Origin of the sequence: Dinoroseobacter sp. S124A (genome assembly GCF_049801015.1) — a bacterium.
Taxonomy (GTDB): domain Bacteria; phylum Pseudomonadota; class Alphaproteobacteria; order Rhodobacterales; family Rhodobacteraceae; genus Dinoroseobacter.
In genome coordinates this window covers 273,263-328,251 of sequence record NZ_JBNAGD010000002.1, presented here as the reverse complement: position 1 = coordinate 328,251, position 54,989 = coordinate 273,263, and the positions used below count along the sequence as shown (strand labels likewise).

At 63.3% G+C, this 54,989-nt stretch carries 53 protein-coding genes and 3 pseudogenes (1 of these 56 cut by a window edge); 27 read left to right on the top strand and 29 right to left on the bottom strand.

Going from position 1 to position 54,989, the window contains the following annotated elements; genetic code table 11:
* Positions 1–345, top strand: the 3' portion of a protein-coding gene (locus tag ACP15I_RS06475; protein WP_424974429.1) for a hypothetical protein. It extends 90 nt beyond the left edge of the window; only the last 345 of its 435 coding nucleotides appear in the window; its start codon lies off the left edge, out of view; it ends in the stop codon at positions 343–345.
* Between the two features lie 123 nt (positions 346–468).
* Here the strand turns inward: ACP15I_RS06475 and ACP15I_RS06470 are convergent, their stop codons facing one another.
* The 8 genes from ACP15I_RS06470 to ACP15I_RS06435 all read right to left on the bottom strand — a co-directional run bounded on the left by ACP15I_RS06470 (position 469) and on the right by ACP15I_RS06435 (position 8,424).
* Entirely contained in the window at positions 469–1,068 is a 600-nt protein-coding gene (locus tag ACP15I_RS06470) for a superoxide dismutase (RefSeq protein ID WP_424967888.1), read from the bottom strand.
* Between the two features lie 144 nt (positions 1,069–1,212).
* Positions 1,213–1,755 carry a sarcosine oxidase subunit gamma gene (locus tag ACP15I_RS06465; protein WP_424974428.1) on the bottom strand — a complete coding sequence of 181 codons (543 nt, stop codon included), beginning with the start codon at positions 1,753–1,755 and terminating at the stop codon, positions 1,213–1,215.
* Positions 1,748–4,771, bottom strand: coding sequence for a sarcosine oxidase subunit alpha family protein (locus tag ACP15I_RS06460; RefSeq protein ID WP_424974427.1), 3,024 nt, complete (start codon positions 4,769–4,771; stop codon positions 1,748–1,750). Before ACP15I_RS06460 ends, ACP15I_RS06465 begins: the two co-directional genes overlap by 8 nt.
* A 70-nt stretch (positions 4,772–4,841) precedes the next feature.
* Positions 4,842–5,165 (bottom strand): sarcosine oxidase subunit delta, encoded by a 324-nt coding sequence (locus ACP15I_RS06455; RefSeq protein WP_424974426.1) that lies wholly within the window; start codon positions 5,163–5,165, stop codon positions 4,842–4,844.
* A gap of 523 nt (positions 5,166–5,688) precedes the next feature.
* Complete coding sequence (locus tag ACP15I_RS06450) at positions 5,689–6,117, bottom strand: hypothetical protein (RefSeq protein ID WP_424974425.1); 429 nt, start codon at positions 6,115–6,117, stop codon at positions 5,689–5,691.
* 90 nt (positions 6,118–6,207) lie between these two features.
* Positions 6,208–6,453, bottom strand: coding sequence for a hypothetical protein (locus tag ACP15I_RS06445; protein ID WP_424974424.1), 246 nt, complete (start codon positions 6,451–6,453; stop codon positions 6,208–6,210).
* A gap of 292 nt (positions 6,454–6,745) precedes the next feature.
* Positions 6,746–7,177 carry an HD domain-containing protein gene (locus tag ACP15I_RS06440; RefSeq protein WP_424974423.1) on the bottom strand — a complete coding sequence of 144 codons (432 nt, stop codon included), beginning with the start codon at positions 7,175–7,177 and terminating at the stop codon, positions 6,746–6,748.
* Positions 7,177–8,424: a sarcosine oxidase subunit beta family protein gene (locus ACP15I_RS06435; RefSeq protein ID WP_424974422.1), complete on the bottom strand. Its 1,248-nt coding sequence runs from the start codon at positions 8,422–8,424 to the stop codon at positions 7,177–7,179. Before ACP15I_RS06435 ends, ACP15I_RS06440 begins: the two co-directional genes overlap by 1 nt.
* Positions 8,425–8,943: 519 nt before the next feature.
* On the opposite strand from ACP15I_RS06435, the gene ruvX reads away from it, so the two are divergent.
* The 5 genes from ruvX (at position 8,944) to ACP15I_RS06410 (ending at position 14,163) form a co-directional block, all read left to right on the top strand.
* Entirely contained in the window at positions 8,944–9,429 is a 486-nt protein-coding gene (gene ruvX, locus ACP15I_RS06430; RefSeq protein ID WP_424974620.1) for a Holliday junction resolvase RuvX, read from the top strand.
* Positions 9,422–9,658 (top strand): DUF1289 domain-containing protein, encoded by a 237-nt coding sequence (locus ACP15I_RS06425; RefSeq protein WP_424967879.1) that lies wholly within the window; start codon positions 9,422–9,424, stop codon positions 9,656–9,658. The genes ruvX and ACP15I_RS06425 overlap by 8 nt, the downstream gene beginning before the upstream one ends.
* Positions 9,659–9,866: 208 nt before the next feature.
* On the top strand, positions 9,867–10,751 hold the full coding sequence (locus ACP15I_RS06420) for a transferrin-binding protein-like solute binding protein (RefSeq protein WP_424974421.1): 885 nt from the start codon (positions 9,867–9,869) through the stop codon (positions 10,749–10,751).
* 687 nt (positions 10,752–11,438) lie between these two features.
* Complete coding sequence (locus ACP15I_RS06415) at positions 11,439–12,224, top strand: transferrin-binding protein-like solute binding protein (protein ID WP_424974420.1); 786 nt, start codon at positions 11,439–11,441, stop codon at positions 12,222–12,224.
* 706 nt (positions 12,225–12,930) lie between these two features.
* Positions 12,931–14,163: a tetratricopeptide repeat protein gene (locus ACP15I_RS06410; protein WP_424974419.1), complete on the top strand. Its 1,233-nt coding sequence runs from the start codon at positions 12,931–12,933 to the stop codon at positions 14,161–14,163.
* A gap of 12 nt (positions 14,164–14,175) precedes the next feature.
* Here ACP15I_RS06410 and ACP15I_RS06405 read toward each other — a convergent pair whose 3' ends face one another.
* Complete coding sequence (locus ACP15I_RS06405) at positions 14,176–14,982, bottom strand: hypothetical protein (RefSeq protein ID WP_424974418.1); 807 nt, start codon at positions 14,980–14,982, stop codon at positions 14,176–14,178.
* Positions 14,983–15,037: 55 nt separating this feature from the next.
* Between ACP15I_RS06405 and ACP15I_RS06400 the strand changes: the two genes are divergently transcribed.
* A complete protein-coding gene (locus ACP15I_RS06400) occupies positions 15,038–15,874 on the top strand; it encodes a glycosyltransferase (protein ID WP_424974417.1) in 837 nt (278 codons plus the stop codon).
* On the opposite strand, the gene dusA is transcribed toward ACP15I_RS06400, so the two are convergent.
* The 6 genes from dusA to ACP15I_RS06370 all read right to left on the bottom strand — a co-directional run bounded on the left by dusA (position 15,871) and on the right by ACP15I_RS06370 (position 23,887).
* Positions 15,871–16,878 (bottom strand): tRNA dihydrouridine(20/20a) synthase DusA, encoded by a 1,008-nt coding sequence (dusA, locus tag ACP15I_RS06395; RefSeq protein ID WP_424974416.1) that lies wholly within the window; start codon positions 16,876–16,878, stop codon positions 15,871–15,873. The genes ACP15I_RS06400 and dusA overlap by 4 nt on opposite strands.
* Before the next feature lie 610 nt (positions 16,879–17,488).
* On the bottom strand, positions 17,489–18,463 hold the full coding sequence (locus tag ACP15I_RS06390; protein WP_424974415.1) for an ABC transporter permease: 975 nt from the start codon (positions 18,461–18,463) through the stop codon (positions 17,489–17,491).
* Positions 18,460–19,989, bottom strand: a complete 1,530-nt coding sequence (locus ACP15I_RS06385; protein WP_424974414.1) for a sugar ABC transporter ATP-binding protein — start codon at positions 19,987–19,989, stop codon at positions 18,460–18,462. Before ACP15I_RS06385 ends, ACP15I_RS06390 begins: the two co-directional genes overlap by 4 nt.
* Complete coding sequence (locus tag ACP15I_RS06380) at positions 19,986–20,894, bottom strand: ABC transporter permease (protein WP_424974413.1); 909 nt, start codon at positions 20,892–20,894, stop codon at positions 19,986–19,988. Before ACP15I_RS06380 ends, ACP15I_RS06385 begins: the two co-directional genes overlap by 4 nt.
* Positions 20,895–21,020: 126 nt before the next feature.
* Positions 21,021–22,220, bottom strand: coding sequence for a sugar ABC transporter substrate-binding protein (locus ACP15I_RS06375; RefSeq protein ID WP_424974412.1), 1,200 nt, complete (start codon positions 22,218–22,220; stop codon positions 21,021–21,023).
* A 65-nt stretch (positions 22,221–22,285) separates the two neighbouring features.
* Entirely contained in the window at positions 22,286–23,887 is a 1,602-nt protein-coding gene (locus tag ACP15I_RS06370) for a GMC family oxidoreductase (protein ID WP_424974411.1), read from the bottom strand.
* A 103-nt stretch (positions 23,888–23,990) separates the two neighbouring features.
* Here ACP15I_RS06370 and ACP15I_RS06365 point away from each other — a divergent pair, with 103 nt between their 5' ends.
* On the top strand, positions 23,991–24,875 hold the full coding sequence (locus ACP15I_RS06365; RefSeq protein WP_424974409.1) for a hypothetical protein: 885 nt from the start codon (positions 23,991–23,993) through the stop codon (positions 24,873–24,875).
* Entirely contained in the window at positions 24,872–25,687 is an 816-nt protein-coding gene (locus tag ACP15I_RS06360) for an NAD-dependent epimerase/dehydratase family protein (RefSeq protein WP_424974408.1), read from the top strand. Before ACP15I_RS06365 ends, ACP15I_RS06360 begins: the two co-directional genes overlap by 4 nt.
* Before the next feature lie 13 nt (positions 25,688–25,700).
* Here the strand turns inward: ACP15I_RS06360 and ACP15I_RS06355 are convergent, their stop codons facing one another.
* On the bottom strand, positions 25,701–26,366 hold the full coding sequence (locus tag ACP15I_RS06355; RefSeq protein WP_424974407.1) for a GntR family transcriptional regulator: 666 nt from the start codon (positions 26,364–26,366) through the stop codon (positions 25,701–25,703).
* Between the two features lie 91 nt (positions 26,367–26,457).
* Here ACP15I_RS06355 and ACP15I_RS06350 point away from each other — a divergent pair, with 91 nt between their 5' ends.
* The 9 genes and pseudogenes from ACP15I_RS06350 to ACP15I_RS06310 all read left to right on the top strand — a co-directional run bounded on the left by ACP15I_RS06350 (position 26,458) and on the right by ACP15I_RS06310 (position 32,876).
* The gene (locus ACP15I_RS06350) at positions 26,458–27,336 is read left to right on the top strand and encodes an SMP-30/gluconolactonase/LRE family protein (protein WP_424974406.1); all 879 of its coding nucleotides are present in this window, start codon (positions 26,458–26,460) and stop codon (positions 27,334–27,336) included.
* Between the two features lie 109 nt (positions 27,337–27,445).
* A complete protein-coding gene (locus ACP15I_RS06345) occupies positions 27,446–28,477 on the top strand; it encodes a C-terminal binding protein (protein WP_424974405.1) in 1,032 nt (343 codons plus the stop codon).
* A gap of 12 nt (positions 28,478–28,489) precedes the next feature.
* Positions 28,490–29,179, top strand: a complete 690-nt coding sequence (locus ACP15I_RS06340) for an RraA family protein (RefSeq protein WP_424974404.1) — start codon at positions 28,490–28,492, stop codon at positions 29,177–29,179.
* Positions 29,160–30,080 (top strand): 2-dehydro-3-deoxygalactonokinase, encoded by a 921-nt coding sequence (locus tag ACP15I_RS06335; protein ID WP_424974403.1) that lies wholly within the window; start codon positions 29,160–29,162, stop codon positions 30,078–30,080. The genes ACP15I_RS06340 and ACP15I_RS06335 overlap by 20 nt, the downstream gene beginning before the upstream one ends.
* The gene (locus ACP15I_RS06330) at positions 30,077–30,700 is read left to right on the top strand and encodes a 2-dehydro-3-deoxy-6-phosphogalactonate aldolase (RefSeq protein ID WP_424974402.1); all 624 of its coding nucleotides are present in this window, start codon (positions 30,077–30,079) and stop codon (positions 30,698–30,700) included. The genes ACP15I_RS06335 and ACP15I_RS06330 overlap by 4 nt, the downstream gene beginning before the upstream one ends.
* Positions 30,601–30,867 (top strand): annotated as a pseudogene (locus ACP15I_RS06325) (SDR family NAD(P)-dependent oxidoreductase); the annotation flags it as partial. The gene ACP15I_RS06330 and the pseudogene ACP15I_RS06325, both read left to right, overlap by 100 nt.
* Positions 30,755–31,401 (top strand): annotated as a pseudogene (locus tag ACP15I_RS06320) (SDR family NAD(P)-dependent oxidoreductase). The pseudogenes ACP15I_RS06325 and ACP15I_RS06320, both read left to right, overlap by 113 nt.
* A 10-nt stretch (positions 31,402–31,411) precedes the next feature.
* The gene (locus ACP15I_RS06315) at positions 31,412–31,930 is read left to right on the top strand and encodes a 2,4'-dihydroxyacetophenone dioxygenase family protein (protein ID WP_424974401.1); all 519 of its coding nucleotides are present in this window, start codon (positions 31,412–31,414) and stop codon (positions 31,928–31,930) included.
* Positions 31,931–32,244: 314 nt separating this feature from the next.
* Positions 32,245–32,876 (top strand): annotated as a pseudogene (locus tag ACP15I_RS06310) (tyrosine-type recombinase/integrase).
* A gap of 174 nt (positions 32,877–33,050) precedes the next feature.
* On the opposite strand, the gene ACP15I_RS06305 reads toward ACP15I_RS06310, so the two are convergent.
* Together ACP15I_RS06305 and ACP15I_RS06300 are read right to left on the bottom strand one after the other, a co-directional pair.
* A complete protein-coding gene (locus ACP15I_RS06305; RefSeq protein ID WP_424974400.1) occupies positions 33,051–33,281 on the bottom strand; it encodes a GNAT family N-acetyltransferase in 231 nt (76 codons plus the stop codon).
* Positions 33,282–33,516: 235 nt separating this feature from the next.
* A complete protein-coding gene (locus ACP15I_RS06300) occupies positions 33,517–33,702 on the bottom strand; it encodes a YjhX family toxin (RefSeq protein WP_424974399.1) in 186 nt (61 codons plus the stop codon).
* Positions 33,703–33,945: 243 nt separating this feature from the next.
* Between ACP15I_RS06300 and ACP15I_RS06295 the strand changes: the two genes are divergently transcribed.
* Positions 33,946–34,146, top strand: a complete 201-nt coding sequence (locus tag ACP15I_RS06295; RefSeq protein WP_424974398.1) for a hypothetical protein — start codon at positions 33,946–33,948, stop codon at positions 34,144–34,146.
* A 421-nt stretch (positions 34,147–34,567) separates the two neighbouring features.
* Here ACP15I_RS06295 and ACP15I_RS06290 read toward each other — a convergent pair whose 3' ends face one another.
* Genes ACP15I_RS06290 through ACP15I_RS06265 form a run of 6 tightly spaced genes read right to left on the bottom strand, consistent with a single transcriptional unit; the run spans position 34,568 to position 41,171 of the window.
* Positions 34,568–36,061 carry an FGGY-family carbohydrate kinase gene (locus ACP15I_RS06290; protein ID WP_424974397.1) on the bottom strand — a complete coding sequence of 498 codons (1,494 nt, stop codon included), beginning with the start codon at positions 36,059–36,061 and terminating at the stop codon, positions 34,568–34,570.
* A 33-nt stretch (positions 36,062–36,094) separates the two neighbouring features.
* Positions 36,095–37,327 (bottom strand): acetoin dehydrogenase dihydrolipoyllysine-residue acetyltransferase subunit, encoded by a 1,233-nt coding sequence (locus tag ACP15I_RS06285; RefSeq protein ID WP_424974396.1) that lies wholly within the window; start codon positions 37,325–37,327, stop codon positions 36,095–36,097.
* A complete protein-coding gene (locus ACP15I_RS06280) occupies positions 37,324–38,307 on the bottom strand; it encodes an alpha-ketoacid dehydrogenase subunit beta (RefSeq protein ID WP_424974395.1) in 984 nt (327 codons plus the stop codon). Before ACP15I_RS06280 ends, ACP15I_RS06285 begins: the two co-directional genes overlap by 4 nt.
* A gap of 4 nt (positions 38,308–38,311) precedes the next feature.
* On the bottom strand, positions 38,312–39,325 hold the full coding sequence (locus ACP15I_RS06275) for a thiamine pyrophosphate-dependent dehydrogenase E1 component subunit alpha (RefSeq protein ID WP_424967864.1): 1,014 nt from the start codon (positions 39,323–39,325) through the stop codon (positions 38,312–38,314).
* Positions 39,326–39,348: 23 nt separating this feature from the next.
* The gene (locus ACP15I_RS06270; protein WP_424967863.1) at positions 39,349–40,197 is read right to left on the bottom strand and encodes a sugar phosphate isomerase/epimerase family protein; all 849 of its coding nucleotides are present in this window, start codon (positions 40,195–40,197) and stop codon (positions 39,349–39,351) included.
* Positions 40,197–41,171 carry a sugar-binding transcriptional regulator gene (locus ACP15I_RS06265; protein ID WP_424974394.1) on the bottom strand — a complete coding sequence of 325 codons (975 nt, stop codon included), beginning with the start codon at positions 41,169–41,171 and terminating at the stop codon, positions 40,197–40,199. The genes ACP15I_RS06270 and ACP15I_RS06265 overlap by 1 nt, the downstream gene beginning before the upstream one ends.
* 223 nt (positions 41,172–41,394) lie before the next feature.
* On the opposite strand from ACP15I_RS06265, the gene ACP15I_RS06260 reads away from it, so the two are divergent.
* From ACP15I_RS06260 to ACP15I_RS06225, 8 genes are all read left to right on the top strand, one after another.
* Positions 41,395–42,384, top strand: a complete 990-nt coding sequence (locus ACP15I_RS06260; protein ID WP_424974392.1) for an autoinducer 2 ABC transporter substrate-binding protein — start codon at positions 41,395–41,397, stop codon at positions 42,382–42,384.
* A 72-nt stretch (positions 42,385–42,456) separates the two neighbouring features.
* Positions 42,457–43,953: a sugar ABC transporter ATP-binding protein gene (locus ACP15I_RS06255; protein WP_424974391.1), complete on the top strand. Its 1,497-nt coding sequence runs from the start codon at positions 42,457–42,459 to the stop codon at positions 43,951–43,953.
* Positions 43,950–44,951 carry an ABC transporter permease gene (locus ACP15I_RS06250; RefSeq protein WP_424974390.1) on the top strand — a complete coding sequence of 334 codons (1,002 nt, stop codon included), beginning with the start codon at positions 43,950–43,952 and terminating at the stop codon, positions 44,949–44,951. The genes ACP15I_RS06255 and ACP15I_RS06250 overlap by 4 nt, the downstream gene beginning before the upstream one ends.
* Before the next feature lie 7 nt (positions 44,952–44,958).
* Positions 44,959–45,972: an ABC transporter permease gene (locus ACP15I_RS06245; RefSeq protein ID WP_424967858.1), complete on the top strand. Its 1,014-nt coding sequence runs from the start codon at positions 44,959–44,961 to the stop codon at positions 45,970–45,972.
* A 30-nt stretch (positions 45,973–46,002) separates the two neighbouring features.
* The gene (locus ACP15I_RS06240; RefSeq protein ID WP_424974389.1) at positions 46,003–47,001 is read left to right on the top strand and encodes a dihydroxyacetone kinase subunit DhaK; all 999 of its coding nucleotides are present in this window, start codon (positions 46,003–46,005) and stop codon (positions 46,999–47,001) included.
* Positions 47,001–47,609, top strand: coding sequence for a dihydroxyacetone kinase subunit L (locus ACP15I_RS06235; protein WP_424974388.1), 609 nt, complete (start codon positions 47,001–47,003; stop codon positions 47,607–47,609). The genes ACP15I_RS06240 and ACP15I_RS06235 overlap by 1 nt, the downstream gene beginning before the upstream one ends.
* A gap of 188 nt (positions 47,610–47,797) precedes the next feature.
* The gene (locus tag ACP15I_RS06230) at positions 47,798–49,063 is read left to right on the top strand and encodes a PQQ-dependent sugar dehydrogenase (RefSeq protein ID WP_424974387.1); all 1,266 of its coding nucleotides are present in this window, start codon (positions 47,798–47,800) and stop codon (positions 49,061–49,063) included.
* Positions 49,060–49,638 carry a c-type cytochrome gene (locus ACP15I_RS06225; RefSeq protein WP_424967854.1) on the top strand — a complete coding sequence of 193 codons (579 nt, stop codon included), beginning with the start codon at positions 49,060–49,062 and terminating at the stop codon, positions 49,636–49,638. Before ACP15I_RS06230 ends, ACP15I_RS06225 begins: the two co-directional genes overlap by 4 nt.
* Before the next feature lie 39 nt (positions 49,639–49,677).
* Here the strand turns inward: ACP15I_RS06225 and ACP15I_RS06220 are convergent, their stop codons facing one another.
* From ACP15I_RS06220 to mtnK, 5 genes are read right to left on the bottom strand one after another with little or no spacing between them, the layout of a single operon-like run.
* Positions 49,678–50,757, bottom strand: coding sequence for an aldo/keto reductase (locus ACP15I_RS06220; RefSeq protein ID WP_424974386.1), 1,080 nt, complete (start codon positions 50,755–50,757; stop codon positions 49,678–49,680).
* Positions 50,758–50,769: 12 nt separating this feature from the next.
* Positions 50,770–51,468, bottom strand: coding sequence for a class II aldolase/adducin family protein (locus ACP15I_RS06215; RefSeq protein WP_424974385.1), 699 nt, complete (start codon positions 51,466–51,468; stop codon positions 50,770–50,772).
* Positions 51,465–52,463, bottom strand: coding sequence for a sugar-binding transcriptional regulator (locus ACP15I_RS06210; protein WP_424974384.1), 999 nt, complete (start codon positions 52,461–52,463; stop codon positions 51,465–51,467). Before ACP15I_RS06210 ends, ACP15I_RS06215 begins: the two co-directional genes overlap by 4 nt.
* Before the next feature lie 3 nt (positions 52,464–52,466).
* Positions 52,467–53,570, bottom strand: a complete 1,104-nt coding sequence (gene mtnA / locus ACP15I_RS06205; protein WP_424974383.1) for an S-methyl-5-thioribose-1-phosphate isomerase — start codon at positions 53,568–53,570, stop codon at positions 52,467–52,469.
* Positions 53,567–54,826: an S-methyl-5-thioribose kinase gene (gene mtnK, locus ACP15I_RS06200; RefSeq protein ID WP_424974382.1), complete on the bottom strand. Its 1,260-nt coding sequence runs from the start codon at positions 54,824–54,826 to the stop codon at positions 53,567–53,569. The genes mtnA and mtnK overlap by 4 nt, the downstream gene beginning before the upstream one ends.
* Between the last annotated feature and the right edge of the window lie 163 nt (positions 54,827–54,989).

Here is a 54,989-nt window from a genome sequence, read left to right as displayed (position 1 = left end):
GAGCCCGCGCCCGAAGTCTTTGTCGTCGACCAGCGCCAATCCGTGCGCACCGTGACCTCGGTGCGCCGCGACCGCCTGCCCGGCGGGATCGTGGTGACGGCGGTGGGACGGCCGGATGTGCAGGGCTACTGGGATGCCGAGCTTGTGCCCCTGACCGAGGATGGCCCGGTCGATGGCGAGCTGAGCTTCGAATTCCGCGTGGCCGAGCCGGTCCTGCCGAGCCCGCCCGGCACCGAGCGCTCGCGCGAGATCGTGGCCGCGCGCTTCATCAGCGACATCCAGCTGCAGGGTGTAAACCGGGTCGTGGTGAACGCCAATTCGAACTCGCGCAGCGTCCGCCCCTGAGCCAGCCCCGCGCAGGCGCCGTCCGCCCCTGAGACCCGCCGCGCCGGATCACCGCGATCCCCTCTGAAACGCAAAACGCCCCGGTTCGACCGGGGCGCTGCAGAATCGTCTTTCGGTCGACGCTCAGAGGCGCGACGCGACGTTTTCCCAGTTCACCAGGCTGTCGAGGAAGTTCGACAGGTAGGCCGGACGCTTGTTGCGAAAGTCGATATAGTAGGAATGCTCCCACACATCGCAGCCCAGCAGCGCAGTCTGACCAAAGCAGAGCGGGTTCACGCCATTCTCGGTCTTGGTCACGGCAAGCGAGCCGTCGGCATTCTTCACGAGCCAAGCCCAGCCGGAACCGAACTGGCCAGCACCCGCGGCGGAGAACTGCGACTTGAACTCATCGACCGAGCCAAAGCTCTCGGTGATCGCCTTTTCCAGCTCGCCGGGCATGCCCGCATCGCCCGGGCCCATCATTTCCCAGAACTGGTTGTGGTTCCACAACTGGCTGATGTTGTTGAAGATCCCGTTCTGCGCCACGGCGTCCTTGGCATAGGTGCCGGTGATGATCTCTTCGAGGGTCTTGCCCTCCCACTCGGTGCCGGCGATCAGCTTGTTGCCGTTATCCACATAGGCCTTGTGGTGCAGGTCATGGTGGTATTCGAGCGTCTCAGCGGACATGCCTTTGGACGCGAGCGCGTCATGAGCATAGGGAAGATCGGGAAGTTCAAAAGCCATGGCGGCCCCTCTCGCACGTTGGGTCAGTGTAGGAGGTATAAGAGGCCTTCGCTCCGCAAGGTCAAGGGCTCGAAGCGGATCGAGGGGGGATTTACGCCCCCCGCCCCGTCCCGTCTCTGCCCCTGTCCGGGCTGCCTCGCGCGGTTACTCCGCAAAGAGCCGCAGCGCCCCTCCCGGTGCGGCCGAGACCGCCAGCAGATCCTCGACATATTGCGCAACCGAGCGAAAGCAGATCAGCCGCACCCGGTCCGGAGCCGGCATCCAGAGGGCCGTGGCCACCTGGGCGAGCCGTGTGCGGCGCATCTCGCCTATCCCGAACCGCTCGGGCGCCATGGGGGCCGGGGTGAGCTTGGCCAGGCATTCGCGCGCCCCGGGCCCCGAGACCTCGTAGACCCGGCGCGCATCCGAGACATCGACACAGGTGGCAAAGGCATCCCCGAAGCCCTCCGTCAGCGCCGCGACCTGCGCCCGCACCTCAGCGCGCGGACAAAAGAGCATCGCCTCATCCGGCGACATCCAGGCAAGGGCGTGCTCGGCGGCCTCAATGATGTGGCGCGGTGCCGGGGTGGCGAGCCCAAGGGCGTGCTCGAAGACGGCGGTGGTCTCCGCCGCGCCCAGATCCGCGCGGATGGTGATCATCCCCAGCCCGGCGACCTCGGCGATCTGCGGTGCGTATGGCTCAGACATTCTGCTTTTCCCCCGCCTTGTCATAAAAGACCGGATCGACGATCCGCGCCTTGACCTGCCCCTGCCCAAGCAGCCCGACCTCGACAATCTCGCCAATCCGGTCCGGCCCGTGCAGGACCAGCCCCATGGCGATGCCCCGTTTCAGGGTGGGCGAGCGATAGGTCGAGGTGATCCGCCCGATCGTCACCCGCTGGCCATTGGCGTTGTCCCCCTCGCCCAGCACATAGGCCCCGTCCGGCAGCACCGAGGCATCGAGCGTCTCGAGCCCCACAAGCTTCCACCGGTTCGGATCGGCCATGTGACTGCGGCTCTGGGCGCGCTTGCCGAGGAAGTCGTCTTTCTTTTTCGAGATCGCCCAGCCGAGGCCCAGATCCTGCGGGATCACGGTGCCATCGGTCTCGTCCCCGATCATGATGAAGCCCTTCTCGGCGCGCAGCACATGCAGCGCCTCGGTCCCATAGGGTGTCATGCCCACGGGCGCGCCGATGTCGAGGATCTTGTCCCAGAGCGTCCGGCCCTGATCGGCGGGCACGGCAATTTCGTAGCTGAGCTCACCCGAGAAGCTGATCCGGTAGACCCGCACCGGATGCCCGGCCAGGGTGCCATCGGCCCAACCCATGAAGGGCAGCGTCTCGGCCGAGACATCCATGCCGCCGAGCGCCGTCAGGACTTGCCGTGCCTGCGGACCGACCACGGCGATCTGGGCGAATTGCTCGGTCAGGTTGACCACATGGACCTTGAGGTCCCACCACTCGGTCTGCAGCCATTCCTCCATGTGCTGGTGGATATGATCGGCCCCCCCCGTGGTGGTGTGGCAGAAGAAGCTTTGGTCATCGATCCGGGCCACGACGCCGTCATCCATCAGGAAGCCATTGTCGTTGCACATCAGCCCGTAGCGGCAGCGCCCGGGTTTCAGGCTGCTCATCATATTGGTGTAGAGCCGGTCGAGAAAGACCCCGGCATCGGGCCCGCGCACCAGCAGCTTGCCCAGGGTCGAGGCGTCGAGCAGCCCGACCCCGTTGCGCGTGGCCAGCACCTCGCGGGCGACGGCGTCTTGCGTGGTTTCGTCGGGCTGGAGATAGCAATAGGGCCGCCGCCACTGGCCCACAGGCTCCCAGTCCGCGCCGTTGGCATCATGCCAGGCATGCATGGGAGTGCGGCGCAGGGGCTGGAACAGCTCGGCCCGCGCCTCGCCCGCGATCGCCCCCATGGAGATCGGCGTATAGGGCGGGCGGAAGGTGGTGGTGCCGACTTGCGGGATCTCGGCATCGAGCGCCCCGGCGAGCACGGCGAGGCCGTTGATATTGCTGAGCTTGCCCTGATCCGTGGCCATGCCGAGCGTGGTGTAGCGTTTCGTGTGTTCAACGCTTTCGAAACCTTCGCGGGCGGCGAGTTGCACATCCGAGACCTTCACGTCGTTCTGGTAGTCGAGCCACATCTTGCCGCGTTTCTCGATGCTCGCCCCTTGGGGCATGAGCCAGACCGGGGCGATGGCCTGTTCCTGCGGGGCGCTGACCTCGGGCACCGGGTGCGGGCGCGCGGAGGACATGTCCTCCGCGCCGACGCGCCGGGCGGCCAGAGCGCCGGCCTCGGTGGCGTCGGTCAGAACGGCGGCCAGATGGCTGATGCACGACGCCGCCCCTGCTGGGAGCACGAAAGGCAGGCCATCGGCGCCCGTGGGTGCCTTGGCCGGGTCGGGTTTGAAGCAGAGCCGCTCCGTGTCCCAGGTGAACTTGCCGCCGCAATGGGACCAGAGATGCACCACCGGCGACCAGCCACCGGACATGGCCACGCAGTCGCAGGGGATGGTGTCGAGCGCTGCGCCCTCGCCCGCCTGCGAGCAGGTCGTCACCCCGGTGACCCGGGCCTTTCCTAGCGTCGCGGCGATCCCTGTCCCGCAATGGATCGCAACGCCGCGGGCGCGCACAGCCTCCGGCAAGGGGCCCGTCGCGGTCTCGCGCGCGTCGAGCACAGCCGGCACCGAGAGCCCGGCATCGAGCAGGGTCAGCGCCGTGCGATACGCGTCATCATTATTCGTAACGATCACCGTGCGGTCCCCGGGGCTCACCCCCTGATTGACGGCGTAGTCGCGCACAGCCGAGGCCAGCATGACACCGGGCAAGTCATTGCCTGCAAAGGACAAGGGCCGCTCGATCGCACCGGTTGCGGTGATGATCTGCCGCGCCCGGATCCGCCAGAGCCGGTGGCGCGGGGCCTCCGGATCCGGGGCGTGATCGGTGATCCGCTCATAGGCCAGCACGTAGCCGTGATCGTAGACCCCGGCCCCCATGCAGCGATTGCGCAGGGTGACATTCGGGGCCTGGCGCAGGGTCTCCAGCGCCTTGGCGACCCAGGCCTCGGGCGTCTCGCCCGCCAGCGTTCCGCCATCCACGGGCGCGCGCCCGCCCCAATGCGCGTTCTGTTCAATCAGCGTCACCTGCGCCCCGGTTGCCGCGGCACTGAGCCCGGCCTGCAGGCCCGCGACCCCGCCGCCAATGATCAGGATATCCGTGTGCCAGTAGAGATGTTCATAGCGATCCGCGTCGCGCTCTGTCGGGGCGGGACCGAGGCCTGCGGACTTGCGGATCACCGGTTCGAAAAGGTGTTTCCACAGGGGCCGCGGATGGATGAAGGTCTTGTAGTAGAACCCCGCGGGCAGGTAGCGCGACAGCTTGCTGTTGATCGCGCCCACATCGAATTCGAGGCTGGGCCAATGGTTCTGGCTGCGGGCCTCCAGCCCGGCGAAGAGCTCGGTCGTGGTCGCGCGCTGATTGGGCTCGAGCGCAGCGCCTTTTCCCAATGTCATCAGGGCGTTGGGCTCTTCAGCGCCGGAGGCGACGACGCCGCGGGGGCGGTGGTATTTGAACGAGCGCCCCATGAGCATCTGGCCCGCCCCAAGCAGGGCGGAGGCCAGCGTGTCACCGGCATAGCCGCGCAGGCGCTTGCCGTTGAAGGAAAATTCCAGCGGGGTGCTGCGGTCGATCAGGCGACCGCCCTTGGCGAGACGGGTGCTCATATTGCGGATCCTGCGCCGGTTGGGAGGGGCGGGTTTTGAGTATTTTTGGAACAATGAAGACGGGGATTGGTCACGAATTCGGGCTCCAGTCGGGGCGGCGGGCGCGGATGGCGTCGAGGATTTCCTGAGGCGGTTCAGCGACTTGCGCGGAATAGGTGCCGAACACCTCGAGGGTTACGGTGCAGCGGGCCGCGTGGAACCACTTGCCGCAGCCATAGGCGTGGCGCCAGCGTTCGAAATGCACGCCCTTGGGGTTCTTGCGGTGAAAGAGATAGGCCTCCACCGCGGCGTCATCGGCCTCGGGTCCGGCGCGGGAGATATGCGCCTGCCCGCCCGGGGAAAGCTCGGTTTCCTCGACAGTCAGGCCGCAATTGGGGCAGGTCAGAAGGAGCATGGAACCTCCGGAAAACGGGTTGGACAGGGCGTCGGCACAGTGTCGGCCCCCTGTCGGACAAGTGTCGGGCAAGTGTCGGGCACCGGCGCGCGCTGGGGTAAGATTTTGTTCACGGGCGGCGGCGGGCTCAGGCGGGGCACGACGCGTCCTTTCGGGCGGAAGGCGGCAGGGCGAGGCAGGCGGCAAGGCGGCCCGGATGGCGCGCCGGCCTGGGCCCGTTCGGGTCGCAGACACAGGGCGCTGCCCCCTCGGCGCGGCTGTCCTGCCAGATCCGCGCGCCGGTAGCGCGGATGCGGGATGCCATGGCGTCGAGCTCCTCGGCGGCACTGCAGAAGGCGAGATGGGTCGCGGCGCGGCGCGGCCGCAGGATCGCGGGAGCGGCGGAGCCAGCGCGTGCCTGCGCTGAAACAGGCCCCGCGCGGCCAGCGACGATCCCGCTGCAGGCCCAGTCCATCGCGGTAAAGCGTGACCGCGTCGTCGCGCCCTGCCTTGGCCAGCGTCACATGTCTCACCCCCCGAAGGCTCATGACATCGCCTCGATCGCCAGATCGCCAAAGCCCCATTGCAGGGTCGCCACGGACAGGAGCGCGGTGTTGCCGGAATTGATCGCCTCGGCCTTGCGGCGCAGCCGGGTGAAGGCGGATTCTTCATCGAGAAAATCGAGCGTGTAGCCCTCATTCGGCAGGTCTTCGGGTTTGGTGCCCGAGGCGATGGCCTCGAAGCGCAACCCGTATTCATGGAGCATGGCCTCGACCGCGCGCTGGCGGGTCAGCTCGATCTGGGTCAGGCGGTCAGTGAAAAAGAGGATGGCGGCGGCAACGCCGAGGGCGCCGAAGCGCTGGAAGATCTCGGGGTGACCGGAGGCGAGACTGATCGTCGTGCCGAGGATGTAGAGCGCGAGGCCGATCACGGCGACGGCACGTGGCAGACGCGTGCACAAATGGGCGATCATGGCCGCCCCCCTGCCCGCTGGCGGGGTCTGGCGGCGAGCGGCGCACCCCCGAAGGGATGCGCCGCCTGTGATGGTGCGTGTGACGGTCGGTTACTGCGGTGCGACGGGCGATTGTCCCGGCATGTCGGGCGCAATCGGGGTATCCGGTACAGCGGCGGGCGCAGGCGTGCCATCGGGTCCGATGGCCGGGCCCGGCTCGCTGCCTGCGAAGAAGAGGATGCTGAAGATGAGCAGCAAGACAATGCCCAGCACCCAGAAGATGGCCTTGCTGCCGCCGCCGGGCGCGCGCCCGACCGCATGACGTGCAGATGTGGTTCGGTTTTCGTAGTCTGACATGAACTGTCCTCCACTATGAGGGGACAGATCTGGGGGACCCGGCGCGCCCAGACAACCGAGGTGGCAAAGGCCGCCCGGTTTGAGCCAATGCTCGCGGAACGGGCGGATCGGGATCGGCCATGCTTCGCCAATGGCGCCACATTCGCGGGCACCGCCGGGATGTTTCGCGCAAGTCGGCGGCGCGATCCTTGGCCCGCAGCGCGTCGTGCTGTGCCAGACGGGCCACAACACGACGCTGGCTGGTCAGCCTGCGCCCGCCGCAAAGGGCGCGGGATCAGAGGCCGGGCCGCGATCACGATGCCTCTGCGCCCAGCAGCGCCAGCGCTTTGCCATACTTGATCTTGAGGCGTGCCTGCATGTCGGGCGGGAGCTTTTCCATCCGGGATGGCGCGGAGTTGTCGGTGATATCCGCGATCTTCACCCGACGCGCCAAGGGGTTCTTAGCGACCCGGGCAATGTAATCCTCGAGCGGTTCATTGGCGCGCTTTGTCAGGGCCATGACGGCGTCGGCAATCTCGGGCGGGAAGTCGGACCGGATGTCTGCCTCGGTCAGGTCCGTATCCTCCACCGTATCATGGAGAAGCGCCACGGCGCGGGCCGCGTCACCTTCAACCATTGCCGCGACCCGCACCAGATGGGTGGCGTAGACCTCGCCGGATTTGTCCACATGGCCCTCATGGGCGCGAAAGGCGGTTGCGAAGGCTTTGCCGAGAAGATCGCTCATCAATGTGCCACCCCTGCCGCGACGCTCTCGTCGATGAAGCGGCCCTCGGCGAAGCGGTTGAGGCCGAACTCGGCGGCGAGCGGGCCGGGCTCTCCGTGCGCGATCATTTCGGCGGTGGCCCAGCCGGAGCCGGGGATGGCCTTGAACCCGCCAGTGCCCCAGCCGCAATTGATGAAGCAGCCGTCGAGCGGGGTTTTCGAGATGATCGGGGAACGGTCGCCGGTCATGTCCACGATCCCGCCCCATTGGCGCAGCATTTTCAGCCGCGAGAGCATGGGGAAGGTTTCGATCAGGGCGCGGACGGTTTCCTCGATATGCTGGAAGGAGCCGCGCTGGGTGTAGTTGTTATACCCGTCCGCGCCGCCACCGATCACCATCTCGCCCTTGTCGGACTGGCTCATATAGCCGTGGACGGTGTTGGCCATGACGACCACATCCATGCAGGGTTTGATCGGCTCGGAGACGAGCGCCTGCAGGGCGACGGATTCCACCGGCAGGCGGAAGCCGCCCATCTCGGCCAGCACGCCGGAATGGCCCGCCACGACGATGCCGAGCTTGGAACAGCCGATCTCGCCGCGCGAGGTCTCGACCCCGGTGACCCGCCCGCCCTCGGAGCGGATGGCGGTGACCTCGGTCTGTTGCAGGATGTGCATGCCCATATCCGAGCAGGCCCGGGCATAGCCCCAGGCCACCGCGTCATGGCGCGCCGTGCCGCCGCGCGGCTGCCAGAGGGCCCCCAGCACCGGGTAGCGCGGGCCGGTGATGTCGATGATCGGGCAGAGCTTTTTCACCCGCTCGGGGCCGACGAATTCGGTGGCGACCCCTTGCAGTTCGTTGGCCTGAGCGGTGCGCAGGTAGCCGCGGACCTCGTGATGGGTCTGGGCGAGCATGAGCACGCCGCGGGGGCTGAACATGACGTTGTAGTTGAGGTCCTGGGAGAGGGTCTCGTAAAGGCTGCGGGCCTTTTCGTAGATCGCGGCCGAGGGGTCCTGCAGGTAGTTCGAGCGGATGATGGTGGTGTTGCGGCCCGTGTTGCCGCCGCCGAGCCAGCCCTTCTCGATCACGGCCACATTGGTGATGCCGTGGTTCTTACCCAGATGGTAGGCGGTGGCGAGGCCGTGCCCCCCTGCCCCGACGATCACCACGTCATAGCGGGCGCGCGGCTCGGGAGAGGCCCAGGCGCGCTCCCACCCCTGGTGGTACCGGGCGGCTTCGCGGGCGATGGCAAAGGCGGAATAGCGTTTCATGCGGGCTCCTTGGTCGTGCCATTAGTGGCAAGTGTTGCCCGGTTTGCCAAAACCAAATCCGCCGTATTGCGTCGGTTTGCGACATCGCTGCGGGTCCGGTCGGGATTGGGGTCGCGCTGCGGGGTGTTGGGCGGAGGTCGCGGGACCGACCGGTTGGCGGCAAACCGGCTCGCCTGTGCCCCGGATGACGGAGCGAGGCCCCGATGTGGAAGCGCTTTTCTCTTTGTCTCTGGCGGAGATGGCGCTGGCCGCCGATTTTATCCTCGCCGCGGGGACCACCGCGCCGGGATCTATGAGGGTCCTGAACAGGGGCGTCTCGAGGTCGCGTCGGCGCAAAGCTCGACGCAGGAGCGTCCCCAGTGTTCCATTGCGGCTCAGCGTCACGACCGGGCAAGGCCCTTGATTGCCCTGACGCACTCTTCGGGCTTCGGACGGTCGAGACATACGGTCCATCGACCCCGACCGGGGTTCAGGGCTTTCGTTTGGCGGGCCCTCGGGATAAGGGGCGGTATGAGCGATCTGATCTTCGATGATTTGGCGGCGTTTCGAGCCGTGCTGCCCAGGGGGCGGCCCCTTCTGGGCCTCGACCTCGGGACGGTGACGATTGGCGTGGCGCTGTCGGACCGGCTGTGGTCCGTGGCGACCCCGGTCGAGACGATCAAGCGCAAGAAATTCGGGCTCGATGCGGGCAAGCTTGAGGCCATCATCGCCGACCGCGAGGTGGGCGGCCTCGTGCTCGGCCTGCCGCGCAACATGGATGGCACCGAGGGCCCGCGCGCCCAGTCCACCCGGGCCTTCGCCCGCAACTTCGCGGCGCGCTGCGCCCTGCCCATCGGGTTCTGGGACGAGCGGCTGTCCACCGTGGCCGCCGAGCGCGCCCTGCTGGAGGCGGACACCTCGCGGGCCAAGCGCGCGGATGTGATCGACCACGTGGCCGCGAGCTTTATCTTGCAAGGGGTGCTCGACCGGTTCGGGCACATGACCAATGAGGACGCCCATGAGTGACGAGGTCTGGAAACGCGCCGAGATCGAAAGCCCCTGTGTGAAGATCTGCGTCATTCATCCCGAGAGCCGCCTGTGCACGGGTTGTCTGCGCACGATCGACGAGATCGGGGGCTGGTCACGGATGAGCCGGGCGGAACGGCGCGCCATCATGGACACGCTCGAAGACCGCCGCCCCCAGCTGGCCAAGCGCCGCGGCGGTCGTGCGGCCCGTCTGGCACCAAAACTCTAGCCCCCGCCCGTGTGAGCGCGCGCGCCCGGACAATCCGGGCCAGGGCCCGGGATTGTGCCTGCGTCACCGCGCCAGAGTGCCCGTCCCTGCGACAGATCGCGAAATCTGATCGATCTCAACCTCTTGGCGGGGGCGCCGTGCTAGGCTTGGGGGACGACTCGCGCCTTCGTCGCGCCCCTGCAACGCCTCACGCCCGAAAGGACGCCCGATGCCATCCAGCTTCCTCCGCAGCGCAGCCCTGTGCTGTGTCCTCAGCTTTCTCGCCGCCTGCAGTAGCAGCGGGGGATCGGGCTTCACCTCCTTCGAGGATCTTCCTGAGAATGGCAGTGTCGAGATCGACGGACAGGAGGTTACTGCGCGGTTCCTTACAGCCGATGGCGATGACTTTTCATTCGAGATCACTGAGGTTTCAGGCACACAGCCAAGCAAGCTGACCGTGACCACCGAGGACGGAGAGATCGTTGAACTGGGATTGGCCGTGATCGATGGGAATGCCGTCTTCATTCCGTTGGACCCATCCGAGTTTGTGCCGCCTCGACCCGACATCATCCAAGCATTCCGTGCCCTCGAGGGAGATGAACTGGAGGGTGCTTTGGCGCTCGTCATCGAAGCCGATAAGCCCTTTGAGCATCAGGCATTCGGAGTTTGGGGTGTTGGTGTATTCGACGATGCGGGGGCCTTCAGCGCCGGATCCTTTGGCGCCAAAACGCGAGCAGGCAGGCTGCCCTCTGGTCAAACCGCACGGTACGCCGGTCGCACCCTCAGTTTCGTGGTTCTTGCCAATGGCAGTTTGCTCTCGCTGGAGTCCGACCTTGGACTGGAAACCGATTTCTCGACCGTGACACTCGAAAGCTCCGGCACCCGCGATTACACAGGCGAACCCAGTATCCCCTCCGAGCCAAGGGCGCAGTATGACTTTTCCGGAGCCGGGACCGTGTCGGGGTCGGGGTTTACAGTGGATGTGGCCGGCGACGTGTTGTCGGGTCAGGCTGACGGGCAATTATATGGGCCGAACGCAGAGGAGGTTGGCGGCACCTTCAGCCTGACCGGGGCTGATGGCACAGTCCAGATCGGCGCTTTCGGGGCCAATTGACAGCGCAACCACAAGACCTTGGCGCATCGGGCCATCCCGCGCCCGTCGCGCCCCCTCGTCGACGGAAGGGCGAGCATGGGGCTGATGACATCGTCAGGATCCCTCGCCCGGGGGGGGGGTCGCGCCGCGGCTCCAAACCGGGGCTCCAACCGGTTCAGATCTGAGCGCGACGGGGCGATCTGAGAGTTTTGCCTCCTATCAAGCACCTGGCACAGGATCCGGGGCAATCCGCAACAACTGCCGCGCTTGCGGCTACGCTCTGCTGCCGCGCAACGTCAAAGGACCCGCATTATGAAGACCCGGATTATGCCCACCCTGTCCCTCTTGGCGACCGCAGCTTTACTTGCGGCTTGTGGCGGTGGTGTGGTGGCGGCGGTCCGGATGGGGTCGTGAAATGCCTGTTTCCCGGGGTTTTGCGCCCGTATTTTTTTCTACGCCGTTTGGAAAAGGCGGCGCTGCGACAATTCGCAAAACCTCGGCAATATCAATTGCGACGGTGGATCGTTAAACTGCGCGTGGAGTAAATGCGGACTGGCGAAATGTAGCAATGAGCTGAGTCGGGTCCGCGGTAAAAGGTGTTAGAGATAGGAAATGGTTCAGGAAATAACGCGAATTGCAGCACTCTGCGCCCTGGGCGTCTCTTTGTCTGCCTGCGGTGGTGGCGGCGGCGGTGGCGGGAGCCCTGCCGTGCCTTTCACGTCGATCTCCGACCTGCCCGAGACCGGCACGGTGGAGGCACAAGGGATCGCAACCACCGCAACCATCCGATTGAACCCCAATACCGGGGATTTCGCGATGTCCAACATCTCGGGCACCGAGGCCAGCACCCTGCGGTTGCGGCGCGAAAATGGCGAGGTGGTCGGGCTGGTTCTGACGGCGCCCGAATCGAGTGCCGCCATCGATGTGCGGGACGGCGGCGACATCACCCGCAGTGGCGCGGTGGTCTTCTTTGACTCCGATGCCCGGCTCGAAGACGCCATTCTCGTGGTCGAAACCGGACAGGCGTTCGAGCATCAAACCCTGGGCGTCTGGCTGTCCAGCCCGGAGTTGAACATCGGCACGATCGGGGCCGGTGCCTATGGCGCGCAGACACCGGCAGCCGGGATTCCTCGCAATCAAACAGCGACTTACGCAGGCGAATCCCTGGGCCGTGCCGTTGATGCTGATGGTCTTTTGTACCTGACGACTTCGGGGATCGAGATCCGGACGGACTTCCAGACGACCTCCCTCTCCAGTACGGGCACGATCGGCTTCGAAGACGGATCCGGAGCGCTGAACGACCTTCCGGAATTCGATTTCAGTGGCGGCGGGCCCGTCACCGGATCGGGGTTCACCGCCGTGGTGTCCGGCCCGGCGACCCTCGGCGTGGCGGATGGCCGCTTTCACGGGCCGAACGCCGAGGAAGTCGGCGGAACCTACAGCCTGACTGGCGCGAATGGCGTCAGCCATATCGGTGCCTTCGGCGCGAATTGACCGGATCGCGCAGCCGCCCGGTGACCGGCGCTTGCCTTTGGCGCGCGCAAGTCGCAGCCCGGCTGCGGCGACCGGGAGGAACCTTGTGATCGCGCGTCTTTTGCGCCTTGTAGACACGCGTTTCTTCGTCTGTCGAGGTCTCTTTCCGGGGGGCATGGCTTCCTAATCACAAAAATGACCCCGAAAAGGATTCATCCAGATCGACAATTAAGCCAGTTGAAACACCCCCGCCTGCAAACTGGAAACACTGGAGTCGGTTGGTTTCAATAATTGGAGAGGCCTTTGAACGCTGCAGGTGAGCAGACCAAATGATCAAATGGACCAGGGCAGACGCAGAACCGGCACGGCCCCTCTCGTCGCGACCGGGGGCAACCGCTGCCCCTGCGACACGGCCCGGGAAGACTGCTGTACCCCGGTTTATCCGGGCCACTCGGAGCGGGACATGGACCTTGCTCCGCCCCCGAAACCGGCCTTCGGCTGGCGCAGCAGACGGATCCCGACACGGGCAGGACCGGCTTGGACCAGGATGCCAGCGTGGGCGTCTAAACGGGCATCAGCCTCCGGGTGCGGGATGTCAGCCCACGGTGGCTCAGCCGTGAGGGGTTGGCAGCCCCCTCGCCCGGCCACGCAAGCTGGGCTCCGCGGATGGCGGGTCTCGATCTGGCGGCGCCTGCGGGCCGCTCTGCGCGGAACCGGGCCCGTCGCGATGCTCTGCTTCGCGCTGTGCGGGATCGCTCCGACCCAACTGACAGCCCAGTCGCCACAGATCAGCCCCTCCCAGGCCACGGCCCGCACGATGGAGGCCCAGTTTCTGCGCGGTCTCGCGGCGCTCAATGCCGGGCGTCCGAGCGAGGCGATTCCGATCTTTCTGTCCCTGCTCGCGGCGGATCCGGGCCTCGTGCGGGTCCGGCTGGAACTTGCGCGCGCCTATTACGACGCCGAGCTGTGGAGCCGCGCCAGACAGGAATTCTTCACGGTGCTCTCCGGGGACCTGCCCGAGATCGTCCGGTTTCGGGTCCTGTCCTTCATCCGCGCAATCGATGCGCGGCGCGGCTTTGACTGGGATCTCTCCATCGCGTTGACCACGGTTGGAGAGACGCGGAATTTCGACACCGATGTGGTTGATGCGACGCTGGGATTCGGTGTGATCCCGGTGACCCTCGGCCGCGACACCGAAAGCGATCTGGGCCTGCGGGTCACCGGGTCGATGGCCTATCGACAGGCGCTGGACAGCACGCTGATCCCCGGGACCGAAACCGTGGCCTTCGTGGGGGGCAATCTCGACCTCAAAGACGGACCCGCAGCGCGGTTCGATGACACGATCCTTGGTGTCGACGCCGGGCTGAGGTTTCTGGGGGCGCAGACATCGGTTGCCCTCAGCGCCTTCGGGAGCACCCGCTATTTCGCCCATGAGAAGGTCGAGGATCGCTATGGTGCGCGGCTCGTCTTCGAGCGGCGCAGCCTGCTGGGCGGGTCGGTCTTCGGCTCAGCGTCGCTGGCGCAGCTCGAAAGCGCGCGCTCCGCCGATCTCAGCGGGATGGTCCTGACGACCGAGCTCGGTTTTCGCCGCGCGCTCGGCGGGCGCGCCAGCATCGGGGCCGCGATCCGCTACGAAGACAATCGCGTCAGGAACAATAATGGGGATTACGCGGACAGCCAGATCCGCCTCTTCGGCAGTCTGGACGCGGATTTCGGCCTCACCCTGAGCCCGACGCTCTATGCCCGGTTCCGCAATTTCCACAATCAGGCTCCGGGCTTCCTGCAGGATCGCGACGAGCGGGCGATCGGGGTCGTGTTGACCGTGCAGAAAAGCGACATCTTCTTCGGTGACGGGTTCTCGCCGTTCGCGCGGGTCAGCCATGAGCGCGGGACATCGGATATCGACGCGTTCAGCTATACCGAGACGGAGTTTCTGCTGGGACTGGAGCGGCGCTTCTAGCGCGAAGGCGCCCTAGGGATCCGCCAACCAGGCTTCGGCCCCGCCGGGCAGATCCGGGCGGAAATAGGCGATGGCGCGGCCCGCCGGATCCGCCTGCGCCCCGTCTTGCCAGGGGGCGACACCATGCAGGGTCAGCCGGTGCAGCAGGATCGCAGAGCCCGGCGGCGCGTGCACCGGCACGCGCCTGCAGCGCGCAAAGACCTCGCGGCGGGCCGCTGCGTAGACCTCAGTCACATCGCGGGTCCGCCACTCTGCCGGAGGCAGGGTGGCCATGACGCGCCGCAGCGCGGGGCGCAACACGTGGTGGCTGCCCTCCCAGACCACCAGCGGGCTGGCGCCGGGATCGGCCTCGGTTAACGGATAGCCGAGCACGAAAGCCGCCGGTTCCGCGATGAAGCGCCGCCGCTCCGGCCCCACGGGCAACAGACCGTCCAGATGGGCCGCGTCCCGGCGCAGGCGGAACCCATGCGCGGCCTCGCTCTCTGCCGGGTCGCGCCGGGGATAGCCCGGATAGGTCACCGAGATCTGAGCGCGATCGAGCGGCAGCTCCCCTGCCAGGTTCTGCGCAACGTCCAGCGCCCGCCCGGCAAGGGGCGGCCCGCCACCCAGCCGCCCCGCCCCGTCATTGGGCAGAAGGTTCACCCCGGCAAACCAGGTCCCCCCATGGCGCAACCACGCCGCGCGCAGCGCCGGATCCGCGGCTAGGGACAGGGCCAGGGGCCGGATATGCGTCAGCCAGTCGGCGACCGCCGGCTCCGGCGGAAAGACCTGCCACCCGCGAGCGGCCAAGACCGCCCCATCCCTATCCTCGTCTGCCATCCCCGCTCCTGCCTTCGCGGTTGCGCGGGCCCCCTCCCGCCTCTAACACGGGCCCATGTCCGCAGAGCCCTCAGAAGCGCCGATCCCCGTCTCGCTGTTTTGGTATCAGACCGATATCCCACCGCAAGTGCAGCGCTGCATCGCCAGTTGGGACGCCTATCCGGGACTGGCCGCGCGCGCCTATACACTGGCGGAGGCGCGCGCCTTTCTCGATCAGGAAAGCGGGCCGGAAACACGGCAACATTTCGAGAGCTGCGCTACCTTCGCCATGGCCTCGGATGTTTTGCGGATGCATCTGCTCCGGGTCCATGGCGGGCTCTACATGGATGCCAACTGGGCGCAGATCGCGCCGGTGCGACCGATGCTCGACGCGGTGCGGGCCAAGGGGCAAACCGGACTAATTGCGGACATCACCGCCCTGAGCGCGACGTTCAACGATCCGTTCACCGATGCCGCGCTCGAGATGGGCTGCGAGATGCTGCTCAACGGGTTCATCTACATGGCCACGCCGGATGACCCCTTCCTCACGATCTGCGCCAAGATCAACGGCCGCAATATCGCGGCGCGACAGTGTGAACAGATCGCCTTCGCCGCCGGCAGCGGGGTGATGAGCATGGTCCTCATGCTGCGGAATTTCGACAACCGGGCCGCCTATCTCGACGCGCTGGCCGCCCTCGGGCGACACCGGTACTTCGACAAGGACATCCGGTCTTCGCTGGAGGCCGTGGCCGAGGCCACCGAGGCCCATGATCACTCAGAGCTTCGGGCGCGGTTTGCGCGGATTGCCACCACGCCCGGGCCGGATCTGAAGGCCTATATCTCACGCGATGGGCTCGGCCAGACCCACAAGGACCATTGGACCCGGCACAAGGGCAGTTTCTATCGCGACTAGCCGGCCTTGCGATGGGGATCCGCGATCTGGGCGAGGGCCGCGTCGAGCACCTCAAGCCCCGCGCCGCTGCGATGCCCCTGCTCGGACAGGATCCGTCGCCAGCCCCGTGCCCCCGGACGCCCGGCAAACGCGCCGAGCATGTGCCGCGTGACCTGCGCAAGCTTGCCCCCCGCCGCCAGATGAGCGGCGATATAGGGGCGCATGGCCACGACGGCCGCCTCGGCGCTGACATCCGGGCCCGGGCGCCCAAAGATCCGACGATCGGCCCCGCCGAGGATCCGCGCCGGTTCGTGATAGGCCGCCCGCCCGATCATCACCCCGTCCAGCCCAACGGCCAGATGCGCCTCGGCCTGATCCAGATCGGTGATCCCGCCATTGATCGACAGGTGCATCCCGGGAAACGCCGCCTTCATGGCATGAACGAGCGGGTAGTTCAGGGGCGGAACATCGCGATTTTCCTTGGGGCTGAGCCCCTGCAGCCAGGCCTTGCGCGCATGGATCGTCACGCGCCGCACCCCGGCTGCGGAGATCTGCTGCAGGAAATCGGGCAGGACGTCGGAGGGGTCCTGGTTATCCACGCCGATCCGGCATTTCACGGTGATCTCGGGCCCGTCGCTGGCCGCGATCATCGCCGCCACGCATTCGGCCACCAACGCCGGACGCTCCATCAGGATTGCGCCAAAGCAGCCCGACTGCACCCGGTCCGAGGGGCAGCCCACATTGAGGTTGATCTCCGCATAGCCGAACCCGCAGGCGATCCGCACCGCCTCGGCCAGCTCAGCCGGATCCGAGCCCCCCAGCTGCAAGGCCAGAGGATGCTCGGCGGCGTTATACTCCAGCAGATGCGTCGCATCCCCCCGCACCAGCGCCGGCGCGGTCACCATCTCGGTATAGAGCAGCACCTCGCGCGAGAACTGCCGGTGAAACATCCGGCAGTGGCGGTCGGTCCAGTCCATCATGGGGGCGACGGAAAGACGTGCGTGATGGTCGAGCTTGCAGGCCATGGCACGCCTTACCAAGTCTGGGCGAACAGGTCGATACACGCGCTGCCATGGAATGACTTCTTTGAGCCCAACTTGTGAATTAGATATTTGCACTGCGCGTGCTCGCAGCGAGGAAATTGCTGCAGCGGCAACGCGACATCTCAGGGATAGGGTTGCGGGACCTTGCTGCCGGTGGCACTCTAGCTGGTATTGTTCGCTCTGGGCACTTAGCGTCTTCGTCGGACCCTGGACGGCTGAGACCTTATGTCAAAGTCGGCAAGCGGACCTCTTCGGGTTAGAGTGATTTTGGGCGTTCTGCTTGAAACGCAGCTTGCAAGCGGTCGGGTGAGCTCAAAGATCGCGAAACAGTTCAATTCCGAGCCGCGCGCCTAATATCTTCTCTGGCGAAAGTGTTTGCTACTGTGACTTTCGCTACAGAGACCTGTGTTGCCCCATTGAGCTCTAACGCGCCAGAACGTTCCAAAACTTGATAGTTCGAGCATCTCTACCGTGGATAATGCTTGGACCTACCGAAAGGCCAGATCAGCTTTGTCAAAGACGGCCATCACATTGGCAACTTAATTCTCGCAGCACAGCCATCTATTCATACTTTGAACGAAGACAAACCGCGTTACTTGACGAAGGCCAATCGCGTTCGGTCCAGCGTGAGTGCCACCGCGAAAATCACGATAAGGCCGGTAAGCACCGTTTGCGTATAGGGATGGACCTGCGCGATGTTCAGGCCATTTTTGACGATGGCGATGATCGCCACGCCGATGATGGTCTTGTGCACACCGCCGCTGCCTCCCGAAAGGGCGGTGCCGCCGATCACCACGGCTGCGATTCCGTCAAGGAGTAAGTCATCCCCCATGCGGATCGTGCCGGCCGATGTTCTCGCAACCATCAGCACGCCGCCGATCCCGGCTGCGAGGGCTGACAGCACGAATGCGATTACCTTGATACGAACGACGTTGTAACCCGACAGCATGGTTGTGGTTGGGGCCGCTCCGGTCGCCATGATCAGCCGTCCGAGATGCGATCGCGTGCCCACAAAGGCCAGAATGGCGAATATGATGATCGCCCAAAGCGCCACGTTTGGTACGATCCCGATGGTTGATCCAGAGGCAAGCCAGCGCATCGTTTCGTCGCGGAACAGGACATTGCGCCCTCCCGTGAGCCATACGGTCGCACCGCCCAGGATCGTCATGGTTCCCAAGGTCGCGACAAAAGACGGAATGCGGCCGAGTACAATCAGAAATCCGTTGATAAGGCCGACCCCGACGGCTGAAATGATGCCAACGGTGATCGCCACAAAGGCTGGCGCTTCGACCACGCTCAACATTAAGGATGTGACGATTGCAGAGAATGTCACAACGGCACCGATGGAAAGGTCAATAGACCCCAGCAGGATGACAAAGGTGAGTCCAGACGCCACGATCAATAGTACCGCGGACTGGCGCAGGAGGTTCAAGACGTTTGGCGTCGACAGAAAGCGCGGATTGATTGAATAGAATAGTATGACCAATGCGATGATCACGACCAAGGGCAGCGCCGCACGTACGAATGCCCATTGTCGGTCCGTCATGGATGCCAGAATAGCGCTCACGTCATGTGCCTCACAATGTCTTGCTCGGTCGGCTTTGCGTCGACCGGAGCGTCAATTTCTGCAGAAACCTGACCCTCGCGCATCACCAGGATGCGATTGGACAGCCCTATGAGTTCCAGAAGATCGTCGGAGACCATCAAGACCGAAACGCCTGTGGCCGCCAGTTCACGGATGATCTGGTAAATCTCTGATTTCGCACCGACATCGACACCACGGGTCGGGTTGTCGAGGACCATCACGGTGATATCGCGCGCCAGCCATTTTGCCAGAACGACCTTTTGCTGGTTGCCGCCCGAAAGGTGAATCGTATCCTGTGACGGGCCACGCGTTCTGATCGACAACCGTTTTATGAATTGCCTGGCCAGCGAGATTTCCTTGCCGCGCGCGATAACTCCCTTCACATTCGACACCATCGGAAGAGAGGGAAGTGAGATATTTTGCGCAACCGACATATAGCCGACGATGCCTTCCGTTTTGCGCTCCTTTGGCACGTATCCAAGGCCGCGCGACTTGGCGATGCTGGAGCGATTTCGTGACGGCAGCGGCGCATTGCAAAGTGTGACTGCGCCCTGTTCCGAGTGGGGCAGATGCCCGACGATTGTGCGAACGACCTCTTCTTTGCCGCAGCCGATCAACCCGCCCAAGCCAAGAATTTCACCCTCAGCAATCTCGAACGTAACATTTGAAACGTCCTTACCGGTGAGGTTTGAAACTTCGAGCCTGGAGGGTCCAAAATCGATGCGCTGCTTGTCCTCGTGATAAAGCGCTTCATCGCGGATGCGGCCAACCATGAGTTGGTGGATGGTCTCCGGCGCCATATCGGCTTTGCCGACCTCACCCGCTTGCTGGCCGTCTTTGAACACATAGATGCGGTCACAAAGCTCGATATATTCGGACAGCTTGTGTGTGACGATGACGAAGGACGCTTTCGCGCGCAGTCGCTGGACCGCTTCGAACAGGATGGTTATCTCCCGCTCTCCAATCGAGGCGGTGGGTTCATCCAGCAAGATGAGTGGATGGGAAATCCCGGAAATCTCTGAAAGGATAAATGCACGCGCGATCTCGACCATTTGCCGGTCATGGAACGGCAGATCATCGGTCAGCGCATCCACATTGATGTGCGAGAAACCAAGGTCTGCCATCCAGCGCGCGGCGTCGTTTCGCATCGCACGATGGTCAAGAATAGCGCCGGCGTGAGTAAACCTCTGCTCGAATCCGTAGAAAATGTTCTCGTAAATCCGCAGGTTGCCAATCAGGGCCTGCTCTTGGAATACCATGGACACACCTTTGGTCACGGCATCGCGGTAAGAACTCGGACGGTAGGCCTCTCCGCCGAGCGAGAGCGTGCCAGCCGAGGGAGGGACGACACCAGCAATGAGCTTCATGACAGTTGATTTGCCTGCGCCGTTTTCTCCGGCGATGCCGATGATCTCGTTGAATCCGATCTGGATCGATATGTCGGAAAGCACCTGAATATCGCCGTAAGACTTTGACAGCCCGTCCGTGGAAAGCAGCCAGTCGTTCATTTCACATCCTCCGCCGTGACTGAGCGTGAGGTCAGGTAGACCGCCACCAAGATTGTCAGACCTTTGACTGTCGTCTGGATGTAAGGGTGCAATGATATGATGTTCATGCCGTTCGACAGGACGACGATGATCGCCACTCCCAGTATCGTAAGGCGTACACCACCCGCACCACCGGTGATCGCAGTACCGCCAATGACGACGGCCGTGATGGTTTCGAGCATGAGATAGTCGCCCATGCTGGCAGCCCCGGTGCCGAGGCGTGACATCAACAAGGTACCAGCCGTCCCCGCGAAGAGACCGGAAAAGGCAAATGCCATAATCTTGACCCGGTCCAGGGGCGCGCCCAACAGACGCGCGTTTGTTTCGTCCCGTCCGATCGAGAACAGGATGCGACCGAAGCGCGTCTTTTCGTGAAGAAGCGTGGCAAGAAGAAAGATGCTCAAAGCGTAAATCAAAATGATCGGCAGCGCATTGAACGGACCGGCATGAGTGACTGAAATCAACCGCTCATCGAGTACAGGGATCGACTGCCCATCCGAGATGTAGAGCACAACACCAGACAGGCTTGTGGCCATTCCGAGCGTCATGAGTATCGACGGGATCTTCAGCCAGACGAAGAGGCCGCCATTCACCAACCCGATCAAAAGGCCCACCAATGGCCCCACGAGAAAGACAGCCATACCCAATTGAGGTGCAAGCGCGGCGGCGACCATACCTGCGACACTGGCGATGGCACCCACCGAAAGATCGATTGAGCCCATCAAGATAATGAGTGCCGCACCACAGGATGCGACCAGTGTCACCGAGAGCGCAAAGACGATCGACCGCAGGTTGCCGGACGCCAGAAAGTTCGGTTCGAGAACGGTGAACAGGACCACGAGAAAAACGAGGAACCCCAGCGTCATCAACGGACGAGTGTCGCGCTGTCTGTTTATTTCGGGTCTAGCTTTCACCGTCAAACACCTGTCTTTGGAAGTTGTGCTGGTTGCAAATGCGCCCGGCGTGGGAGAAACCGCCGGGGGCAGTTTGGCCTAGAACGGCAGCTTCTGCTTGTAGTGCTCCGCATAAAGTGCGGCCACCTTGTCATGCTCGCCAGCGTCGACAGCCGAAAGATATGCATCAGGCAGAGAGTAACCTTCGGGCTTGTCATAAGGGGCCCACATGTCTGCGGCGTCAATCGGCCAGACCACGTTCTGCGGATCCCAGTCATCGGGATGCAAGGTGCGCGACATCTTCCGCCAGTCGAACGGCAGCTTGCCATTATCGCCTGCCAGGAAAGTTTTAAGCGCCTCAACGTTGTCTTTGGTGACAAGCGTACCGCCTGTGTACATCATCCGTTCCACCGGCGAGGGCTTGAACCCCTGGATGACATCGTAGGCCCGAACCAGAGCATAGCCAGCCTGATACTGCGGCATGTAGCTGATGGTGGCGAGGTAGCGGCCCTCGCCGATCATGTCGAGGTTGGCCGCGTTGCCGTCATGGCCGACCACAGGAACCGAGATGCCCGATTCCTCAAGCGCCTGAACTACGCCCAGACCAATCGAGTCGTTCTGCGCGTAGACACCGCCGATCTCGCCATGGGCAACGATGGCGTCTTCCATGACCTGACGGCCATCGATCGGGTTCCAGTTGCCGGGTTGACGGACGATCAGCTTGATGTCCGGGTATTCAGCCAGAGCCTTGTCCAGTCCGCGGGTCCGGGCGATGTCGGGTGATGCACCGGGGAAGCCGGTGATATGCACAAGGTTGCCTGCTCCGCCCATTTCCTCGAACAGGACTTTGGCGAGCGTGTAGGCATTCACCACGTCATCAGCCGTGAAATAGGTGCCATATCCCATGCCCTGATCAATCGGGTGCATCCACGGCAATGTGTCCCACACAGCGATATTGGTAGCATCGCGAGATCCAGCCAGATTGGTAATGTTGCGCACATTCGCGGTGTCGTTGCTGTCGCCAAAGAAGCCCTTGACGCCATTCTCGATCTGGCTTTCGACGATCTCGATATGTTTGGCAGCAGACCCTTCGTATTCGAGGATGTTATAATCCACGCCCAATGCTTCAGCGGCTTGGGTGGCACCCACATTCCAGTCTGTGAAGTAGTCATTCGCAAGGCGGGTGACGACTGAGGTGATCTTTACGGGCTCTTGCGCAAAGAGTGGGCGAGTCAGCCCCGCTGTCATCGCAGTGGCTGCGGTCGCGGTGCCGAGAAAGGTTCGACGGTTGAGTTTCATTTGAATTCCCTTTTTTGGTGCGCTGAGCGCGTTTCTTGTGGATTGAAATACCGGTTGAGGTTCGGTCAGGTCCTGCGGTTACCCAGGACGAAGTCGCTGGCCCTTTCGCCGATCATGATTGAGGGCGCGTTTGTGTTTCCCGAGGTCACGACGGGCATGACAGACGCATCGGCCACCCGCAGGCCATCGACCCCGTGAACGCGAAGCTGTGGGTCGACGACGGACATATCGCAAGTGCCCATCCGACAGGTTCCAGCCGGGTGGTAGACGGTTTTGCCATAGGCTCCGATGAAGGTGTGAAGGTCCTTCGCTGTCCTGCACTTGGGGCCGGGCATGGCTTCGTCGTCGACAAACTCACGCATCAAAGGTGACGCCATCACCTCGCGCGCCATTTCCAGTCCGCGAAGCGTCGTGTCGACATCATCCTCGTCGGAAAGGTAGCGCGGATCGATCACGGCGGGTTGCGTGGGGTCGGCACTGGCAAGCGTGACCTGGCCGCGACTTTTGGGGCGCAGAACACAGGTGTTGATCGTGGCACCGGGCCGGTTGATGATCGGTCGGTCCATCAGGTCCAGATATACCAGCGGCAAGAACTGCATCTGCACATCGGCACGCGGGCCGGCCAGTCCGGTTGACGCAAAGCAATGGCCCTCGACCACATTCGACGCTGCAGGTCCGGTCCCAGTGGCGAGGAACTGCAGGCCATTGCGCAACATGCGCAATCCCTTGTCTTGCCCATAGTATCCATGCCGCTCGTTATCGCGGCAAAAGGCAATGACCGGCACTTCGCAATGATCATGAAAGTTCTGCCCAACGCCGGGCGAGGATGCAGCAACTTCTATGCCATGCTTTGCAAGCTCGGCCTCCGGGCCAATCCCGGAAAGCATCAGCAATTTGGGCGTCGCGATCGCGCCTGCCGACAAGATGACCTCGCCTTGCGTGGAAATCTCGTGGGATTTGCCATGCTTGAGGTATGTGACGCCAACGGCGCGGCCTGCCTTCAGGTTGACCCTGGAGACCGCAGCCCCAGTAATCAGCGTGAGACGGGGGTTCTTCAACTGTCCGTGCAAATAGGCGCGGGCCGAGCTGGATCGACGGTTGTTTCGGATCGTCACTTGGCAGAAGCCGACACCTTTCTGGTGCTCACCATTGAAATCAGGGTTGTAGACATGTCCGACGTCTTGCGCTGCGCGCACGAACCCGCGGGACATCTCGGAGATATGCCCGATGTCGGACACACCCAGGGGTCCCTCGCTGCCGTGATACTCCCCCGCAAAGCGCTGATTGGTTTCGGCGCGCTTGAAGTAAGGCAGGACGTCCCGGTAGCCCCAGCCTTCCGCGCCCATCTCGGCCCAATCGTCAAAATCACTGGCCTGCCCACGGATGTAGACCATCGCATTGACCGAGGAGCCGCCACCCAACACACGCCCCTGCGGAAGAATGCGTCCGCGGCCATCCAGCCCCGGTTGCGGTTCGGTCTTGTAATGGAAAAGGTGCTTGGTCGGCATCAACTTTGCGAAGCCGGCGGGCAAAGGCATCAGAGGATGGGTATCCTTTGAGCCTGCCTCAATAAGAGCAACCGTCGCGTCAGAACTGGACAGAATCCGTCCGGCAAGCGTCGCGCCAGCTGATCCGCCACCTACAATGATGAAATCGTAAGATTGCACTTTGGTTCCTCCCTTGCAGATTACTGACATATCAGATATCAATACGTCAACAAGAAACTGATATCTGGAATGTTAGTTGCGACAATCAAATGAAATAACGTCGATGGAGCTGGGCTCGAACCGTTGGAAAACCGTCTGGCTCAAGCGCGGAGAACTGGAGCTTTGCATCTTGCCCGGACTCGGCGGGCGGCTGTGGGACATCCGGGTCGGCGGCCAGTCCATTATGTTTCAGAATCACGATCTGACGGGGTGCGCGCTTGAAGGCTCAGATTTATCGCAACTGCCAACCCGTGCTCCACATCTGAAATTCCCGCTATGGGGCGGCGAAAAAACATGGGTCGCTCCGCAGGCCGCGTGGCCGGAAGACGCTCCGCACCGCACTTTGGATGTTGAAGCCTATAAACTTGAAGGGTCGCAAGACCGGGCGTTGCTGACCAGCCAAGTGTGTCAGGTCACGGGTTTGAGCGTGCGCCGTACAATCGAACTTGGCGATGACGCATGCTTTGCGATGACCCATTATTTGAGCAATGAGAGCACAGCCCCGATTTCGGCAGCGCCATGGTCTGTAATGATGCTCCGTCGTCCCTTGCGTGTGTTGTGGCTGTCCGCATCAGATACGCCTTACGCCCCCGTCTTCGGAGAACCAGATGGCAAGGTTCGGGTTTCGTCAGGGCTTGTCGAAGCTGCCTGTCTCGATCCAAGGGAATACAAAGTTTATGCAGATCGGACCCACTGCGTGTTCGACGTTGGCGGCGTAGCGTTTCTTGCTACGGTGCAAGGTGCTTCCGGACACCGCCCGGAAGGACACGGCGCGCTGGAGGTCTACAATTCGGGTGCCTACGACTACGGGGAAGTCGAGTGGGTTGGCCGGATGAAACACCTCGCGCCGGGTGAAAAGACCGAGCTCACCGTCCGCTTCCGGCACATCCCAAACTTAGAGAGTGTGAGTATGGCACGAGCAGTTCTGGAAGAAGGAAAAGAGATATGACAACGAACGTGCTGATTACGGGCGCTGGGGGCCATCTTGGCGGGAAGCTGTTCGACCATTTGGCAGCGCAACCCGAGTTTGATGTGTCAGGTCTGGACCTGTTTCCCGGAACGCGGACCGGTGTACACAAAGCGGATTTCGGAGAAGATGGTGACTGGATCAAGCACCTTTCCGGCATCGACACAATCGTTCATCTGGCCGGGGATCGCGCCCCTGATGCGGCTTGGGAGTCGGCGATACGCAACAACATCGATGGGACCGCGCGGCTTTATCATCATGCCGTTCAAGCGGGCGTTTCACGGATGGTTTTCGCGTCCTCGAATTGGTTGCACGGGGGCTATCGGTTCGGCTCAGAAACGCTGATCCCGTCTCTCGCGCCCAAACCGGTGAATGCCTATGGCGTCTCGAAACTCTGCGGAGAAAGACTTGGTGCCTATTTCTCGGAGTTCCATGGCCTGTCCGTGATCTGCATGCGCATTGGCTGGACGCAGTGGACCCACGACAATCGCCCCGGTGCGCATATGGAAATGGGCCAGTGGGGTCAGGACATGTGGCTCAGCGACCGAGACTACCTGCATGGAATGACCTGTGCGATCACTGCTCAGGATGTCGATTTCGCGATCTTGAACCTGATGTCAGACAATGTCGGGATGCGGTGGGACATCGAACCCACAAAGCGCGTCATTGGCTACGATCCGCGAGACTCGCATACAGCGACCGTGCCTCTTTCACAAAAGCTGAAAGCAGCGCTGTACAATTTCGCGGCGTTTCGGGTGCCGGGGCTGGCTGAACGTTGGATGGGCGGCTGGTAGAGAGAAGGTGCGCCTATGATGCGCCTAACCCGCCACCGGACTGGATGTTGTAGGTTTCGCGCGTGCGATCAATGTGCTTGACCAGAAGCGTGCGTATCAATGCCATGTCCCGCTTGCAGACAGCATCGGCGATGCCTTGATGTTCGCGAAATGACAGTTCGGTATGCTGCGGCAACTCCGACAGATGGGTACGAAGAGCCGCGATCTTCCCCCCGTAGCGTGTATAACTCGCCGCTAGATAGTCGTTGTTACTGCGCTCGAAAATTGCGTGATGAAAGTCGGTGTCGAGTTCGAGATAGGCCTTCATCTTCCCCTTTTCGCGCGCCGACTTCATCTCGCCAACAATGGTGTTCATATCCTTTTCCAGGCCGTCAGCGTCGCGCTGTAAGGCAAGTTCAAAGCCAGCGATTTCTATCGCTTGCCGGAAATCGCAGATTTGGGCGACTTCATCATCTGAAAGAGTGAAAACACGAGCGCCCTTTTGCGGTTCTATTATGACCAGCCCCTCGTCACGCAGCTGCGCCAAAGCTTCACGGACCGGGGATTTGGATACTCCCAATTCTTCAGAGATCTTTCGCTCCGACAGGACTTGGCCCATCTGATACTCACCATCCACGATACGTGCACGGATTTGTTCGAGGGCGAGCTCCCTCAGGGATTTGGGGCGTATGAGAGCCATAATACCAACAAAAAAAGAGTTGCAGGATCAAGATATCTGATATACCACATAACGCAAGCTGGAATATCAGATATCAACTGAGGCCTCTATCATGACATTTTTACAGGCGGAATTGGTCCTCGATATTAAGAATAGGCATGGCGAGGGAATCCTTTGGGATCAGGCGGACGAATGCGTCCGATGGACCGATATTGAAGGACGCGCCATTTGGTCATTCGATCCGATCACCGGGGATGCCAACCGCACGCCAACAAAGGACAGGGTGTGCTGCTTTGCGCCACGAAATAAGGGCGGTTTCATCGTCGCATATGCCGACCGGGTAGTATTGACCGATCGGGATCTCAATGAGCAGCATCACATCTGTAGTTTTGAGCCCGAGAACAAGGAAACACGCCTAAATGACGGTCGAACTGACCGACAGGGTCGCCTGATCGTTGGCGGAATGAACGAGGTTAGCGGCGCGGCTACATCGTCGGTTATCTCAATCGACGCCGACTTGCAGGTCCGAACACTCTTTGACGGTGTCGCCTGCGCTAATGCGACCTGCATTTCAGCGGATGGTCAAACACTCTACTTCGCCGACACCCCAACCCAAGAGCTCTGCGCATTCGACTACGATCCTGCGACCGGATCGCCCTCAAATCGTCGCTTGCACATGTCATTCGATGACGAACCAGGTTTGCCTGACGGTGCGTGCATTGACGCCGAGGGCGGTGTCTGGACAGCGGAGTGGGAGGGTCATCGCGTTGTGCGAACTGCCCCCGATAGTCGCCGGGATTACATCGTCGAACTCCCGGTCTGGAAACCAACGTGCTGCGCCTTTGGTGGCCCGGATCTAGACACCCTTTACGTCACGACTTCGCGGCTCATGAGCGATGCCAGCGCCCTTGAGCGTGAACCCACTTCGGGCGGGCTCTTTGCTGTCAAACCCGGCGTACGCGGCGTGCTTGATACGCCTTTCTACGCATGACCTCGCCAAGAAAAGGATCGCCCATGCCAAAGACACCTCAGAATGCGACCTTTCATCGTCGTCGGTGCGCAGATGCGAGTTGGCCTCATCGATGCATGGGAGGTTCCTTATGACAGCCAACACAAAATGGCAACCGAGGACTGACAAACCAAAGGTCGTCATCACGGATTATGATTTCGGCGATGTCAGTGTCGAAACGGAGATTTTGGAAAGCGCCGGGGCAGAGGTCATCGCGCTTCAGGCCAAACGCGAGGAGGACCTCTTCAAGGTTGCGCCGCATTGCGCGGCCATGATGAACCAGTACGCCCGGATCGGTCAGGAAACAATCCTGCGGATGCAGCATTGCGAGGTTATTGCCCGCTACGGGGTCGGTGTCGATATCGTCGATGTCGGCACAGCGACGGACAAGGGCATCCTCGTGACGAATGTGCAGAATTACTGCACGGAAGAAGTGGCCGACCACGCAATCTCACTCTGGCTCACTCTGGCCCGAAAGCTCCCGGATTATGATCGCGCAACCCATGCCGGGGTCTGGCAATGGCAGAGCGGCCAGCCTGTGTATCGCCTGCGCGGTCGCACTATGGGTGTCGTCTCGCTCGGTAAGATCGGGCAGGCCATTGTTGCAAGAGCGCAGGCCTTCGGCGTCAACGTCATCGCCTACGACCCCTTTCTTCCGCCTGATGTTGCCCGACAGATTGGTGCGGAACTGGTTGATAAAGCCGGTTTGTTGGCGCGGTCCGACTACATCCTAATGCAAGCACCGATGACAAAAGACACACATCACTTTTTGTCTGATACTGAATTTGCCGCGATGAAACCCGGCGCAATTCTCGTCAATACGGGACGGGGCCCGACTGTTGATAACAAAGCGCTCTATCGGGCACTGAAAGAAGGCCATCTAGCGGCTGCCGGCCTCGATGATCCCGAAGAGGAACCCGCAAAGCGCGCAAATTGGACGCCGGACGACAACCCGCTTTTCACTTTGCCCAACGTCCTCGTGACGCCGCATGCCGCCTACTATTCCGAAGAGTCCATTCATGCAGCCCGTGTCACGGCCGCAACGCAAGTGGCCAAGGTTCTGACCGGGCAGCAACCCGATTACACCGTCAACGCGGATGCGTTGAACAAAGCGACCCCCTAGCAGGAGCATGATATGCCAGACGTGAGCACAGATCTCAGGGTCTTCAACGATTTCGAACGTAACCCCGACCTTCTCAAGAAGTTCGACAAGGTGCTGGAAGCTTATTCCGCCGCCGCCATCTTTGCCGACGTTCAATACCGGACCGGTGTCATGGACAGCACCATCAAGCCGGCGTTCCGCGCCAAGGTGACAGGGCAGGCCGTGACCGTGCAGCTTTCGAAAGGGGATCTTGTCGATCCGCTCAAGGCACTCGAAATGGCTCAACCCGGCGATGTCATTGTGGTGGATGCAGGCGGGGACCTCCAAACGTCAGTCTGCGGCGGCCTAATGGGCGGATTGGCACAGAATCGCGGCATCCGTGGCATGATCGTCGACGGCACCGGCCGCGATACGGATGAGCTCGAAGACATCAACTGGCCGATCTGGACGAAGGCGATCACGCCGCGCGGCACACACACGATGTTTTCGGAACGCAAAGAAGAGCTATCCATTAACGTCCCCATCGCATGCGGCGGAGTGGTCGTGAATCCCGGTGATTTCATAGTAGCAGACCTGATGGGCGTCGTCGTGATCCCCCAGGAGATTGCAGAAGACACGGTCCGCCTAGCGCAAGAGCAGGCCGACCGTGAGGTCGCCACACGCGAATGGGTTGCCCAAGGCAAGACAGTAGAGGACCTATTGAATGAATTTGGGCGCATCTGAGCCGGCTCTCATCGGCGTCGATTGGGGGACATCGTCTCTGCGCGCTTTTCTTGTCGACGCTGAGGGCGACGTCATCGATGGTGTTTCAGCATCTGAAGGGATCATGCATGTTCAAGGCCGATCCTTTGGCGCAGTCCTCGACCGACTGATTGGCGTTTGGATGACGGAAAAGACCTTGCCGATCCTTGCGTCCGGTATGATCACCAGCAGAAACGGCTGGGTGGAAACACCCTACGCAAAAATGCCGCTGGGAGCTTGCCGGCTTGGCGACCAACTGCATGCTTACACGTCAGAAAGTGGTGCGCTGGTCCATTTCGTAACCGGCGCGGTGGCCGAAGATGGGGGCCGCCCAGACGTTATGCGCGGTGAGGAAACACAGATCATCGGCGCTGCCGCCACCGGCATGCGCGACGGCACCTTCGTTATGCCGGGAACACATTGCAAATGGGTTCAGGTGGCGGATGGCAAGATTGTTGATTTCTCGACCTACATGACCGGAGAGGTTTTTTCCGCGTTGAAGGGGCATACGATCCTGGGAACTCTGATGGTAGATGCCGACTTTGACGAGGACGTGTTTGTAATGGGTGTTCGTGCCGGGAGAGAGGCCCCGTCAGAGCTGCTCCACAACCTGTTCCACGTCCGCACGCTGCCTTTGACTGATAAGTTATCCAAGAAAGCGACGGCGCATTACTTGTCGGGCCTTTTGATCGGAACGGAGATTGCATCAGCGCTGGTCGAAGCCGGTGATGTTGAAATGGTCACCGTGATCGGGAACAGCGCGTTAACGGACCGCTATGAGATCGCCTTGCAGATCTCCGGAGTGGCAACCCGGCGGGCCTCCGAAGATATTGTTGCGAAGGGTCACTTCATGATCGCACGCGCAGCGGGACTGATCGGATGATTGAACTTGGCGATGCGCTTTCGTCCAGCCCCTTGATAGCAATTCTGCGCGGACTCGAACCCGGCAATGCAGGGCCGGTGTCAAAGACGTTGGTCGACGCGGGCTTTCAGATCATCGAAGTCCCGCTCAATTCTCCGGATCCACTCGACTCGATCGCGCAGATTTCCAGTCAGCATGGCACGGCTGCGATTGTCGGTGCTGGCACCGTCCTGACTACGGCGCAAGTCGACGCGGTGGCTGACGCGGGCGGTCGTATTATCGTTTCGCCGAACATGAACCCGGATGTCGGTAGCGCTGCGATGGCACGCGGGCTTTATTGGTGCCCCGGCGTCATGACCCCGACCGAGGCGTTTGCCGCGCTGGAGCTGGGTGCGTCGATCCTCAAGGTCTTCCCCGCTGAAGCGATGCCGCCCGCCGCGATCAGTGCCCTGCGAGCTGTCCTGCCGAAAAGTGCAACGGTTGCTGCAGTCGGGGGAATTACGCCTGAAACGATGGCACCCTATCGAACGGCGGGGGTGAATTGTTTCGGCCTGGGATCGGCATTGTTCAAACCAGAATACTCTTTACAGCAGATCGCAAAACGCGCCCGATCCTTCATCTCGACCGCAGAAGCAATCTAATCAAGCGCGCCATCGTAACTGGCGGAACCCGCGGGATCGGTGCCGGTGTCACAGATGCGCTGGCATCTCAGGGCTGGTGCGTCATCGTCGCCTCCGCCTCGCAGGGTGAGATTGACGCGTTTAAGGCACAGGATGGGGTCAAAACCCGATACCTCGATGTCACCAACCAGAGCTCGGTTGATGCCCTTTTCGATCAGCTTCCCGCGCTGGACGCCCTTTTTGAATTGCGCCGGCATTCTCGTGCGTGGCGAAGAATACAGCATCGACGCCTTCGCCCGGGTGCTGGACGTGAACCTGACAGGAACCATGCGCTGCTGTCTCGCCGCGCACGCTCTGCTCACCGCATCCGGCGGCGCGATTGTGAACACCGCATCAATGCTCAGCCCTTTCGGCGGCCCGATGGTACCAGCCTATTCTGCCTCCAAAGGGGCGTTGCGCAATTGACCAAGGCGCTTGCGGGTCAGTGGGCCCAGGACCAGTTTCGCGTCACCGCGATTGTGCCCGGTTGGATCGAGACCGAGACGACCCAAGGCCTGCGGGACGACCCGGTGCGGACAGCGGGGATCGTGGCACGCACGCCGATGAAACGCTGGGGAGAGCCAAAAGAGGTTGGCGGGCTCGTTCGTTGGCTTCTTAGCGAAGAGGCCAGCTTTGTGCCCGGATCGATCTATCCGGTGGATGGGGGTTACCTTGCCATCTGAGGAGATTGGGATGACCGAAGACGACACCAGCCGGATACCTCACCTGTTCCCATTCCCAAAGCACGCGCAAGACGAAATCGTAATCCCGAATGCGATGAGTGAGGACGAAAGGCTGTGGGTGCCGCAGGCCGAGAACGTCTGCTTTCGTCCACTCTGCCTGAACCGGTCACAGGGCTATAGGATGAACCTCCTCAAGGTCAAAAAAGCGGGCATTCTGTCCCGTCATCGCCATCCGCAACCGGTATATGGTTTTGTGTTGAAAGGTCGCTGGCGTTGCCTTGAGCATGACTGGGTCGCCGAAGAAGGCGGATATGTTTACGAACCGCCGGGGGAAACCCACACGCTTGTCGTTCCCGAAAGTGTTGAGGAAATGGTAACCTATTTCCAGGTCAACGGCGTGATGTGCTACGTCGATCCTTGGGGCGAGGTCACGGGATACGAGGACGTGTTCACCAAGATTGACCTCTACCGTCAGCATTTTACGGAGGTTGGGCTTGGCGAAGACTCTGTCGAACAGTTTATCAGATAGATTACCCTTGCCGAAATGGACCCAAAGCAAGAGGTTGACTCAGCAAACACGAAGCTAGCACTTGCGCCGCTAAATCGCCTGGTGCTCGTAGAGGTACGATTCAAGCCTTCTCAGCTGACACAATTTCATTCGGCGCTGCGCTGGCATTTGTGATTTGCAGCATTTGGGAGGTTTGGGCTCTTTGCGGCCGAATGTGATCGCAGTGTTGGCTTGTCTCATGCGCATCGGTCAGCGGCCATCCGCTCGGACTGCATGATGAAATAGCCAGCGCGGTGCTGGTGATTGGGTTTGAAGGGTGGGCTGGAGGGCAAACCATGCCACGAGTCCAACCTCCTGCAATCACCTCGAAACGCAGAGCTTGGAACAAGGGGCGGATCATCGGTCAAAAACGCCCGTCGCTGCCAAAACAGGTCTGGGCAATCCGGGCGCGGCTTGAACTTGCGGGTTATCCGCGCGATCTGGCTTTGTTCAGCATCGCCATCGATTGCAAGCTGCGCGGCTGTGAACTCGTCAAATTGACCGTGTCTGACCTTGTAAAAGACGACCGCGTTCGGGAACGCGTTTCCGTGACCCAATGCAAGACTAAGCGACCAGTTCAGTTCGAACTGGCCGAAAATACGCGTGAAGCCGTCTTATCTTGGGTCAAAGCTCCCGAGATGTTTGCATGTCGCTTTATCTTTCCCAGCCGCTTCCATGACCGGCCACATATCTCAACGCGCCAGTATGGACGATTGGCGCGAGATTGGATCACTGCGATCGGGCTAGAACCGAGTGGATATGGCACCCCCCACTTCGGCGAGCAAAAGCCGCGGAGATTTATCGAAAGACCGGTAATCTGCGCGCGGTGCAACTGTTGCTCGGTCACACCAAGGTTGACAGTACAGTGCGCTACCTTGGCGTTGAACTCAAAGACGCGCTGAGTATCGCAGAGCGCATCGACATCTAGCGCAACTTGGCGAGCGGTACTGCCATTCGCCACTTCAAAGCGGATATCTGTACCTGTTGCGGCATTGGTCGGTGCTGAGCCCAGACCGACTAAGATTGTACATGGTAGCGAAAGTCGGCTGGGGGTGCCCCCCGTCACATGGTTAGCGGAGGGCTGTATGTTCTAGAGGGCTTTTCAGAAGATTACTTTGTCATCTCCTTCTGCCCAGAAATCGCGGATACGTGCTCCGTCTTCATAGCCATTCTGAGCGTAAAACTTGCGCGTCAATGCAAAGTCTTCTGTGCCAGATGTGTCCACGATCAAGACGCGTTGCCCCTTTTCCTTTAGGTGCTGCTCGACAGCATGTGCCAATGCCGCCCCCAACCGTTTACCTTGCAAATCTGGCCGCACCGCGAGGGCGAGCATATTCCAAGTGCCATCGGCCAAGTCTCAAGGAACCGTATAGGCGAGACCAACCGCCTTCCCACCACTATGGCAGGTCGGCCAAAAGGCTTCTGTTTCGCCCGCGAGTGACGGAGCCAGCAAGTCTGGCAGCATCTCTCTCGGGAATAGCTCGGTTCCGTCCAGAACGGCTTGGAGTCCTGCAATATCGTCGGATGACGTCGATTTGATGATTGGGTTTGTCATTTTCTGTTTGTCCTTATCGGTTGTCGTATTGTGGGTTCACGGAGCGAATGCCGAGCCTTGTGGCCGGGTAAGGTCGTCCGTTCTCGGATTTGATGAACCGCCGTTTCTTCAAGCGATCAAAGAGCCTCAACGTGAAATTGGTCAGTACATGACCGTCGCGTGTGGAGCATGAAACTTCGTGCACTTCGCAGTTCGTCATTCACTCAAAATGGATGGGTCTACCTTGCGCCAGAACGTGCAAAACACGCTGTTCGGGTTTTGAGAATTTCATTGGATGGTCTCGTGGGCTTGTGTCAGCCGAAAACTCTTCCGGCATCGCGCGCGGAAGTCTTTTGGTTCAAGATGGTCCAATCAGGTGGGCGTTAGCAGCGGGCCACAATCGTAGACATAGGATCTCCAGCGCCCTGAGTCCGTACAGCGCGTACCAAGGAGCTAGTGCGACATGTACCAATTAGCAAACGAACATTTGGCAATCAAATTCAACGGCAGCGAGTTCCGCGTCTTGCCGGAGAAGAAAGCCGTAGCGAATGGTCAGATTGGTTGCTACCTGATTTTGTCCGATCTAATGGCCGGTTTGATGCAAATCGCTGCGCCGCCGAAACGAATCCGCCGCAAGAGCGAGCAGATGCTGCGCCAGCAATAGCTGCACCAGCATAAGTCCGCTCCGTCCGCAACGCTGCTGTTTGCTGGCAAATAGAATTGCTTTTCTTGGAATTGCCTGACCAAACAACGCTCACAGATTTAACCGATTGTTTTGGAGTGCAAAATCAATCTCGCGCCCCCGTGCATCATCAGCACCACCGAGACGTGCCTCCGTTTTTCCCAGTGCCTCCACGTCGGAAAGGGCACGTCCTGCCTTCAGGAACTCAAATTCTCCATTGGCACCACAGGGCACCGTACGCATCGCGCCTTGTGGAGGCCCTTCCATGTCGGCTTGACGCGGTTGGTACTGCCGGACGCGTGCGGGAGGGTGGCCGCGCAAGCTCTCTTGGCGAAGTTGCAAAGGCTGCACGTCCCTCATCGGCACGTTCGCCCAGGGGTCTTAACGTAAGCCGTGGCCCGCCCTAGCGCGAAAGCGCGTCTTTCAGGGCTGGATAGAGCGCGTGGTAGCGGTCGTAGATCTCGTCATAGGCCGCAACCGCCTGGGGGTTCGGCTCGATCACGCGGCCCGGTTTGACCATGGCCGCGATCCCCTCATCGATGCTCGCGAAATAACCCGCCCCGTGGGCCGCGAGGATCGCTGAGCCGAGCGTCGGCCCGTCGGTGGAGGCCGGGATGCGCACGGGGATCCCGGCGGTATCCGCGTGGATCTGCATGAAGAGCTCGGAGTTTGTCGCCCCGCCCCCGGCCACCATCTCGCTGCCCTGATAGCCGCCTTTGGCAAAGGCCTCGAGGATCGCGCGGGTCCCCATGGAGATCCCTTCCATGATCGCGCGGAACACGTGGTGGGGTTCATGGGCCAGGGTCAGCCCGGTGATCGCCCCGCGCGAGAGCGCATCCGTATAGGGCGTGCGGTTGCCCTGGAAGTGGTCCTGCACCACCAGCCCCTCGGCCCCGGGCGGCAGGGCGGTGGCCTTGCGGTTCATCTCGTCGAAATCAAGCTCACCGCCGACGAAGCGGCGCAGCCAGTTGATCACCGACCCGGTGGAGGTCTGCCCCCCCTCGATGATGTAGCGATCCGGATAGACGATATCCGCGTAAGCCCCCCACATGCCCGGCGCGTGAAACGGGGTCTCGGTCACGCCGAATTGCAGGTGGGAGGAGCCGGTGATCAGGCAAAGTTGCCCGGGCCGAGCCACGCCGAGGCCGATCATCCCGATCAGCGCATCCGCCCCGCCTTGCACCAGTTTGGTGCGGGTGGTGAGCCCCAGCGCCTCGGCGGCGGCGGGGGTCAGCGGGCCGACGACCTCGCCCGGGGCGGCCACGCGCTCGGGCCATTTCTCGACCAGATCACCCATGCCGAGCGCGGTCACGAGGCTCGACGCCCAGCCGCCCTCGCGATTGGCATAGTGCCAGCGCAGGCCGACATTGTTCAGCGAGGCGCAGCGCTGCCCGGTCAGGCGCAGGGTGAGGTAGTCCTGATACTCGCAGATGGTCGCGGCGGCGTCATAGATCTCGGGCTCGTTGCGCTTGAGCCAAAGCGCCTTGGGGATCATCCATTCCGCCGAGACCGGCCCGGCCCCGTCCGAGTTCAGGCGCAGGCGCGGATCACCAGTGGCGAGCACCGCCTCGGCCTCCTTGTCGGCGCGCACATCCATCCACATGAGCGCGGGCCGCAGGGGCGCGCCGGAGGCATCCAGCGCCACCACCGTGCAGCAGGTGGTCGCATAGGCCATCGCCTCGACCTGATCGCCGGAGATCCCGGCCTCGGCCAGGCTGGCGCGGGTGGCCACGCAGAGACTGGTCCACCAGTCCTCGGGATTCTGCTCGGCCCGGGCGCCGGGCGAAAAGGTCGTCTCATAGGGTTCCGCATGGGAGCCGACGCAGGTGCCGTTCAGGTCATAGATGCGGACGCGCAGGCTTTCGGTGCCGCCATCGGCGGTCAAGACATAGGCCATACTCCCCTCCTCCCTTGGGTCGTCACTGGTGTCTCAGGATGCCGCGAGAATGGCGGCGACATCTGCGGTCGCGTCCCAATGCGGCATATGCCCGGTCTCTACCATGTGGCAGGCGACATGGGGCGGCAAGTGAAAGGCGTGCGCGCGCGGGATGATGCGGTCGGCGAGCCCGAAGATCGCGGTGACGGGCATCTGCCCGGCCAGCGCGCGCAAGGGGCCCAGCGTGTCGATCCGCTGCGTATCGCCGCGCGCCATAGAGGTGGCGAGCCCGGTCAAGCGCTGCCCGCGCAACTCCTGCGCCATGGCCGTCAGCGCGGCACTGTCCAAGGCGGTGGCCTTGGGACCGAGGAGCCGCATGAGATGGGCCAGCTCGCCGGGACCGGGGGCCGCGGCCATGCTGGTCAGGAACCCGCCATGGATCTCCAACCCGCAACCCGCCGGGGCCAGCAGGGTCAGTCGGGCCACCTGTCCGGGCTGGCGGCGGGCGGCTTCGGCAGCCACATAGGCGCCCAGTGAATGGCCTAGCAGATGCACGGGTGCAGACTGGCGGGCGAGGTCATCGGTCAGCCAGTCCACGAGATCCGCGACCGCACCCGCCTCGGCCGGGTTGCGGCCATGGCCCGGCAGGTCCGGCGCCGAGGAGCTGAGGCCGGCGCGCTGCAACTCTGCCCGCAGGGCCGCCCAGTTGGCCCCAAGCCCGGCATAGCCATGGACGCAATAGACCGGTGCGGTTGCCCCGGCCTGCCGCGCGACGCGTGGGGCGGCGGGAGCGCCCGCGCCCGGGATCAGGGCGCGCACATCGCCCGCCTCGATCCGGCCGCGCCGTCCGGTGCCCGGGATCTGGTCAAGGGCAAGACCGCCCTCGCGCGCAAGGCGCCGGGCGAGCGGCGTGGCCCGCAGGCGCGCGGTGCCCGGGGCCGGCCCGGACGGCGGCGGCGTGTCGGGGTCCGGGGTCTGAGGCGCGGGCGCCGCCTCTGCCTCTGCCGGGTCCTCCTCGTCGATCCCGTCCCAGGGATCCGCCGTCTCGATCTCGGCAATCGGCGTGCCGACCGAGACCACATCGCCCGGGGCCACGAGGGTTGCGAGCAAGGTGCCGTTCCCCAGCGCGGGGTATTCCACCATTGTCTTGTCGGTCTCGACCTCCAGCAGCGGATCGCCACGCTTGAAGCTCTGGCCCGGGGCGACCAGCCATTCGGCGACCGTCGCCTCCTCCATCGTCTCGCCGAGGCGCGGCATGGGCAGGGTCAGCCTCGTGAACTCGCTCATCGAACCATCTTTCGGGCGGTCTCGACGATCAGCTCGGGCGTGGGGACCGAGTTCTGCTCCAACAGGGGCGAGACCGAGATCGGGATGTCCTCGCCTGCCACGCGGATCACGGGTTCTTCAAGGAAATCAAAGCATTCCTCGGTGATGCGTGCGGCCAGTTCCGCCGCCACACCGCAGGTCATCACCCCTTCGGAGACGACCATGGCGCGGCCAGCCGCCTCGACCAGCGGGCGGATCGTGTCGAAATCGAGCGGGTTGAGCGTGCGCAGATCCACGACCGCCGCCGCGATGCCGTGATGGCTCAGCAAGGTCTCGGCGGCAGCCAGCGCATGATGGACCTGCCGCGAATAGGTGACGATCACCAGATCGCCGCCCGCGCGCAGGACCTGCGCCTGGCCCCACGGGGCGGTCTCCTCCTCCGGGTCGAGCGCGCCCTTCATCGTATAGAGCCCCTTGTGTTCGATGAAGACCACCGGGTCGGGCTGCTGCAAGGATTGCCGCAAAAGGTGATAGGCATCGGCCACCGTCGCGGGCATGGCCAGCCGCAGGCCCGGCGTGTGCATCACATACGCCTCGAGGCTCTGGCTATGCTGCGCCCCCGCCGAGCGCCCGGTTCCGCCCTGGGTGCGCAGGACCATGGGCACGCCGATCTGACCGCCGAACATGTAGCGGATCTTGGCCGCCTGATTGGCGAGCTGATCCATCGTCATGCCGATGAAATCCACATACATCAGCTCGGCCACCGGGCGCAGGCCGGTCATCGCGGCCCCCACGGCGGTGCCGACAATCGCCGCCTCGGAGATCGGGGTGTCGATCACCCGGTCCGCGCCGAAGCTCTTGATCAGGTCCTTGGTCACGCCATAGGCGCCCCCATAGCGGCCCACTTCCTCACCCATCAGGATCACGCTCTCATCGGCCTCCATCGCCTCGGAGAGGGCCAGCCGGAGGGCGTCGCGATAGGTCGTCTCGATCTGCGCCATGGGACTACTCCTGCGCCAGAATGCGGTCGAGACGGGTGCGCACGGGCTCCGGCTCGGGCTGCGAGGGGTCATAGACATCGCGGAACATGGAGGCCATCTGCGGCTCTTTCCCGGCGATGGCATAGTCGATCGAGCCGTCCATCTCGGCGGCAATCCGGTCATCCAGCGCGTCGAGCTCGGTTTCGGTCATCTGGCCTGTCGCGATCAGCTTTTCGCGGGCCTGCTGGACCGGGTCCTTCTGACGGCCCATCTCTTCCTCGGCGGCGTCGCGATAGGGGGACTTGTCCTTGCGGGCATGACCATAGAACCGGTAGCAATCCACCGCGAGAAAGGCGGGCTTGCCTGCCCGCGCCCCGGCCATGAGCTCGGCGGCGGCCTCGGCCACATCCTCGACCGCGAGCCCGTCCACCGTCCGCGCCGCGAGGCCAAAGGCCTCGGCCCGCTCATGCAGGCGCGGATTGGCCGTGGCCTGATCGATCCGCGTGCCCATGCCGTATTGGTTGTTGATGCAGACGAACATCACCGGCAGGGACCAGAGCGCGGCCATGTTCATGCTTTCATAGAGGATCCCCTGCCCGGTCGCGCCATCGCCGAAAAACGCGACCGAGACCTTGCCGCTTTTCTGTTGGCGTGCCGCGAGCCCCGCGCCGACCACGGCCGGAATGCCGCCGCCGACAATGGCGTTCGCGCCGAGATGGCCTAGCCCCATATCCGCGATATGCATGGAGCCGCCCTTGCCCCGGCAATAGCCGCTCTCCTTGCCTGCGATCTCGGCCATCATCCCGTTTGGATCGGCCCCGCGCGCGAGGAAAATCCCGTGCCCCCGGTGGTGGGTGGTGAAGGTATCCCCCTCTTCCATGGCAGCACACACGCCCACGGCGGTGCTTTCCTCGCCGATCGACAGATGCAGCATGGAGCCCGCGGACTGGCCGCGCACGAACAGCTCGCCCACGCGCTCTTCGAAGCTGCGCACCCGGCGCATCTCGGCATAGAGCTCTGGCAGCGTTGAGTTTTTCATGTCTGTCCTTTTCCCGGATCGCGTCAGATCAGCCCGTATTGCCGCGCCTTGTTGCGCAGGAAGGGCAAGCCGTTTTCCATCACCTCGGCCTCGCCCGAGGCCACGGGCCGCCAGACCGAGAGGCCAAAGGCGATCTCGGGGGGCATGTCGATGAAGCTTTCCATGGCGAGCCCGCCCTTGAAGCCGACCGCGCGCAGGGCGGAATAGATCTCGTCCCAGGCGATGGTCCCGGCCCCGGGCGTGCCCCGGTCGGATTCCGACAGGTGGATGTAGCGCAGGTGCTCGCGGGCATCGATGATGCCCTGGGCGATGCCCTTTTCCTCGATATTCATGTGGTAGGTGTCGAGATGGACGAACATGTTCTCGGCTCCGATCCGCTCGATCATCTCGACCGCCTGCCAGCCGGTGTTGAGCAGATGGGTCTCGTAGCGGTTCACCGGCTCGATCCCGAAAAGCAGCCCGAGGGATTTGGCATGGGCCGCCGCCCGGGTCAGGGCATCGGCCACATTGTCGAGCTCGGCGGTGGTCGGCGGCTTGCCGGTCCGCTCGCCGATCCCGCCATAGACGACCCCCGACAGCGCCTCGGAGCCCATGGCCGCGGCCTTGTCCAGCGCCTGTGTCAGGAACGCGACCGCGCCGTCCGGGTTGTGCGAGGCCCAGACCGCCTGCGGCAGGCCCAGCGAGCAGACCGAGCGCATCTCGGCTGCCTCAAGCACCTGACGGCTGTGCTCGGCATCCACGCTGGGCGGGTCGAGCAAGGCGATCTCGAGAAAATCCATGCCATAGGACTGGGCCTTGGCCACCGCCTTTTCGCAGCCCGCCCGGTCCCAGGACATGGTCCACATGCTGGTATGCACGCCGAAGCCTTCCATTACACCTCCCCCTTTTCGCTTGCCGCGACGAGGCCCTTGGCCAGCCGCTCATCCACCAGAAGCTTTTTCACGAAGCCCGCCCGCAGCACCGCGATGGTGGCGGCGAGCTTGCCGAGACCGGCGGCGAGCAGCACGGTCTCCATACCGGCCATATCCGCGGGCTGGACACAGGGCGTGCAGCGGTTGAGCTCGATATCGGCCACCGTGCCATCGGCCTTGTAGAACACCCCGCAGCAATCCCCGACCACATCCGCATCGCGCAATTGCTGGATCTGCGCGGCGCTGAAGATGTCGCTGTCAAAAAGGATCGCGCCCTCGCGGCATTCGCCGACGCTCATCAGCGCGTGGTCGGCCTTGCGCGCCACATCCATGGCCTCGCGCACGAGGCGCTGGGACATGATCCCGGCGCAGGCCTCGGCACTGTCGGTGACAAAGGGTGCGGGCATCAGGATGGCGCGCCCGCCGGTCTGGGCCGCGAGCCGCACGCAGACATCCCCGGGCGCCGTATGGGAGGCATAGGTGACCGAGCCCATGAGCGACACGAAGGTCAGCCCGGAATTGCGCACGCCGGTCAGATTATCGGCCATCGACGACAAGGTCCGCCCCCAGCCGAGCCCGACCGTGGCCTGCCGGTCCGAGCCCGCGATCCGGGCAAGATAACCGCTGGCCAAGATGGCGACGGCGTTGCGTGCCAGCGCCTCATCCTCGGTCTCGGCACCGATGGGTGCGACCTGCACCTCTTGCAGGCCAAAGGCCGCGACCAGCCGATCCGCCAGCTCCAGCGTCCGCGAAGTGCGATGTTCGACCGCGATTCGAACCAATCCCTGGGCCCGTGCATCCGCCAGCATCCGTAGCACCTTGAAGCGCGAGATCCCGAGCCGTTTGCTGACCTCCTGCTGGCTGAGATTGCCAACGTAATAAAGCCACGCGGCTTGGGCGATGTCGTTATCCGCCTGACGTTTCTGCATCAACATGGGCGTTCCGGGGCCTCCCCGCGAGCTGCGACAAAATGGCTTGACCGAGGGTTTCGTGCTTATATAGTCACAAACGTGCAGTCAATGCACAAGTGTGATCCAAGCGCCCCGAGACATATGCCCGAGCATAGGCAGGCGCTTGATAAGTCACAGGTTATTTGCGCCGGCGGGTCCCCCGCCGGACGGGAGAAGAACCCGCATCCGCGGGCTTAGGGAGGAAGAGATGAAGACCAAGATTACATTGCTGGCCAGTGCCGCATGCGCTTCGGCAGCCCTCATGGGGACACAGGTGGCCGCGGATGGTCATTCCAAGGACATTGCCACCGTGGTCAAGATCGCGGGCATCCAGTGGTTCAACCGGATGGAGGAAGGCGTCAAGAAATTCGCCGACGAATCCGGCATGAACGCCTTCCAGGTCGGGCCCGCCCAGGCCGACCCGCAGCAGCAGGTCGCGCTGATCGAGGACATGATTGCCCAGGGTGTCGATGCGCTCGCGGTGGTTCCGATGTCGCCCGAGGCGCTGGAGCCCGTGCTGGGTCGCGCCATGGAAGCCGGCATTGCCGTGATCACCCACGAGGCCGCCGCCCAGCAGAACACGACCTATGACCTCGAAGCCTTCGTGAACGAGGATTTCGGCGCCAACCTGATGGAACAGCTCGCGACCTGCATGGGCGGCGAAGGGGAATATGCCGTCTTTGTCGGCTCGCTCACCTCGCAGACCCATAACCAGTGGGTCGATGGTGCGATTGCCCATCAGGAGGCGAATTATCCGAACATGACCCTGGTTGGCGACAAGAACGAGACCTTCGACGACGCCGAGCAGGCCTATACCAAGGCCCAGGAAGTGCTGCGCGCCTTCCCGAACATCAAGGGCATGCAGGGCTCGGCCTCCACGGATGTGGCTGGCATCGGACGCTCCATCGAAGAGCGCGGGATGGAGGATGCGACCTGCGTCTTCGGCACCTCCCTGCCCTCGATCGCGGGCCAGTATCTGGAAACCGGCGCCGTGGATGGCATCGGCTTCTGGGATCCGGCCGTGGCTGGTGAGGCCATGAACAAGCTCGCCGTCATGGTGATGAATGGCGAAACGGTCACCGATGGCATGGATCTGGGCCTGCCGGGCTACGAGAACATCTCGCTCGACGGCAAGGTCATCTATGGCCAGGCCTGGGTGAATGTGGATGCGGGGAACATGGCGGACTACCCGTTCTGATCACTCCCGAGACGGGGCGGCCTTCGGGCCGCCCTGGCTTTTCAAGACATCCCTGATTGAAGTTGGCTGTTCATGTCCCCGACACGTGACACCGCGTATATTGACCTGCGCGCGATAACGAAACGCTACGCGGGGGTCACCGCGCTCGATTCCGTTGATTTTACCGTCCAACCCGGCGAAGCGGTCTGTCTGGCCGGCGAGAACGGATCCGGCAAATCGACCCTCATCAAGATCATCTCGGGCGTGGAGCCCGCCACCGAAGGCATGGTGCGCATCGCTGGCGAGGACCAGCCGGACCTGAACCCGCGGATCTCGGCGGCGGCGGGCGTGATGGTGATCTTTCAGGATTTCTCGCTCTTTCCGAACCTGAACGTGGCCGAGAACATCGCCTTTGCCACGCAACTGTCGACCCATGAGCGGTTCTTCAACCCGCGCGCCAGCCGCGAGATCGCCCGCAAGGCGCTGGACCGTATCGGGGTCGAGATCGACCTCGACGCCCGGGTCGAGACCCTGCCCGTGGCACAAAAACAGCTTGTCGCGATCTGTCGGGCGCTGGCCTCGCAGGCGCAATTGATCATCATGGATGAGCCGACCACGGCCCTGACCGAGAAGGAGGTGCGCCGCCTGCAGGGCATCATCCGGATGCTGAAGGACGAAGGCGTCGCCGTGATCTTTGTCAGCCACAAGCTGGCCGAAGTGCTGGAGGTGTCGGAGAAGGTCGTCGTGCTGCGCAATGGCAAGAAGGTGGCCGAGGGGCCCGCCTCGGACTTCGACACGCAATCGCTGGCCTATCACATGACGGGCCGGGACGTGCCCGAGGTGCCGCCCAGCGACCATGCCGCCGGGGCCGAAGCCCTGATGGAGGTGCGCGGGTTGCGCAAGCAAGGCTCCTTCGAGGATATCAATTTCGAGCTGCGCGCGGGCGAGGTTCTGGGGATCACCGGGCTTCTGGGCAGCGGGCGGACCTCGGTCGCCAAGGCGCTGTTCGGGCTGGTCGCGCCGGATGCGGGCACGATCACCGTGGACAATGCGGCTGTGCCCACGGGCGATCCGCAGGCGGCCTCCATGGCGCGGATCGGCTATGTGCCCGAAGACCGTCTGACCGAGGGGCTGTTCCTGAGCCAGTCGATCCTGCGCAATGTCGCCATCGGGCGGCTCGATGCCCATGTGAACAACGGCATCCTGAATATGCGCAGCCTCGTGGACGAGGCCTCAGGCTGGCTCAAGCGGCTCAAGGTGAAGGCCCCGGATGTGACCGCGCCGGTGCAGTCCCTGTCGGGTGGCAACCAGCAACGCGTTGCGCTGGCGCGCTGGCTGTCGCGCGCGCCCCGGGTGCTGGTGCTGAACGGGCCGAGCGTGGGGGTGGATGTGGGCTCCAAGGCCGATATCCACGACATCATCCGCGATCTGGCCAGTCAGGGGATCGGGATCATCGTGATCTCGGATGACCTGCCGGAGCTGCTGGCCACCTGCCACCGTATCCTCGTGATGCGCGACGGCCGGATCGTCGACGCCCTGGACGGACGGGTGGCCACCGAGGACGATCTGGCCCGCAGGTTGGCGTCATGAGCGGCCTTCTCCCCAAGGATTTCTGGACCCGGAACGAGACCCTCGTGGCCGGGGTCATCGCCCTTTTCTGCATCATCGCGACCCTGTCGGATCCGCGCTTTTTCACCATCACCACGGTCTCGGACCTGCTGCGCGCCTCGATTGTCATCGGCATCCTCGCCGTGGGCGCGATGCTGGTGCTGGTCTCGGGCGGGATCGATGTGAGTTTCACGGCCATCGCGGTCTTTGCGATGTACGCATCCTCAGTGGTGTTCCTCGCGATCTGGCCCGAGGCGCCCTGGCCGCTGATCTTTGTGGTTTCGATCCTGTTCGGGGCCTTATTGGGTGCGATAAACGGGTTTTTCATCGCCTTTCTGGGCTTGCCCACGCTGATCGTGACCCTGGGCACCCTCTCGATCTTTCGCGGCTTCCTGCTGACCTTCGTGGGGTCGCAGCGGATCTCGGCCCTGCCCCCCTCCATGCGGGATTTCTCGCGCGGGGTGCTGGCGCGGGGTACCACCGAGGCCGGGAACTTCTACTCGATCCCCTGGTCGGTGCTGGCCCTTCTGGCGGTGATCGTGCTGACCTGGTTCATCCTGCAAAAGACCATGCTGGGCCGGTCGATCTATGCCATTGGCGGCTCGGTCGAGAGCGCGCGGCGGATCGGCATCAACGTGAAATGGACGCAGTTCTTCGTCTATGTCTATGTCGGCGCGCTCGCGGGACTTGCAGGTATCATCCATGGCTCGGTCGGGCGCATGGCGGACCCGTTCTCGCTGGTGGGGCTGGAGCTGTCGGTGATCGCCGCCGTGGTGCTGGGCGGGGCGCGGCTGATCGGGGGCTACGGCACATTGACGGGCACGCTGCTGGGCGTGGCGCTGATCGTGATCGTCCAGAACAGCCTGATCGTCATCGGCATTCCGACCACATGGCAATCGGTCACCATTGGTCTTCTGATCCTCTTGGGCACGGGCGTTCCTGCCTACCGCGCCAAGCGGGCCGCGGCACGGGCGGGGTAAGGATTTCATGAGCAAGCAAGCCTCCACTTCGACCTTCACTGCCGCGCCGGAATTCCGGCTGCTGGTGATCGCCGTCTTCGTCTTCGGGCTAATGGCGGTGCTGTCACCGGACCGGTTCCTGTCGTCGCAGAACCTGACCTCCATGGCATTCCAGTTCCCGGAATTCGCCATCCTCGCATTGGCGATGACGCTGGCGATGATGACCGGCGGGATCGACCTGTCGGTGGTGGGGATCGCGAATCTCTCGGCGGTGATCGCGGCGTTGATCCTCACGCAATTCACCAGCCCCGAGATGGCCGCCGGGCAATCGGCGATCTGGCTGGCCATCGCGATCACGGCGGCGCTCTGTATCGGCGCCATTGCAGGGCTGGCCAATGGCTGCCTTGTGGCGTTTTTCGGCCTGCCCCCGATCCTCGCAACCCTGGGCTCGGGCCTCGTTTTCACGGGCTTTGCCATCGCCATGACCGGCGGCAGCGCTGTGATGGGCTTTCCGGGCACCGTGGCGCTGATCGGCAATGCGCAGGTCATGGGCGTGCCGGTGCCGCTCATCCTCTTCGCGCTGCTCGCGGTGATCCTGCACCTCATTCTGACGCGCACGGCCTTTGGCTTGCGGGTGACCATGTACGGGGCCAACCCGCTGGCGGCGATCTATGCGGCGATCGACATCAACCGGATGCTCCTGAAGGTCTATGTGATCGCGGGGATGTTTGCCTCGATCGCCGGGCTGATCATCATGAGCCGGGCGAACTCGGCCAAGGCGGATTACGGCTCGTCCTACCTGCTGCTGGCGGTGCTGATCGCGGTGCTGGGCGGGGTGAACCCCTATGGCGGCTATGGACGGGTGATCGGCGTGGTGCTCGCGGTGCTGTCGATGCAGTTTCTGTCGAGCGGGCTCAACATGCTGCAGGTCTCGAACTTCGCGCGCGAGCTGATCTGGGGCGCGCTTCTGATCCTCGTGATGGTGATCAACACCAATGCTTTGGCCACCCTGCGCAACAGCTTCGCCAAGGCTCCAAAATAAGCGAGACAGTCTGACCGGGAGGAGGACGACATGAAAAAGCTACTCAACCGACCCGAGGATTACGTGGACGAGATGTTGGCGGGCCTGACCGCTGCGCATCCGGAGTATTACCGGCTCCATGGCGAGAGCGGCAAGGTCGTCGCCCGCGCCACCCCCGGCAAGGCGGGCAAGGTCGGGATCGTGACCGGCGGCGGCTCGGGGCATCTGCCGGTCTTCACGGGCTATGTGGGCACGGGGCTTCTGGATGCCTGCGCGATTGGCGATGTCTTCGCCTCCCCTTCGGCCGAACAGATGGCCGACGCGATCCGCGCCGCCGATACCGGCGCGGGTGTGCTGCGGCTTTATGGGAATTACGGCGGCGACGTGATGAATTTCGACATGGCCGGGGAGCTGGTGGAGTTCGACGATATCGACTGCACGACGGTCCTCTTGGCCGATGACGTGGCCTCTGCCCCGCCCGAAGAGCGCAAGAAACGGCGCGGTGTGGCGGGCATGGTCTATGCATTCAAGATGGCCGGGGCCGCCGCCGAGGCCGGGCAGGATCTGGCCGCGGTGACCGCCGTAGCCCAGAAGGCCGCAGATGCCTGCCGGTCCGTGGGCGCGGCCCTGTCGCCCTGCACGGTGCCGCAAGCGGGCAAGCCCACCTTCGAGATCGCCGAGGACGAGATGGAGATGGGCATGGGCATCCATGGCGAGCCCGGGGTCTGGCGCGGCAAGCTGCGCAGCGCCGACGAGGTCGCCTCCGAGATGATGGACCGCCTGCTGGCGGACATGCCGCTGGCCGAGGGGGACCGGGTCTCGATCATGGTCAACTCGCTCGGCGCGACCCCGCCCGAAGAGCTCTATATCCTCTACCGCATCGTCAAGGCGCGGCTCGACGCGGTGGGGGCCACCGTCGTGATGCCGCTCGTTGGGCGCTATGCCACCTCCATGGAGATGGCCGGGGTGTCCTTTACGCTCTGCAAGCTCGATGACGCGCTCGAGGCCCTGCTCACCGCGCCCTGTGACTGCGCGTTCTGGAGGGTGTGATGGCGATCACCCGCGAGACGCTTCTGGCGGCCATCGACCGGATCACCGCCGCGATGGAGCGGGATTTCGACATGCTCAACAGCGCCGATGGGGCGCTTGGGGATGGCGATCTGGGTGTGACCATGACCCGGGGGATGCGGGCGATCTCTGAGCGCAAGGAGGCGCTGCCCGAGGATCTGGGCATGGCGCTGCTGAGCTGTGCCAAGGCCTTCACGGAATCCTCCGGCTCTTCTTATGGCACGCTGATGGCCACGGGGCTGATGAGTGCGGCCAAGGCCCTGCGCGGCCAGACCGAGATCGCGCCCGAGGCCATGGCCGATCTGATCGCGGGCGCGCGCGACAAGATGCAGGAGCGTGGCAAGGCCGAACTTGGGGGCAAGACCGTGCTCGACAGCCTCGATGCGCTGGCCAAGGCCCTCGCCGAGGCCGCGCCGGGGGCGCGCGCGGCCGCTGCGTCCCGCGCCGTGGATGAGGCCCTCGACGCGTTTCGCGACAAACCCGCCACGGTCGGGCGGGCGCGGATCTTTGGCGAGAAAAGCATCGGGATGGATGATCCGGGCATGCTGGCCATGCACTCGGTGGTCAAGGCGGCCGTCGCCGCCGAATGAGCCCGCCGCCCTCGCCCGTTCAGGTGTCTAAGCATTTGCCATACAACGCAAGATTGTAAAATTATCTAGACAGGAGGAACGCCCAAGACTGTTGACAGATTCACTTACGTAAAGCGATCATGACCCCTCATGGAGCACGACCGACACACAGATCTCGGCGGGCTTTGATGAGACATTGGGAGGAAAATATGACTTACAAATCCTGTATTGCCGGGCTGCTGCTCGGAACCATGCTGACTGGCCCAACCCTGGCCCAGGACAACATGGAAAAACTCAGCAACATGCAGAAGACCGACGCGACCTTCACCTTCATCGATCAGGAAGGAGAACGCGCCACTGCGCTGACCAACATCCTGGAGCATATCAACGTGCCCGACGGGTTCGAGGTGAGCCTCTATGCCGTGGTGCCGGATGCACGTTCCATGGCCATGGCCCCGCAGGGCACGGTGCTTTTTGCCGGAACACGCAAGGACAAGGTCTGGGCGATCGTGGACCGCGACCGGGACCGGGTGGCCGATGAGGTCAAGGACTTCGCCCCCTCGGTGACCTTCGACATCCCGAACGGCCCCTGCTTCTCGCCGGACGGGTTCCTCTATATTGCCGAGCGCAACCGCATCCTCGTCTTCCCGGCGGCGGAGTTCTTCTTTGAGAGCCCGGATATCGCCGTGGGCACGGTCGTCGCTCAGGGCGAGCTGATCCCCGAGGAGGAAGAGAGCTTCAACCACTCGGCGCGGGTCTGCGATATCGGCCCGGATGGCAAGCTCTATGTCTCGCTTGGCCAACCGCATAACGTGCAGCCCGTGGACAAGATCGAGCTCTATGACGAGATCGGCATCGGCGGGATCATCCGCATGAACACCGACGGGTCCGAGCGCGAGGTCTATACCCGCGGCGTGCGCAACTCCGTGGGGCAGGATTTCAACCCGGCCACGGGCGAGCTGTGGTGGACCGACAACCAGGTCGACGGCATGGGCGACGACATCCCGCCGGGCGAGCTGAACCGGCAGACCGAAGCGGGCCAGCATTTCGGCTTCCCCTGGACCAACAGCCGGATCGAGATCATCTCGGAAAGCGATGCGCCCCGTCCCGAGGGCGTGAGCTTTGTCGAGCCGCAGCTTGAACTGACCGCCCATGCGGCGGATCTGGGCATGCGGTTCTACCATGACAGCAGCTATCCCGAGCAGTATCACGGCGGCATCTTTTGGGCCCAGCATGGGTCCTGGAACCGGACCGAGCCCGTGGGCGCCCGGGTGATGTTCACCGCGCTGGATCCGGAAACTGGCGACGCGGTCGGGGCCGAGGTCTTTGCCGATGGCTGGCTCAATGAAGAGACCGGCGAATATCGCGGACGTCCCATGGATATCGAGTTCCTGCCCGATGGCTCCATGCTGATCTCCGACGACTTCGCAGGCGCGATCTGGCGCATCGCCTATGTGGGCATGGCCGCTCAATGAGGCTTGTCGCCATCACTCTTCTCGGCGGGCTGATGCTCGCCGGGGGGACCCCCGTCTTCGCGGGCGACCCCGCCGCGGGCCGCAAGATCGCCAATATGTGCCGAACCTGTCACGGGGTGGACGGCTATGCGGCGATCCCGATCGCCCCCCATATCGGCGGCGAGCCGAAGGAATATCTCGAAGCGCAGCTCATGGCCTTCAAGACCGGGGCGCGTGCCCATGAGATGATGAGCGTGGTGGCCTCCGGGCTTTCGGCGCAGCAGATTTCGGACGTGTCGGCCTGGTATGCGAACCACCGGGTCGTGGCCACCCTGCCCGAGGGGGTGAGCGCCGAACAGGCCCCGGCGGCCTGCGTGTCCTGCCATGGCGCGGACGGGATCTCGGTCCTGCTCGATGCGCCCAATCTGGCCGGCGAGGTGAACATCTATATCGACACGCAGCTCAAGGCCTTTCGCAGCGGCAAACGCCAGCATGAGATCATGACCGAGATTTCGGCGGATCTCAGCAATGAGGAAATCCGGGCCCTGGCGGAGTGGTACGCCAACATCACTTTGGACATCCAGCCCGCCGAATGACCGAAGGGGCCGGCCCTGACCAGGGCCTCCCCCACCGCCTCAGATCAGACCGTCTTCGCCGCCGTAATGGCGGTCCGGGTAATCCGCATGGAGCGCCTGATCCGCCGGGCTGAACCGGGGCCGCGCGAAGTTATGCTGGTGCCAATAAGGATAAAGCAGCGGCAGACGGCTCACATCGTTCAGCCGGGTCAGCTCCTCCTCCGACAGCACCAGATCCACCGCCCGGAAGTTCCGCTCGAACTGGTCCGCCATGCGTCCGCCCACCACGAGCGAGGCCACCGCCGGACGGGTCAGCAACCAGGCAAGTGCGACCTGCGCGGCCTCGACGCCATGGGCCTCGCCGATCTCGGTCAGGGCATCGACAATCGTCCAGAGCCGTTCCATGTCGCGGATCGGCGGCTCGTCCCAGCCCTGAGCCTGCCGCGAGCCTTCGGCGAGCCCCGCGCCGCGCTGGTGCTTGCCCGACAAGAGCCCCGCCGCGAGCGGCGACCAGACCTGCACGCCGAGCCCTTGATCCACCGAGAGCGGTAGAAGCTCGTATTCCGCCTCCCGCGCTTCGAGCGTGTAGTGGATCTGCTGGGCGACAAAGCGACTGGCATGGCTCGGTGCCGCGGCGAGGGATTTCATCACCTGCCAGCCGGAGTAGTTCGAGCACCCGGCATAGCGCACCTTGCCCTGCTGGATGAGCGTGTCGAGGGCGGCAAGTTTCTCCTCGACCGGGGTAAGGCCATCCCATTCATGCATGTAGTAGAGGTCGATATAGTCCCGGCGCAGCCGCTTGAGCGAGCGCTCGCATTCCCGGATCAGGTGCCAGCGCGAGACGCCCTCGTCGTTGGGCCCTGCCCCCATGGGCATCCGCGCCTTGGAGGTGACGAGCACATCGTCATCGCGCCCGTTGAGGATCTCGCCAAGGATCTCTTCTGACAGGCCGGTGGAATACATGTTCGCGGTGTCGAACATGTTCACACCGTGATCGAGGCAGGTGTCGACCAGCTTGCGCGCCTCGGGCACGCCCTGACTGGCGGTGCGCCCGAAGGCCCCCTGCCCGCCGAAGGTGAAGGTTCCCATGGTGATGACCGAGATCTTGAGCCCCGTCCGTCCGAGCATGCGGTATTGCATGGCGCGCCTCCCCTAGCTTGCTGTCTCTGTGTCATTGCGTGGCCCGTAACTCTGAAAGGCCACGAGCACTTCGGCGATCTCAGCCTCGCTCAGAAGCTGGGCCGCGCCGCCGATGCTGCTGAAGAGATAGGTCCGCGCGAGGGTCTCAAGCTCTTCGAGGCGCCAGCGGGCCTTCTCGATGGTCTCGCCCAGCACGGTCGCCCCGTGATTGGCCATGAGGCAGGCATGGCGATCGGCCATGATCTCGGCCATGTTCGCGCAGAGCTCAGGACTGCCGAACAGCGCGTAATCCGCCAGCGGCACGTCATGGCCGCCAAAGGCCGCGATCATGTAGTGGCAGGGCGGGATCGCCCGGCGCTGCACCGCGAGCACGCTGCAATAGGGTGGATGAGCGTGCAGGACCACGGGCATATCCGGACGGGCCTGGTGCATCCCCTGATGAAAGGGCCATTCCGAGGACGGTTTCGGCCCGGAGGCCGGAGGCAGATCCGCCAGCGGGATCGTCACCATCGCCTCCGGCGTCAGCTCTTCATAGGGCACACCCGAGGGGGTGATGAGGATGCCTTCCGCGATGCGGGCCGAGATATTGCCCGAGGTCCCCTGATTGAGGTGGCGCGCATTCATCCACAGGCAGGCATCGATCAGCGCCTGACGGGTCTCGGTCGTATCGGGCAGCGGGGCGGCGGGTGGTGGGGCGGGCGTCGGGCTCATGGGGTTCTCTCCAACAGGTCTTGGGCGATCCGGGTGCTGGTGGCGAGATGGGTGACAAAACCACCGCGCAGGGCGGCGCGGGCCGGTTCTGCCCGGCCTGGGCCAGCCGCCACCAGCAGGGCCATATCCTTGCCGCGCATCTGGTCGAGCGTGACCCCGATCATCCGCTCCTCGACCTCGGTCACCATGGGCGCACCCGCCTGATCGATCAGCCGTCCGCAGATCACGCCCGTGGCCCCCTTGGCGCGGTAGCCTGCAATCGCCTCGGCACTCAGGATCCCGCTGCGCACCACATGGGCATCGCCATCACAGGTCCCGCAGGCCAGCACGGTCTTGTTGCAGCCCGCCAGCGCTTCGAGCTGGGACCGGACCACGGGCTCGTCGCACAGCGCATCGCGCAGGGTCTTGTTCGACAGGATCAGGGGCACATGCAGGTTGATGCACTGCCCCCCCAAACGCTGGGCCAGCATCGCCGTGCAGGTCTCAGCGGCAAAACCAAGCGCGGCCGGGCGCGAGCCCAGAAGCTGGATCACCGTCAGGTCAGGGATCGGATCGGGCGGCACCTTCTGCGCCATCTGATAGACCGTCGCCCCCCAGGAGACGCCCAGCCGGTCGCCGGGCTCCAGCAGGCGCGGCAGCCAGTCGGCGGCAGCCTGGGTGACCCGGGCCGCCCCCTCGGGCTCGGCGGGGTCATCGGGAATGACCAACGCTTCGGCCAGACCGTAGACCGCGCAAAGCTCGGCGGCGAGCCTGTGGCCGCGAAACACATCGCTGTCCAGATGCAGTCGCACCCAACCCCGCGCCCGCGCTTCGTTGAGGTAATTCACGACCGAGGCCCGGCTGATCCGCATCCGCTCGGCGATCTCGGTCTGGTTCAGACCGTCATGGTAATAGAGCCAGGCCGCCTCGATGAAGGGCGCATCGTCCCGCGGCGCGAGCCGGGCGGGATCCGCCGCGCCGCGCGCCTTTGCCGGTGGAAGGACCTGTGCCGGCACGCGTTACTGCGCCGCCTGCGCGAAATCCGGAAACAGCCCGGCCAGCCCGGACGCCGACGCCTCGCAGACCCCGCGCTCGGTGATCAACCCGGTCACCAGCCGGTTCGGCGTCACGTCAAAGGCCGGGTTTCCGCCCGGCGTGCCATCGGGCGTAACCTGCACCGCGCCAATCGCGCCCGCCTCGGTCCGGCCCTGAATATGGGTGATCTCGCGGCTGTCGCGCTCTTCGATGGGGATCTCGGCCACGCCATCGGTGACGGTCCAGTCGATGGTCGGCGATGGCAGCGCCACATAGAAGGGCACGTCATTGTCCCGCGCTGCGAGCGCCTTGAGATAGGTGCCGATCTTGTTGCAGACATCGCCCTGCCGGGTCGTGCGATCCGTGCCGGTGATCACCATGTCCACCATGCCGTGCTGCATCAGATGCCCGCCCGCATTGTCGGTGATATAGGTGTGCGGCACGCCATGCTTGCCCAGCTCCCACGAGGTCAGCGCGCCTTGATTGCGCGGACGGGTTTCGTCCACCCAGACCTGCAGCGCGATCCCCGCATCATGGGCATGATACATCGGGCTCGTGGCCGTGCCCCAATCCACCGTCGCCAACCAACCCGCATTGCAATGGGTCAGCAGGCGCACAGGCTCTCCGGCGGGTTTTTTCGCCGCGATCTCGCGGATCAGGGCGAGACCATGCTCGCCGATCTGGCGGTTGATTTCGACATCCTCATCCGCGATCTCATGGGCCAGCGTGAGCGCCGCCGCCGCCCGGTCGCCCTCGGCCAGAGGCCGCAGGGCCGCCCGGCACCGATCCAGCGCCCAACGCAGGTTGATCGCCGTGGGCCGGGTTTTCTCGAGGAAGGTCCAGGCCGCATCCATATTCCCGTCCGAGGGATCCTCGGCCATGGCCAGCGCCATGCCATAGGCCGCCGTTGCCCCGATCAGCGGCGCGCCCCGCACCCGCATCTGGAAAATCGCATCCGCGTAATCCTGCATGCTGGCCACCGGGACCACGCGGAATTCATGGGGCAGCCAGCGCTGGTCGATGATCTCCAGAACGCCCTTCTCGGCGTTCCACCACAGGGATCGGTAATGCGTGCCGTCGATCTTCATAGAACGTCCTTTCCATTGAATTCCCGCGCCATGGCGCAGACCTCGGCGGCTGTCAGCCCCCCATCGGCAGCGTGGATCAACGCTGCCCCCATCGTCAGGTTGCGCGCCTCCAGAGGGGCGCGGATCGCCGGGTCGGCGATCTCTTCGAAATCGGCGTTATGCGCCAGGGACAGGCAGCGTCGGTGCATCTCGATCCCGCAGACCGCCCATGCGTCGCGCCAGATCCCCGCCAGCACCTCGGCGCAGGCAGGACCACTGTCATGGCCCTGATCCTCGAACAGCGTCCGGGGATAGAGGATCCCCGTGCGCTCGGTCTGCCACAGGTGCCGGAACTCGGTCTCGAAAGTGGCGCAGGTCTCGTCGATCAGGCCGAGGATCCAGGCCTGATATGTCTCAAGCTCAGCGCCGCGATGGGCGGGTTGGCTGAAATAGGCCATCAGGAAATTCGCGCAGAGCATCCCGATGTCAAACCCGAGCGGCCCGTATTGCACAAACTCTGGATCAATCACCCGGCTGTCATCTGCGGTCGACATGATGGAGCCGGAATGCAGATCCCCATGGACCATGGTCTCGGCATTGGAAACGAAGCGCTGCAGCGCGCGCTGCGCCTTGATCTTGAGCGCCACATCCCCGCGCAGCTCGGCCACCACCGGGCCCAGCCCTTCGGTGTGGTTGTTCATCTCCGCCTCGAAATACGGATCGGTGAAGACCAGCGCCTCGGTGATCGCCGGGATCTCGACATTGCCCGCAAAGAGCGCCGCATCCGCCTTCTTGTCGCCGCTGGCCATGGACAGCTCGGAGCCGCGAAAGGCCGTGCGCGCGCAGAACCGGCCGAGAAACCCCGCGAGCCCCGCCACATGCTCGCCCGCGATCAGCTTGCGTCGCAGGATGACATGGGGGGCGAGAAACTCCATCACGATCAGCGCCTGCGCCTCGTCGAAGTGATAGATCTCGGGCACGGATCCGGGGTCGCGCGCAGCCTGACGGGTCAGGGCGTGATGTTCGTAGAAAGCGCGGTAGAGCGGCAGGGGCCAGCTGTCGCCCACAAGACGCACGTAAGGAAGCGCCTGTTTCACAATGGCTTTTCCCGCAGGCCCCGAGACGATGAACACAAGGTTCAGGTTACCGTCGCCCACTTCCTCGACCTGCCACGCGCCGGCCTCTGGCCCAACTTTGGCCGCCAGAACCGCGATCCCTGCAAGGCGGTCCGGCAGTGTTTCCACCGTCAATGCCTCATACGCCGCGCCTGTCGTCATCAGCGCCCTCCCTGTCCGCTCTCATGCCGTCGCTCTTCTGCGTAGCTTTCAATTTATACTTATGTCAATTCGTTTGACAAATGTATTTCTCCGCGCCTACCGTGACCGACACCAAGGGGGAGGAAACGGGTGGCGGTTGACGCGCTCAACGTAATCGGTTTGC

What these genes read in the sequence shown, in the direction of transcription:
- ACP15I_RS06255 (WP_424974391.1), top strand. Translation starts at nt 42,457, where the DNA reads ATGTCCCCGACACGTGACACCGCGTATATTGACCTGCGCGCGATAACG.
- ACP15I_RS06340 (WP_424974404.1), top strand. Translation starts at nt 28,490, where the DNA reads ATGCCAGACGTGAGCACAGATCTCAGGGTCTTCAACGATTTCGAACGT.
- ACP15I_RS06225 (WP_424967854.1), top strand. Translation starts at nt 49,060, where the DNA reads ATGAGGCTTGTCGCCATCACTCTTCTCGGCGGGCTGATGCTCGCCGGG.
- ACP15I_RS06375 (WP_424974412.1), bottom strand. Translation starts at nt 22,220, where the DNA reads ATGAAACTCAACCGTCGAACCTTTCTCGGCACCGCGACCGCAGCCACT.
- ACP15I_RS06240 (WP_424974389.1), top strand. Translation starts at nt 46,003, where the DNA reads ATGAAAAAGCTACTCAACCGACCCGAGGATTACGTGGACGAGATGTTG.
- ACP15I_RS06300 (WP_424974399.1), bottom strand. Translation starts at nt 33,702, where the DNA reads ATGACGAACTGCGAAGTGCACGAAGTTTCATGCTCCACACGCGACGGT.
- dusA (WP_424974416.1), bottom strand. Translation starts at nt 16,878, where the DNA reads ATGGCCTGCAAGCTCGACCATCACGCACGTCTTTCCGTCGCCCCCATG.
- ACP15I_RS06380 (WP_424974413.1), bottom strand. Translation starts at nt 20,894, where the DNA reads ATGACGCTGGGGTTCCTCGTTTTTCTCGTGGTCCTGTTCACCGTTCTC.
- ACP15I_RS06265 (WP_424974394.1), bottom strand. Translation starts at nt 41,171, where the DNA reads ATGTTGATGCAGAAACGTCAGGCGGATAACGACATCGCCCAAGCCGCG.
- ACP15I_RS06450 (WP_424974425.1), bottom strand. Translation starts at nt 6,117, where the DNA reads ATGATCGCCCATTTGTGCACGCGTCTGCCACGTGCCGTCGCCGTGATC.
- ACP15I_RS06305 (WP_424974400.1), bottom strand. Translation starts at nt 33,281, where the DNA reads ATGCTCGCCCTCGCGGTGCGGCCAGATTTGCAAGGTAAACGGTTGGGG.
- ACP15I_RS06215 (WP_424974385.1), bottom strand. Translation starts at nt 51,468, where the DNA reads ATGAGCCCGACGCCCGCCCCACCACCCGCCGCCCCGCTGCCCGATACG.
- ACP15I_RS06405 (WP_424974418.1), bottom strand. Translation starts at nt 14,982, where the DNA reads ATGGCAGACGAGGATAGGGATGGGGCGGTCTTGGCCGCTCGCGGGTGG.
- ACP15I_RS06220 (WP_424974386.1), bottom strand. Translation starts at nt 50,757, where the DNA reads ATGCAATACCGCATGCTCGGACGGACGGGGCTCAAGATCTCGGTCATC.
- ACP15I_RS06235 (WP_424974388.1), top strand. Translation starts at nt 47,001, where the DNA reads ATGGCGATCACCCGCGAGACGCTTCTGGCGGCCATCGACCGGATCACC.
- mtnA (WP_424974383.1), bottom strand. Translation starts at nt 53,570, where the DNA reads ATGAAGATCGACGGCACGCATTACCGATCCCTGTGGTGGAACGCCGAG.
- ACP15I_RS06280 (WP_424974395.1), bottom strand. Translation starts at nt 38,307, where the DNA reads ATGGCGCAGATCGAGACGACCTATCGCGACGCCCTCCGGCTGGCCCTC.
- mtnK (WP_424974382.1), bottom strand. Translation starts at nt 54,826, where the DNA reads ATGACGACAGGCGCGGCGTATGAGGCATTGACGGTGGAAACACTGCCG.
- ACP15I_RS06330 (WP_424974402.1), top strand. Translation starts at nt 30,077, where the DNA reads ATGATTGAACTTGGCGATGCGCTTTCGTCCAGCCCCTTGATAGCAATT.
- ACP15I_RS06250 (WP_424974390.1), top strand. Translation starts at nt 43,950, where the DNA reads ATGAGCGGCCTTCTCCCCAAGGATTTCTGGACCCGGAACGAGACCCTC.
- ACP15I_RS06365 (WP_424974409.1), top strand. Translation starts at nt 23,991, where the DNA reads ATGGAGCTGGGCTCGAACCGTTGGAAAACCGTCTGGCTCAAGCGCGGA.
- ACP15I_RS06245 (WP_424967858.1), top strand. Translation starts at nt 44,959, where the DNA reads ATGAGCAAGCAAGCCTCCACTTCGACCTTCACTGCCGCGCCGGAATTC.
- ACP15I_RS06455 (WP_424974426.1), bottom strand. Translation starts at nt 5,165, where the DNA reads ATGCTCCTTCTGACCTGCCCCAATTGCGGCCTGACTGTCGAGGAAACC.
- ACP15I_RS06420 (WP_424974421.1), top strand. Translation starts at nt 9,867, where the DNA reads ATGCCATCCAGCTTCCTCCGCAGCGCAGCCCTGTGCTGTGTCCTCAGC.
- ACP15I_RS06470 (WP_424967888.1), bottom strand. Translation starts at nt 1,068, where the DNA reads ATGGCTTTTGAACTTCCCGATCTTCCCTATGCTCATGACGCGCTCGCG.
- ACP15I_RS06335 (WP_424974403.1), top strand. Translation starts at nt 29,160, where the DNA reads ATGAATTTGGGCGCATCTGAGCCGGCTCTCATCGGCGTCGATTGGGGG.
- ACP15I_RS06440 (WP_424974423.1), bottom strand. Translation starts at nt 7,177, where the DNA reads ATGAGCGATCTTCTCGGCAAAGCCTTCGCAACCGCCTTTCGCGCCCAT.
- ACP15I_RS06290 (WP_424974397.1), bottom strand. Translation starts at nt 36,061, where the DNA reads ATGGCCTATGTCTTGACCGCCGATGGCGGCACCGAAAGCCTGCGCGTC.
- ACP15I_RS06270 (WP_424967863.1), bottom strand. Translation starts at nt 40,197, where the DNA reads ATGGAAGGCTTCGGCGTGCATACCAGCATGTGGACCATGTCCTGGGAC.
- ACP15I_RS06400 (WP_424974417.1), top strand. Translation starts at nt 15,038, where the DNA reads ATGTCCGCAGAGCCCTCAGAAGCGCCGATCCCCGTCTCGCTGTTTTGG.
- ACP15I_RS06460 (WP_424974427.1), bottom strand. Translation starts at nt 4,771, where the DNA reads ATGAGCACCCGTCTCGCCAAGGGCGGTCGCCTGATCGACCGCAGCACC.
- ACP15I_RS06425 (WP_424967879.1), top strand. Translation starts at nt 9,422, where the DNA reads ATGAGTGACGAGGTCTGGAAACGCGCCGAGATCGAAAGCCCCTGTGTG.
- ACP15I_RS06295 (WP_424974398.1), top strand. Translation starts at nt 33,946, where the DNA reads ATGTACCAATTAGCAAACGAACATTTGGCAATCAAATTCAACGGCAGC.
- ACP15I_RS06445 (WP_424974424.1), bottom strand. Translation starts at nt 6,453, where the DNA reads ATGTCAGACTACGAAAACCGAACCACATCTGCACGTCATGCGGTCGGG.
- ACP15I_RS06230 (WP_424974387.1), top strand. Translation starts at nt 47,798, where the DNA reads ATGACTTACAAATCCTGTATTGCCGGGCTGCTGCTCGGAACCATGCTG.
- ACP15I_RS06355 (WP_424974407.1), bottom strand. Translation starts at nt 26,366, where the DNA reads ATGGCTCTCATACGCCCCAAATCCCTGAGGGAGCTCGCCCTCGAACAA.
- ACP15I_RS06435 (WP_424974422.1), bottom strand. Translation starts at nt 8,424, where the DNA reads ATGAAACGCTATTCCGCCTTTGCCATCGCCCGCGAAGCCGCCCGGTAC.
- ACP15I_RS06350 (WP_424974406.1), top strand. Translation starts at nt 26,458, where the DNA reads ATGACATTTTTACAGGCGGAATTGGTCCTCGATATTAAGAATAGGCAT.
- ACP15I_RS06315 (WP_424974401.1), top strand. Translation starts at nt 31,412, where the DNA reads ATGACCGAAGACGACACCAGCCGGATACCTCACCTGTTCCCATTCCCA.
- ACP15I_RS06275 (WP_424967864.1), bottom strand. Translation starts at nt 39,325, where the DNA reads ATGAAAAACTCAACGCTGCCAGAGCTCTATGCCGAGATGCGCCGGGTG.
- ACP15I_RS06260 (WP_424974392.1), top strand. Translation starts at nt 41,395, where the DNA reads ATGAAGACCAAGATTACATTGCTGGCCAGTGCCGCATGCGCTTCGGCA.
- ACP15I_RS06285 (WP_424974396.1), bottom strand. Translation starts at nt 37,327, where the DNA reads ATGAGCGAGTTCACGAGGCTGACCCTGCCCATGCCGCGCCTCGGCGAG.
- ACP15I_RS06465 (WP_424974428.1), bottom strand. Translation starts at nt 1,755, where the DNA reads ATGTCTGAGCCATACGCACCGCAGATCGCCGAGGTCGCCGGGCTGGGG.
- ACP15I_RS06385 (WP_424974414.1), bottom strand. Translation starts at nt 19,989, where the DNA reads ATGAACGACTGGCTGCTTTCCACGGACGGGCTGTCAAAGTCTTACGGC.
- ACP15I_RS06410 (WP_424974419.1), top strand. Translation starts at nt 12,931, where the DNA reads ATGCTCTGCTTCGCGCTGTGCGGGATCGCTCCGACCCAACTGACAGCC.
- ACP15I_RS06345 (WP_424974405.1), top strand. Translation starts at nt 27,446, where the DNA reads ATGACAGCCAACACAAAATGGCAACCGAGGACTGACAAACCAAAGGTC.
- ACP15I_RS06360 (WP_424974408.1), top strand. Translation starts at nt 24,872, where the DNA reads ATGACAACGAACGTGCTGATTACGGGCGCTGGGGGCCATCTTGGCGGG.